Origin of the sequence: Kitasatospora sp. NPDC018619 (assembly GCF_044391605.1) — a bacterium.
Lineage (GTDB): Bacteria > Actinomycetota > Actinomycetes > Streptomycetales > Streptomycetaceae > Kitasatospora.
The window spans coordinates 280,105-335,925 of sequence record NZ_JBISAI010000007.1; the positions used below are offsets into that span (position 1 = coordinate 280,105).

A 55,821-nucleotide genomic window follows, 5' to 3' on the forward strand; every position below is an offset into this window, starting at 1 on the left:
GCCCGGGGCGGCCCCGGCCCGCGACACCGGGGCGCGCCGGGGCCCCCCCCCCGCGGGGGCCCGGGGGGGGGCGCGGAACGCCCCCCCCCCCCCCGCCCCCCCCACGTCCTGGGGCGCCGCCCGCCCGTCCCGGGCGCCGCGGCCCCGCCACCGCCCCGCTACCGCCGCCGCCCCGCCGCCAGCAGCTCGGGAACGGTCGCCAGCTTCACCCGGGGCCGCCCCTCGGCCTCACCCCGCTCGCGCTCCGCACGGTCCACCGCCCGCAGCTCCCGCAGCCCGACCGCGTCCGGCCGCCGCTGCCGCACCAGCCGCTCGAAAGCCCTGCGCCCCGCCGCCGGGACGGGCAGCGCACGGGCGGACGCGTCGTCCAGCAGCGCGTCCACCGTCTCCCGGGCGCAGGCCCGGTTGGCGCCGATCCCGCCGGACGGCCCGCGCTTGGCCCAGCCCACCACGTACGTCCCCGGCAGCGGCCGGCCCGTCGCCGGGTCGACGACCCGCCCGCCCCGGTGCGCGACCGTCCCGGCCCGCTCGTCGAACGGCAGCCCGGGCAGCGGTACGCCCCGGTGGCCGATGGAGCGCACCACCAGCCCGGCCCGCAGCTCCTCCGTCACCCCGGTGCCCTCGATCCGGCCGTCCGCCGCCGCGGTGGTCCGCTCGACGGTCAGCGCCTCGACCCGTCCGGCCCCGGCCAGTGCGACCGGCGCCGACCGGAACCGCAGCACGATCCGCCGCCCCGGCCCGGGCGCCGCGGCCCCGTCGTGCGGCACCAGCGGCAGGTCGGCGAGCAGCCCCGCGCCGTCCCCGGCCTGCGCCGCCTCGATCTCCGCCCGCACCCCGGGCCCGTCCGCCACCACCATCTCCACCCCCGGCAGCTGCCGCAGCGCCAGGAACTCCGCCCTGGTCCAGGCCGCCTCCCCGGGGCCGCGCCGGGCGAGCAGCACGACCTCCCGCACCCGGCTGCGGCGCAGCGCGGCCAGCGCGTGGTCGGCGATGTCCGTGGCGGCGAGCCGGTCCGGGTCGGTGAGCAGGATGCGGGCGATGTCCACCGCGACGTTGCCGTTGCCGACCACCACCACCCGCTCCGCCGAGAGCTCCACCGCGTCGGCGGGCACCGTCGGGTCGGCGTTGTACCAGCCGACGAAGGCGGTCGCGGGCAGGCTGCCCGGCAGGTCCTCGCCGGGGACGCCGAGCCGGCGGTCGGCGGCCGCGCCGACGGCGTACACCACCGCGTGGTGGTGCGCGGCGAGCTCCGCGTGGGTGACGTCGGTGCCGATCTCCAGGTTGAGGTGCATCCGCAGCCGGGGGTCGTGGAAGACGCCCGCGAAGCTCTCCGCGATCCGCTTGGTGGACTGGTGGTCGGGGGCGACGCCGTGCCGCAGCAGGCCGCCGGTGACGGGCAGCCGGTCGATCATGGTGATCTCGGCGCTGGTGCCGCGCAGCAGTTCCTGCGCGGTGTACCCGGCGGACGGGCCGGTGCCGACGACGGCGATCCGCAGCGCGCCGAGACCGCCGGGCAGGCTGCGCGGGAAGCTGGGCGCGCCCCAGGCGTGGTCGGTGGGGTGGTCGCGGAACCAGTCGCGGTTGAGGTCGCCGAAGACGGTGTCCGGGCCGCGCAGCCGGTCGACCGGGAACACCGCGTCCACCGGGCAGGCGTCCGCGCAGGCGCCGCAGTCGATGCACGCCCGCGGGTCGATGTACAGCATGTCGGTGGTGCCGAACTCCGGCTCGTCCGGGGTCGGATGGATGCAGTTGACCGGGCAGACGGACACGCACGAGGCGTCGTTGCAGCAGGTCCGGGTGATCGCGTAGGCCATGGCCGGGGTGGGGTCCTCGCTGTAGGGGTGCGGTTCCGATGGGCCGTCAGAGCATGTTCACCCGGCGGTAGACGGCCGCCGAGCGGCTGGTGAGCAGCCCCGTCTCGGCCAGGAAGGCCATCAGGTGCCGGGAGCTGGTGCGCATCATCGCCTTGCGGTGCTCGTTGGCCCGCACCTCGGCAAGCGCCCGCGGCACGTCGAGCCCGGCGGCCTTGTACACGCCGGGGTGCACCATGCTGCTGACGATGACGTACGCGCCCAGGGCGATGCCGGTGGCCGAGGTGCGCCGGCGGGCCGGGCTCGCGTGGCGCATCCGCTCGCGGATCTCCTGCCGGGCGAACTTCATGTGCCGGGACTCCTCGACCACGTGGATCCGGGAGGTGCCGCGGACGATCTCCAGCACGTTCTCGCCGCGCATCCAGTCGCGCTGCATGACGTCGAGCACCTCCTCCGCCACCAGGATTCCGCCGTAGGCGAGTTCGCCCTTGGCGAGCGCCTTGAAGGCGCGCCCGGCCTGGGCGATCACCTTGTTCGGGCGGTAGGCGGGGACGCCCATCCTGCTGCAGGCGCGGGCGAACATGATCGAGTGCCGGCACTCGTCGGCGATCTCGGTGAGCGCGAACTGGAACTCGGCGTTGGCGGGGTTCTTGAGGTACTGGTCGCGCAGCACCATCTGCTGGAGGATCATCTCGAACCAGATGCCCGTGTTCATGATCGAGCAGACCTCGTGCCGGGTGAGCGTGACCCGCTGCCGCTCGGTCATCTCGTCCCACAGCCGGGTGCCGTAGAGGGTGCTCCACTCCGGGTTGAGGCCGTAGTGCTCCTCGGGGAGGGGGGCGTCCCAGTCGATCTCGGTCAGGGGGTCGTACGAGAGGGTGGCGGCCGACTCCAGCAGCCGCTTCGAGACGTCGTCGTCGGCCTCGGTGTGGCCGGGTCCCGTGTGCCGGGTGAGAGCCATGGCTGCCTCCAGTTCCTGCCCCTGCGGGTTCCCGCTCAACCCGCTTATTAGACGGACAGTACAATAAGAGTCGGTCGCCGAGAACCCCCTGCGCAGCAGCAACCCGGCGCGCGGCCATGGGCTCGCGCCCCCGCCTCCCTACGCATGCCCCCTGGCGCGACGGTGGGGCGGGACCCGTCGCCCGGGCCCGCCCCACCGTCGCGCCGTCGCGCCGTCACCGCAGCAGCACCACCACGCGCTATGCGCCGATCGCCCGCCGCACCGCCTCCGCCGCCTCGGCCGTCGCCTCCCGGAAGCGGTGGCCGATCCCGAGGTAGTTGGCGTACCCGTGGATGAGGTCCGGCTGCCGGCTCAGCCGTACCTCGACCCCGGCCTCGGCCAGTGCCCGCGTGTACGCCTCCCCCTCGTCGCGCAGCGGGTCGAAGCCCGCGGTGCCGACGTACGCGGGCGGCAGGCCGGCCAGGTCCGCGGCGAGCAGCGGCGACACCCGGGGGTCGGCCCGGTCGACGGGCGCGGGCGCGTACCGGTCGAGGAACCAGTCCATGTCCTCGCTGGTCAGGAAGAACCCGTCGGCGAACAGCCCGCGCGAGGGGCGCCGGGTCGAGGCGTCGGTCGCGGGGTACAGCAGCAGCTGGAACACCGGCGCGGGGCCGCCCCGCCGGACGGCCTGCTGGGCGGCGACGGCGGCCAGGTTGCCGCCCGCGCTGTCCCCGCCGATCGCGATCCGCTGCGGGTCCGCGCCCAGGGCGGCCGCCTCGGCGCGGGCGAAGTCGAACGCCGCCAGCGCGTCCTCGGCCGCCGCCGGGAACACGTGCTCGGGCGCCAGCCGGTACTCCACCGACAGCACCCGCACCCGCGCCCGCGCGGCGAGGAAGCGGGCGACGTGGTCGTGGCTGGCACGGCTGCCGACCACCCAGCCGCCGCCGTGCAGGTAGACCAGCAGCCCCGAGCCAGCCGCCAGCCCGTCCGGGGTGTACAGCGTCGCGGCCAGTCCGCCGTGCTCCCGCGGGATGCCGACCTCGCGTGCGGACACCGCGCGGTTCTCCGGCCCGCCCACCAGGTGCCGCGCGTGCTCCATCGCGGCCCGCGACGGCCCGGCCCCGCCCGGCATCACCAGGGCCGCCTTGGACAGCCGCTGGAGCCGGAGTATCAACTGCGCGTCCAGCGCCAGCGTCTGCCCGTCGCGGACCACCGGCTTGCCCGCGATCGCCCGCCGCAGCCCCTCCGGCAGGGCGTACGCGGCGCGGACGACGGCGGCCTGGATCCGGACGGGCGGTGGGATCGTCATCTCTTCTGCCTCCTGACGGCGGCCCGGGCACGGTGTCGGAGGGAGCTTCTGCCGGGACCGGGAGCCCATGATGGGCCCCTCCCCCCGGAGCCGGAAGCCCCCTGGACCCCACCTGCACCCACCCTCGACCCGGCCGGTCCCGGCCGTCGAAGACGACCGGCGCGCCGGCTCCGAGCCGCTCAGCCGCACCAGCTTCGGACAGGCCCAGCGAAGGGCCCCGGCCCAAGAGCCCGCCGCCCCCGGCCGCGACCCCTCAGCCGCGCCGGTCCCGGCCGTCGAAGACGGCCAGCGCGCGGGCCCCCGGCCCGAGGGCCCGCCGCAGGGCGGCCCGCACGGCGGGCTCCAACCCGCCCACGGCCTCGGCCAGTTCCTCCGCCACGTCCGCCGCGATCTCCGCCGCCACCGCCTCCTCGGCCGTGCGCGGGCCGAGCTTGCTGACGGCGGCCGCGGCGCGGGCGGGGGTGAGCAGGGCGGAGGCCTGGACGAGGAGCCAGGCGGGGACGCCGGCCGCACCCTCGGGCGGGGGGAGGTACGGACGGGCGCCGTCGTAGCGGTCGTCCTCGGCGAAGGCCCGCTGCTTGACCTTGACGAGCGGACGGGCCGCGCCGGACTCGTGCCACTCCCCGGCCGGTTTGAGGACGTACCCCTCGGCGAGGTTGTCCGGCAGTTCGGGCAGGCCGAACAGGGCGGGCACCCGCGTGGGGTAGCGCACCGGCAGGTCGTGCAGGGTGTTCAGGGGCCCGTGGCCGAGCAGCGGCACGCAGGTGAGCCCGGCGGCCCCGGCCGCGGCGCGCAGTTCGCGGTCGGCGATCCACCACCGGCCCTCGGGCGTCTCGACGGTGGCGTCGAACGGCAGCCAGCGCAGCCCGGGCGCGTACCAGACGCCGGTCTGGACCGGGTCGACGCCCGGGACGGCCGGCACCTCGGGGTGCGGATAGCGGCCGCCGGCCAGTTCGCCGTAGACCGTCACCACCGCGGCGGGGCCCCACACTTCGCGCACCGCGGCGGCGAACCGGGCGGCGGCGACGGACAGTTCGGGCCAGATCCGGCTCACCCCGAAGAAGCCGTCCAGCCCCTCGTCGTCCAGCAGCTCACGCCGCTTCGCGGCCCGGATCGTGCCGCCCTCGCAGACCACGGCGAAGTGCGCGCCGTGCACCTTCTCCGCGGCCGTCCACTCCCGGCTGCCGGGCCCGCCGGAGCGGCCGCGCGCGGGGATCTTGGGGTAGGGCCGCAGCTCGGGCCGCTCGGACCGCTCGGCCCCCTCCCCGGACACCGTCTCGAACACCGTCTCGGACACGAACGGCATCCTCGCCGCCCGGCCCGCCGCCTGGCAACCGGGATTCCGGACGGCCCCGCCCCGAAAGCCCCGTCCGGTCCGGGCCCCCCTCAGACCCCCCACCCCGCCCGCAGCCCCGCGAAGGCCTCGTGGAACCCCGGGAACGTCTTCCGGACGCACCCCGGGTCGTCGAAGGTGATCCCGGGCGTGCGCAGCGAGGCGACGGCGAAGGACATCACGATCCGGTGGTCGGCGTGCGTGGCGATCTCGACCGGGCGCGGCGTGCCGGGCCGGATCTCGATCCAGTCCTCGCCGGTCGCCACGGTGACGCCCATCGCGCGCAGGTTGTCGGCGCAGGCCTCCAGCCGGTCGCACTCCTTGACCCGGGTGTTGTGGACGTCCTCGATCCGCACCGGCCCGGTGGCGAACGGGGCGATGGCCGCGAGCGTCGGCATGGTGTCCGAGATGTCCCGCATGTTGACGGTGATCCCGCCGAGCGGGCCCTCCCCGGCGACCGTGGTGCGGTCGGCGCCGACGTCCACCCGGGCGCCCATCCGCCGCAGCACCCCGACGAAGCCCAGGTCGCCCTGGAGCGCGTCCCGGCCGAGGCCGGGGACGGTGACCTCCCGGCCGGCCAGGGCGGCGGCCGCGAAGAAGTAGCTCGCGGTGGAGGCGTCCGGCTCGATCGGGTAGTCGGCGGCCCGGTAGCCGCCGGCGGGCACCGCGAACACCTCCCCGGCGGGGGTCCGCTCCCGCTCCACCTCGACCCCGAAGGCCCGCATCATCGCCAGGGTGATGCCGACGTACGGGGCGGAGACCAGCCGGGTGACGGTGATCCGCAGGCCCTCCCGGGTGAGCGGGCCGAGCAGCAGCAGCGCGGTCAGGTACTGCGAGGACTGCCCGGCGTCCAGGGTGAGTTCGCCGCCGCGGACGCCGTCGGCGGCGACGGTCAGCGGGTGGTGGCCCTCCGCCTCCTCGTGCCGCAGGTCGACGCCCAGCTCGCGCAGGGCCCGGGTGAGCGGGGCGACGGGCCGGCGGCGCATCTGGGCGGAGGCGTCGAAGCGGTAGGTGCCGTGTCCGGCGGCGGCGAGCGCGGGCAGGAAGCGCGCGGTGGTGGCGCCGTCCCGGCAGTACACCTCGGCCTCGGCCACGGCGGGCCCGGTCGGGCTGCCCTCGATGCGCCACGCGTCGGCGGCCCGCTCGATCCGGTAGCCGAGGGTCTCCAGGCCCTGGACGAAGCCCTCGGTGTCGTCCGAGGACAGCGGCCGGCGCAGGGTGGTCACGCCCTCGGCGGCGGCGGCCAGGAACAGCGCCCGGGCGGTGATGGACTTGGACCCCGGGATCTCCACGGCAGTCACGGCAGGCTCTCCCCCACACGAGTGTCCGACAGGTGTCGTTCGGCGATGTCGGACCCGATCCTGCCCCACCCGGCCGCCGGCGTCCCCGGCCTTCCACGGACTGGACGGTGACGGCAGCCCCGAGCCCGCAGCCCCCGCGCCCCCGGCACCCCACGCCCCCACACCCCCCGGCTCCCCAGCCGCTACGCCCCCGGCAGCCCCGGCACCACCAGCCCGCTCTCGTACGCGATCACCACCGCGTGCGTCCGGTTCTGCGCGCCGAGCTTGCCCAGCACGTTCCCGACGTGCGTCTTGACGGTCTCCTGGCTGACCGCGAGGGCCTGCGCGATCTCCGGGTTGGACAGCCCCGTCGCCATCAGCCGCAGCACCCCCTCCTCCCGCCCGGTGAGCGCGGCCCGGGGCAGCGCCTCGGCGGACTCCAGCGGCCGGGCCGCCACCATCCGGCGCAGCGCGGCGGGGAAGAGCACCGCCTCCCCCGCCGCCGCCACCCGCACCGCCTCGGCGATCTGCGGGACGGGTCGGCGCTTCAGCACGAAGCCGCTGGCGCCGGCGCTCAGCGCGGCGGTGACGTAGGCGTCGTTCTCGAAGGTGGTGATCACCACGACCTTGGGGGGATCGGCATCCTCCCGCAGCAGTTCGCGGGTCGCCTCGATGCCGTTGCGGCGCGGCATCCGCACGTCCATCAGCACCACGTCCGGCCGCAGCAGCCGCGCCTGCTCGACCGCCTCGATCCCGTCGGCGGCCTTCCCGACCACCCTGATGCCCGGCTGGGCGCCGAGCAGGGTGCCCAGGCCGCTGCGGGTGAGGGGGTCGTCGTCGGCGATCAGGACGCCCACCTCGACGGCCCCGACCGCCGCAGGACCGCCGCCCGCCCCGCTCACGCCGACCACCGCACCGGCAGCCGCACCGCCAGCCGCCACCGCCCCTCGCCGTCCGGCCCCGCCTCGAACTCCCCGTGCAGCAGCCGCACCCGCTCCGCGAGGCCGGGCAGCCCGTGCCCGGAGGTCGGGAAGCCGCTCGCCCCGGGCGCGACCGCGTTGACGACGGTCAGCTCCAACTCCTCCGCCCCGGCCGCCACCCGCAGCTCGATCGGCCCGCCCGCGCCGTGCCGCAGCGCGTTGGTCAGCCCCTCCTGGACGATCCGGTACGCGGCCCGGGAGAGCGTGCCCTGCACCAGCGACAGCTCCCCGGCCGTCCGCGGCACCACCACCGCGCCCGCGTGCCGCAGCCGCTCGACCAGCTCGGGCAGGTCCGCGAGGGTGCGGGCCGGCGCGGTGCCCGCCTGCTCCTCGCGCAGCGCGCCGAGCACGTAGTCGAGGTCCTCCAGGGCGGCCCGGGTGGACTCCTCGATGCTGCGCATGGCGGCCCGCGCCGCCGCCGGGTCGTCCGCCAGCACCTCGCCCGCGACGGCCGCCTGGATGGTGGCGGCGGTCAGGGTGTGGCCGATCGAGTCGTGCAACTCGTGGGCCAGCCGGTTGCGTTCGGCCAGCAGCCGCTCCCGCTCGGCGGCCATCGCGAGCCGCTCGGCGGGCGAGGGGCCGAGCAGCCTCGGCGCCAGCCACCGCAGCGCGCCCGACACCGCCGCCAGCAGGACCGCCGCGAGCAGCAGGCTGAGCGCCGCCACGATCCAGGCCCAGACACCGGTCAGCTCGGTGCCCCAGCCGAAGAGGCTGACCCGCGCCCGGCCGTCCGCCCAACTCCCCGGTAGCGCGAGGCCCATCACCAGCAGCGTGCTGCCGCCGATCAGCACCGTCCAGCCGAGCGCCACGTGCGCCACCACGAACACCGGCGTCCGCCACCGCTCCGTGGCAGCCCCCTTCACCGGGTCGGGCACCGCGACGCCGAGCAGCCGCCGCGCCCCGGCCGCCAGCACCCGGCGCACCACCCGGGGCAGCCCGGCCAGCGCGAGCAGCACCGCCCACACCGGCAGCCCCACCCACGCCGCCTCCGGCCGCCCGTCCAGCCCCAGCGTCAGCCCGAGCGCCACCACCGCCACCGGCAGCCCGGCCGCCGCCCCGAGCACCGCGAACAGCACCCCCGTATACGTTGACCTGCGCAGCAGCAACCGCATTCCCTTGATCATGCTCGCCAGTATCGCCGTCCGCGCACCCCCCGCCCTCCCCCGATCGAGGGAGGACTACCGACGCCCCCGCTCCTCGCCGCCCGCCCCGAACCCGGCCGGAACGCGACCACTCGTTCGCGTGAATACGGGTCGAAATCACCGCCAGGTCACCGGAATTCCCGACGATCGCATGGATGACGATCAATCAAAAGCTCTTCCGACAAGGATGGTTGGCGACCACCTCCACCCTCGCGGCACTCGCGGCGGCGACCGCGCAGGCCACCGCGACGACCGAGCAGGCCGCTCCCGCCCCCCGGGATGACGGCCCCCACCGCTACCGGGTCTCCGTCCGGGCCACCGGTGCCCGGGCGCTCCCCTCCGGCCTGGCCTCCTTCACCGTGCACGTCCGGCGCACCGGGGGGCAGCAGGGCGCTCGTCCCGGTGAATCGGCGGCACCGGAAGCGCCGCCGCCCGTCCGCCCGGCGATACGACAGCCGGGGGGCCCGTGACGGGCGGGGTTCCGGCATGGGCAGGAGGCCACGCAGGACTTCAAGACGACCGCCGGTTCGATCGATCCCGGCCTGGCGGAGCGCGGCCTGCGACCACAGCGCCGTCGACCTCGCCGAGTACGTCTCCCGGATCCGCAGGGCCGTCCCCTGACGGCCCCGCCCCCGGCCCCCGGCGGCCGGTCGACCACCGGGCCGGCCGGCCGTTCCCCGTTGGCGGTCACCGCCTGCTCCGCCCGAACGACCTTGCGACAGATCCCCCGGTCGACCGTTTCCGCAGGTCAGGACGGTGTGTCCGGCCTCCGGCGGGGCCTGTTCGGACGGCCCCGCCGCTTGCGGGGAGTGACGCCCCGTGGCTGGCTGGTTCCGGCGGGCCGATCGGCGCCGCCGCCTCTGAACCCCGAACTCCACGGAGAGAACCATCATGCGTGCTGTCAAGCGTGTCCTGGCCGTCGCCGCCCTCACCACCCCGCTCGTGATCGGCTGCGCCGGCCTGGCCTCGGCCTCGGAGGGCCTCGACGCGAACTACGGCAAGGGCGCCTTCGTCGTCAACGAGAACCTCGCCGCCGCCGGCGCCCTCGAATCCTCCGTCAGCTCCGACGGCGTCTCGCACGCCGAGTTCTGGGTCCTGTCCGACGACACCGGCACCTACGGCTCGTTCGTCGGCTCGGGTGCCACCTGGCAGAACGGCTGACGGACCCGCCCCGCCGCGGGGGCCTGCGCCTCCCGCGGCCGCGGAACCGCCGAACGGTCGGCCGACCACCAGGTCGGTCGGCCGTTCCCCGTTGGCGGTCACGGCCTGCTCCGCCCGAACGACCTTGCGGCAGATCCCCCGATCGACCGTTTCCGCAGGTCAGGACGGTGTGTCCGGCCTCCGGCGGGGCCTGTTCGGACGGCCCCGCCGCTTGCGGGCAGTGACGCCCCGTGGCTGGCTGGTTCCGGCGGGCCGATCGGCGCCGCCGCCTCTGAACCCCGAACTCCACGGAGAGAACCATCATGCGTGCTGTCAAGCGTGTCCTGGCCGTCGCCGCCCTCACCACCCCGCTCGTGATCGGCTGCGCCGGCCTGGCCTCGGCGACGGAGGGCCTCGACGCGAACTACGGCCAGGGCGTCTTCATCGCCAACCAGAACGGCGCCGGTGTCGCGGACGTCAACTCCGTCGTCAACTCCGACGGCATCCAGCACACCGACTTCTGGATCTGGTCCGACGACACCGGCGCCAGCGGCGCGTTCACCGGCTCGGGTGCCACCTGGCAGAACGGCTGACGGACCCGCCCTGCCGCGGGGGCCTGCGCCTCCCGCGGCCGCGGAACCGCCGAACGGCCGGCCGACCACCAGGTCGGCCGGCCGTTCCCCGTGCAGGCACCCGCGCGGCAGGGAGCCGGGAGGGAAAGGACAGCACGCGGCGCGGCAGCACCGGGCCCCGGAGGTGGCGCGGCAGGCGTGGGCGACGAACCGCCCGCCGGCCGGCACCGCCGCCCTGATGGCCGTCATGCCGGCCGTCGCGCTGGTCGGTCCGGCCACCGGCCTCCGGTCGATCACCGGGCAGCCCTCCCGGGCGAAGCCCGCCCGCTTCGCGCTCTCGATCAGCGTCTGCACCCTCACCCTGCTGTGGCTGCTCACCTTCGTCCGCGGCCACAGCCGCCTCCTCCGGGCCGTCTCCCGGGTGGCGGCGGTGTCGCTGACGGTCGAGACGGGCCTGATCGCCGCGGCGGCGGCCGCCGGGACGGCCAGCCACTTCGACTTCGCCACGGCGGCGGCGACGGCGGTGTGGATGACCACGGCCGTCTTCATCGTCGCCGCCCGGGCGATGGCCGTGGCGACGGTCCTCCTGCTGCTGCGCCAACGGGTGCGGCCACCGGTGTTCGCGTGGGGCTGCGCCTGGGCATGGCGGTGTCCGCGCTGGGCACGGCCGTCGCCTTCCTGATGACGATGCCCACCTCCCGCCGGCGCGCGGCGGCCGCGCAGGGGCGCGGTCCGCCCGTCATCGGCGCACACACCCTCGGGCTCGCCGACGGCGGCCCGGGGCTGCCCGTCACCGACTGGAGCACCCTGGAGGGTGACCTGCGGCCCGCACTTCGCGGGCCTGCACGCGCTCCAGGTGCTGCCGCTGATCGGCTTCCTCCTCGCCGCCGGGCCGCGCGGGCTGTCCGAACGCGACCGCGTGGCACTGATGTGGACCGCCGCGCTCGCCTACCCGGGCCTGGTGCTGCTCCTGCTGTGGCAGGCGCTGCGCTCCCAGCCGGTCACCGCCCCGGACGCGGTGACGGTGGCCGCCCTGCTCGCGGCCGCCGCCGGCGCGGCCGTCCTGGTGGTCCTCCGCCGGGCCCGCCGCGCCCGCCGCTTGCAGGGCGGCTGAGCTGCGGGGCGGCTGAGCCTCAGTCCTCCCCCGCCGGCCGTGCGGACTGCACGGGGTACGGGAAGCTGGTGGCGGCCCGGCCCGGCGCGACGGCGACGCGCAGGCCGCCGTACGCGGGCAACTCGTAGAAGCACCACGTCACGCGGCTGTGGTTGACGGCGCTCTCGACGGGCGGTTCGATCAGCGGCCGCGGCTGCCTGATGTGTTCCAGCAGGCCCCGGAAGTCCGCCTCGGGGTAGCCGCAGACCGTCTGGCCCCGGGGGCGGCCGAGCTGCCGGGGGACGGACGGCACGCCCGTCGCGGCGGGGACCACGGCGGCACCCGCGAGCGCCGCGGCGGTCAGGGGGACGGCGGCCCGCCCCGGCACGCACCACACCACGGCGGCCCCCTTCGGCACCCTCGACGGGCGGCGGCCCCGCCGCCCGGAAGGGGGATCCCACCCGGGAGGGGCGGGGTAAACAGCCGCCGGGAAAGTCGTAAGGACACACACGGGGCAGTCGGCGCCGGGGAGGGCCGGGAAAGGGCGGGAAAGACAAAGCGGCCGGTCGATCCGAGGATCGACCGGCCGTTCGCTGTGCGCGAGGGGGGAGTTGAACCCCCACGCCCTTTCGGGCACTGGAACCTGAATCCAGCGCGTCTGCCTATTCCGCCACCCGCGCATCTGGGTGATGAGGAAAACTATAGACCATCCGGAGGGGTGTCTCCGACCACCCCCGGGCGAACGAGGTGGTCAGGGGCAGCGGGCGGGCAGGGGCCGGGGATCTCGGCTGTCCCTCCCGGCTATCCAGGAAACGCACCGGGACGGGGCCGATTCCGGACAGCCCCGCGGGGCCCCGGCGGGCCACCCTGGAGGCACACGCGGTGCCGCCGGGTCGTGCGGCACCCGCCAACGGGAGGGAACCACCATGCGCAAGCTCCTCACGGGCCTGGCCGTCACCGGCCTGCTCCTCGCCGGCTCCGTCGCCACCGCCGGGACAGCGGACGCCGCCCAGCCCGGGAAGATCTGTTCCGAGTACTCCACCTCCGAGCCGCTGCTGCGGGCGGGCAGCACCGGCGACGCGGTGAAGGCCCTCCAGTGCGAGCTGAACATGTCGATCAACACCAACCTGGGCTACCGGCTGGAGCGGGACGGCGTCTTCGGCCAGGCCACCCTGGCCGCCGTCTACAAGTTCCAGAGCTGCGTCGGCCTCTCGGTGGACGGCGAGGTCGGTCCGCTGACCTGGGCGAAGCTCGACTACTGGAGCAACTCGGCCGACTGGGCCTGCTGAGCGGGCTCCCCGGCTCCTCGGCTCCCGGGTGGAGAGAAAGGCGTTGCCGGGGGACGGGCCCTGATGGAACGATCGGTTCGTGAGCGATGAACCGACCCCGCACGCCCCCACCGTGCGCCCCATCACGGACGCCGACGTCCCCATCGCGGTCGACACCCTCGGCCGCGCCTTCGCCGACTACCCCTTCACCCGGCACGTGATCGCCGCCGATCGTCACGAGGAGCGGATCAGGCGTTTCCAGGAGATCTGCCTGACCCGCATCGGCATGGTGTACGGCCGGGCGTGGGTGGCCGAGGGCGGCCGGGCGGTGGCCGTCTGGTCCGTTCCGGAGCGGGACGCGTCGCCGGCCTTCGCCGAGATCGGCGCGTTGCTCGGCGAGCTGACCGGGGACCGGCAGGCCGCCTTCGAGGCCGCCGAGCGGGAGCTGGCACCGCACCGGCCGCAGGAGCCGGTCTGGTTCCTCAACACGGTGGGGGTCGCGCCCGAGCTCCAGGGGCGCGGCCTCGGCCGTGCCGTTCTGCTGCCGGGGATCGAGGAGGCCGAACGCGCGGGGTACCCGGCGTTCCTGGAGACCTCCAGCGAGGCCAACGTGCGGTTCTACGAGCGGCTCGGCTTCCGGGTCACGGCCGACGTCCCGTCGGGCGACGGGGGCCCGCCCCCGGGGTGCCGCCGCGGGGCGCCGCGCGGAGTCCACCGGGGGGGGGGGGGGGCGGGTCGCCCCCCCGCCCCACAGGCGTTGATCAGCCTTCGATCGGCAACTCACCGAGCTGGACGGCCTGGACGAAGGCGCTCCAGGCAGCGACGGGGAAGGCGAGCACCGGGCCGTCCGGGTCCTTGGAGTCGCGGACGGGGACGAGGCAGGGGGAGTCGAGGGCGACCTCGACGCAGTTGCCGCCGTCGTCCCCGCTGTAGCTGCTCTTCTGCCAGTTCGGCGCGGCGACCTCGACGCAGTCGCCGCCGTTGTCACCGCTGTAGCTGCTCTTCCGCCAGATCAACACAGCCTGCTCCTTGTGGAGTTCTACGCCGGGAAGTCGCCCTCACGGACACCCGCCACGAAGGCTTCCCAGGCGGCAGCCGGGAAAACGAGGGCCGGCCCCTGCGGGTCCTTCGAGTCACGCACCGGAACGAGGCCGGGGAATCCGGGGGCTACCTCGATGCAGTCCCCGCCGTCGTTGCCGCTGTAGCTGCTCTTCCGCCAGGCGGCCACGGCGAGCTCGTTGCTCATCATTTCTGAAACCCTCCAGCGCGTCAGCGATCAGCCGAAGCGTGTCACGCTCTGACAGGCACTCGGCACGGAGCTGATCATAGTGGCGCTGGTACTTAATCACCGTGGCGGGAGCATCGCTCAGATGCCCTCGTTCAAGGCTTTCCGAGTAGACCCAACGCTGTCCGTCTGGCAGCTCCAACAACACCATAGCCGTCTTGATGAGCATCCGCCGACTCGCGAAGGGCGCCACGTGAAGGATGACGTTCGGAAGCTGTGCCACCCGCAGGAGATGCTCCATCTGACATCTCATCACACTCGGGCTGCCCACTACCGTACGAATGGCGCTTTCATCGAGGATGACGAGCAAGAGTGGGCCGCCTGACTCAAGGAAGCGGCTCTGTCGGCTGAGTCGGGCCCTGGTCAACTCATCGATCTTCTGCGGATTGCCTGCGGCATCGCCAGTGCTGAGCACAGCACGCGCGTATTGCGCACACTGCAACAAGCCGTGCATCACGCTCGCCTGGTACACCCGCAAGGCGACCGAGACGGCCTCCAGCTCCGCCCGCTCCTGAAACCAATCCGGGTGCTCGATCGACGCGTTCCAGTCCACCCGCTTGTACAGCCGCATGAGCAAGTCACGCGCGTTCAGCAGCTCTCCGAGCTCTTCGACCTCCTCGGCCGGGGGCCTCCGCCGCCCGCTCTCGGTCCGCGAGATCACCGTCCGGTCGCAGTGGAGCAGCTTGCCCAGCTCCTCCTGCGTGAGACCCGCCGACTCCCGCGCGAAACGGATCTCCTCCCCGAACAGAATCGCGGAGCTCGCCGTCGGTCCGCGCTTGATCTTCCTTTGTGCCACCGCTGCTCCCACCTGTGCGTCACGTGCTCAACACGTGGATCTGGGCGCAACCGTACCCCCGCAGGCCGATCATTGATACCGGAACGCAGTCATCTACCTGCACAGCGTGATTACGCGCTCCCCTCGTACGCCCCCTCCGCCCCATGAGGTGCTCCCCCATGCTCACGTCCCAGCGGCCCCGCACGTTCGTCGCCCGTCTCGACTCCCGCGCCGAATCCACCCCCCTCGCCCGCTACCTGCTCCGCGCCTACCTCTCCGGCCTCCCCTCCGGCGACCGCTACCGCGACACCGCCGAACTCCTCCTCGGCGAACTCTTCGCCAACGCCGTCCAGCACTCCCACGCCCCCGCCGACCGCCACATCGAGATCCGCTTCGCCCTCACCGGCTCCCGCCTGCGCCTCGAAGTCCACGACGCCGGCACCACCCACCCCGCCCTCAACTCCCCCACCCCCGACGACGAACACGGACGCGGACTCCTCCTCGTCAACGAACTCGCCGAACGCTGGGGCCACGCCAACCGCCCCTGCGGCATCGGCAAGTACGTCTGGGCCCACATCACCCCCGCCACCACCGCCTGAAAGCCCGAACCCCCGTGCACCTCGCCACCCTCGCCCGCCACGCCCTCACCCGCGGCCACACCCCCGCCGCCACCTACGCCCTCCTCACCCGCCGCACCCACCAACCCCTCCCCGCCGCCCGCGCCGTCTGCCTCGCCCTCGACATCCCCCACACCGAAACCACCCGCCGCTTGGCCGACTGCTACGACGCCCTCCTCGCCGACCACCACCCCGGCGACGAGACCGACACCGGCGAACTCCTCGAAGCCCTCGGCGTCTTCGACATCCCGAAGTCGCTCACCGACACCGAACTCGCCGTCGTCGACCACTTCCTCACCGCCATCGACGCCCACGGCGGCATCCGCCCCGGCCACCACCACGGCCTCCAGCGCTGGTTCACCACCGGCAACCTCACCACCGCCTACCTCTCCCTCACCACCACCCACCCCCTCCCCCGCACCGGCAACCCCACCACCTACTGGACCACCCTCCTCCAAGCCGGCGAACTCCTCCTCACCACCCCCCACCCCGACACCCGCATCAAGTACGCCCTCACCCACTGCCGCACCCAGGTCGCCAAACAACGGAAGCCGCCCCCGTCCCGCGCCGCCGGGCAACCGACCTGACTTCTCGTCGGGGCCGGGCTCGTCCGGTCGCCCCCGGGGGACCTCGACGGCCGCCCTTCCGCATCGTGAGGCGCGCGACGAGCCCGGGGGCGCGCAGGAAGCAGGCCAGCTCCGCGGCAGCGAGGAAGGGGAAGCCGCCCACACCCTCCTCCTCATCGGCCTGCCCCACCGCACCACCCGGTAGCACCCCACCGCGCACCAGAAGTCGGCCCAGCCGACTTCTGGTGCACCAACCGCCAGCCCTGGAGCTGTCCGGCCGATGACCGTTCGGCCACCTGCGCGCCCGGACCCGTCCGCTCACCCCTCTGGCCAGCCCAGATATGGGTAACGCATGACGCAGCAGTTCACCGACCGCCAGGGCCGCGTGGGCCACGTGGGCCACGTGGGCCACGTCATGTGGGCGTACGACAAGGACGGCACCCACTGGATCGGCGGCATAGTGGTGAGCGCGGCCGAACAGGGCAACGGTGTGGGCCGCGCCACCCTGGGTGCCGTGATCGAGCGCCTGTCGAGGACGAGCAGATCGTGGTGGCGCTTCCAGCCGACTGGGACTTGTCCGGTCGGTCACGCCCGAGCGGTCGCCACCAGGTACGACAAACACGGCTACGTCGACCTCGCCACCGTCACCGCAGCCGCCCTCGTCATCTGGCTCCGCACGCTCCGGGATCGCGTGCGGGATGCCGCGCCCGCGCAGGTAGGCGCGGCACGGGCCGTTGCTGGAGGCCTTGTCGGCGGCCACGCTGTCGGGCGTCTTGCGTGGCCTGCCCCGGCCGGTCCGCGGGACGCGGATCTTCTCCGGCACGGGCTCGAACTGCGCGCAGTCCGCCCGCCGGTCCGCCCGCTGCCCCGGCGTGACGAGCAGGGACAGCGGGCGGCAGCGGCCGTCCGCGCTCAGGTGGCCCTTGGTGGTGAACCCGCCGCGCGAGCGGCCCAGGCCCTCGCCTCCAGCACCACCTCCACCAGGCGGGCGACGAGGCTCTGCCACGGCGTCTCGCCCTGGTGTTCCCCTGGCCCAGCCCCCTTTGCGGCCAGAGCCGGCGGCGGACCGGTGCGGGCATCCCGATCGATGTCATCGGCCGCGTCCGCTTCGCGCCACTGCACCCCGGTCCGCATCCGGTGCAGAATCCCGTCGATCACCTGCCGGTGATCACGCCACCGGCCACAACCCCTGTTGCTGTCCGACAGGAACGGCCTCAACCGCTCCCACCCCGCCCCATGCCCAGACCAATGAGCAAAGCAGGCGATAGTCACATGATCGGGCGGACAAGTCCGCGGCGGCCAGAGCCCGATGCACCAGAAGTCGACCCAGCCGACTTCCCACCCGGCGGGCCGCCCCCACAACCACCCCGACCACCCACCACGCACCAGAAGTCGACCCCGCCGACTTCCCACGCGCCCGCACCACGAAGGCAACCGCGCCACGCAGAAAGTCGGCCCAGCCGACTTCCCACCTGGCGGGCCGCCCCCACAACCACCCCAACCACCCACCACCCACCAGAAGTCGACCCCGCCGACTTCCCACGCACCAACGGCCAGCCCTCACCAACCAGCGACCGATGCACCAGAAGTCGACCCCACCGACTTCTCACGCGCCCGCACCGCGCACCGCGCCGCTGGGCGGGTAGTTCCGAAGTCGGTCAGTGGCCGTAGGCGATGAGCGAGCGGGTGACGGGTCTGCCGGTGGCCCGGTTGTGCCGGATCGCGCAAGTCATCGCCAGCAGCCGCCGGCCGAGCCGGGCACCAGCACCCTCGATGGCGAAGCGGATCCAGCACGCTTCGGAGTGGTAGCCGAGCAGCGCCTGGGCCACGGCCAGGCAGACCGGTTCGGAGTCCGTCAGCCGCGGCGGACGACCCGTGAGGAGGGTGTCCAGCTCTTCGGTCGGCACAACCCGATGCTGGACACCCTGTGCAGTACCACTGACGTGGCGGCCTTCCACGGCCCTCCCGTCGAAGCATCGACGCAGGCCGGCGACTCGCGGTCGCTGGTGAGTCCGGGGCGTTGCGTCTGGGTGACCACCGCCCCCTCGGGGGCTACCAGTAGCCCTCGCAGGAGTAGGAGTTCGAGTAGAGCAGGTCACCGACGCACACTCGGGCCTGGTAGGTGCCGCCGTCGTAGTACCAGTACGTGGTGTCGCTGGCGGTGTGGATGTCGGAGATCCGCTGCCAGGGTGCGCTGGAGTCGGTCCGCCGCTCCAGCCAGCCCTTGCAGACGGTGCCCCTGGTACTGGTACCGAGCTTGAACGCGCCGCGCACATGGGGTTCGTCGGTGCCGACCTCGTACCCGGAGTCGAGCCAGCCCTCGCAGCCGACGAAGCTCTGGTAGGTCCGCCACCGGTCGAAGACGATGACGCCCTGGGCGGAGGCGGGGGTCGTTCCGGCGGCGACGGCGCCGGCCATCACCGCTGTTGCCGCGAGCAGCTTGAGACTGGTGCGCTTCTTCATCCCTGTCCTCTTGTCCACGAGACGGTCCTGGTGCCGGTGCGTTGGCGCCACCGGTTCCTCCGGGTGCACAGCCATTCTTTCCGCAGGCCGCCGCGGCCGTCATTGCCGTCCGGCGCACGAAGTGTTGTCGCTCGGCGCAGCGGAGGCGGATCGCCGGTACTCCCCCGGGGTCGTGCCGTAGGCGGCACGGAAGGCCCGGTTGAAGCCGGCGGGGTTGCCCATCCCCCACCGCATCGCGATCTCGCGGACGGTGACGTGCCACAGGGACGGGTCGGCCAGGTCCGCGCGGCAGCGTTCGAGCCGGCCGCGGCGGATCGAGGCGGACACCGTCTCACCCCGCTCGCGGAAGAGCTGGTGCAACAGCCTGACCGAGATGTGGTGGTGTGCGGCGACGGCTGCCGGGCCCAGGCCGGGACAGGCCAGGTTGTCCCGGAGGAAGACGTCGATCCGGGAGAGCAGCAGTTGATGGCGCGTCTCGGCAGGCAACCGGGCCGCCGCATCGGCCCGTTCGGCGAGGAAGCCGGCCGCGAGGTCCAGGCTGACCACGCCGAGCCGGGCACAGTCCTGTTCGGTCAGGAGGTGCGCCTCACCGGCCACCGAGGCCAGGTGCTGCGCCAATATCCGGCCCATGCCGGCCGCCGCGGGCAGCGTACGGGCGAGGAGGGCGCCGACCTTCGCCTCGGGCACCGGGACCAGTGCCCGAGGCAGGTGCAGCACGATCGCACGTGAGGGGCCCTCGTCCGGGCCGCCCACGCTTCCTGCCGCATCACCGCGGTATGGGTGCGAAGAGGACCAGAGCGCGAAGTCGCCGGCGACCAGACGGGCCTCGCTGCGCCCCTGCGACACCGTCATGGACCCACCGAGTACCAGGGCCAGTTCGTACGTCTCCGGGTCCCCTTGCCGCACCAGCGCCGCCGTCCGGTCGGACCGCAACTGCGAGAAGCGCATCGTCGTCAGATGTGCCCGCCCCAGCGGCAGTGACCCGACGCTCCCCTCGAATCCGACCGCCTCGGTGGTGATCTCCACGGGCGCCACTCCGTGGCCGACTGCCTCGCGCCACCACTCGAACCGCTGACAGGACGGCAATCCCGCCGTATCGAACTGCGTGTACACCTGGCCTTCCCCTCCCCGGTGGGAACTTTCGTGTACGCCCAGTGTGTTGGCGGACGTCGGTACCAGGCACCGCGCGCCCGGGAACTTGGCCGGGACACCGCCCGAAGTGGCCGTGGGCCGCTCGGAGGACGGCCGGCCCAGGGCCGGACCACTCCGCTCGGCTGGTCGAGGGGCTGCCCGAAGTCCGTCCGGCAGCTGATCGAGTCGGTCAACGGCACCCTCAAGGGTCAGCTCGCCTCGAACAGCACGGAGGCCGCACCGTCGTGCCGCTTGCCACCTTCTCCGGCTCGCCGACGGCCTCGCCACCCGGTCCCCGGCCCCTGGCCGGCCCGCCTCCGCCACCGCGGCGGTCTCAGGGCGCCACCGCGTACTCGGTGAACCGGCCGCAGGGCCGGAAGCCCAGGCGCCGGTAGACGGGCTCCCCGTCCGCCGACGCCTGGAGCACCGCGGTGCGGTAGCCCGCCTCGCGGGCCACCCGCAGGGCGGCCAGGGTGATCGCCCCGCCGTAACCCCGGCGGCGGTCGGCGGCGAGGGTCGCGATGTTGTAGAGCCCGGCGACGCCCCCGAAGAGGAAGACCTCCGCCGAGCAGACCGGCCGCCCGTCCACGTACCCGACCAGGTAGCGCGCGGGGCAGTCCGGCGCCAGCGCCCCCCGCGCCGCGTCGGCGAAGAAGCGCCGCACCGTGGCGGCCGGCGGGTCCCAGTTCGCGGCCAGGACCGTCGCGTAGTCGGCGAGCTGGTCGGGGGACGTCACGGGACGGATCTCCAGGCCCTCGATGGACGGCTCCGCCGGCGCGGTGCCCAGCTCCGCCCACATGCCGGTCTCGCTCTCCGACGCCTCCAGGCCGGCGGCGGCCAGGTGCCCGGCGAGGTCCGGGGGCGTGTCGGCGGGACCGACCCACCACGAGAACGGCCGGCCCGTCGCCACCAGCGCCCGCACCGTCTCCGCCACCCGCCCGGGAGCCGTGTCCCCGGTGAACCGCGCCGCCGCCACCAGGTTGAAGGTGTCGTCGTCGAGCCCGCTGTCGGCGATCACCAGGTCGGCCGTCTCGGTGACGGTCGCGTACGCCAGGTGCCGGTGCAGGTGGCAGGCGCGCTCGGCCAGGTTCCGCTCCATCCTGTCCAGCAGTTCGGCCGCGTCCGGCACGGTCCGTCGCATCTCGTCCATGCCCGCCACGATCTCATCGGACGGCCTTCGGCCGGGCGCCCCGGGCCGCCGGCTCGTCCGGGCGTCGGCGCTCGGGCCCCCGCCGGGCGCCGGGCCGGACCTCCCGGCGAGGGCCGGGCGCAGCGCGGTCCCGTCCGGCAGGCCCGGGCACCGCGCCGGGCGGCGTGAACGGGCCGGCGCCACCGGCTCCAGCGCGGGCCGCGCGTGCGGACAGCCCGCCACCGTCAGCACGGTGATCCGCAGGCGCCCGGCTCTCCCGTCCGTCGTCCGACTCCGCCGCTCCCCCGACGCGAGCCTCCCGACGCCGGTCCTTCCCGGGCGCAGGACGTCGGATCCGCCGACTTCCTGCGCACAGCGGCCGGGCACGGCCGGCGGGGGCGGAGGCCTCACCTGCCCGGTGGTGCGCGACCCTGCCGGCGAAGGAAGCCCCCGCGCCGCACGACGTACTCCCGGGGGATGACGCCGGTACCTCGTGGAGGCTACGAACCGCACCGCGACCTTTACATCCGCGAGCCGATTCGGCACGGAGCCGCGGGAACCTAGCGTCGACCCCATGAAACGCAATCGCCGTACCAGCGCTGTCGCTGCGCTGACGCTCGCCGCCCTCCTCGCCGGAACCGGCGTCGGGTTCGCCGCCACGGGCACGCCGCCGGCCGCACCGGGGGCCGCGCCGTCGGCCACCCGCGCCTTCGGCACCGCACCGGCCACAGCCACGGCCACGGCGCCCACGCGGACCTTCCAGGGCGAGCTCCCCGCGCCGACCGGCCCCTACGCCGCCGGCGAGGAGGTCGTCCACCTCACCGACACGAGCCGTCCCGACCCGTGGGTGCCGTCATCCGGCCCCCGCCAGCTGGCCGTCACGATGGTCTACCCGGCCGTCCCCGGGACCGGGACCCCGGCCCCGTACATGACCCTCGCGGAGGCAGCCGGAATCACCCAGCGCCGGCACCTTCCGCCGAGCTCCGGCGTCACCCCGCAGACGCTTTCCGGCGTCACCACCCACGCCTTCGACGGCGCGCGGCCGCGGAACGGCAAGTACCCGCTGGTGGTCCTCTCCCCCGGGTACGAGGACCCGCGCATGGTGCTCACCGCGCTCGCGACCGAGCTGGCCAGTCACGGCTACGTCGTCGCGCTCCTCGGCCACACCTACGAGGACAGCGGCGAGACGCTGGCGGACGGCCAGACGCCGCCGTGCGCGATCTGCGACGCCCCGCCGTGGCTCGACTTCCGCGCCGTCGCCACCAGCCGCGCGCAGGACGCGTCCTTCGTGATCGACCAGTTGACGCACGGCAACAGCGCGTGGCGCCTGGCACACCTCGTCGACAAGCACCAGATCGGCATGGCCGGGCACTCCCTCGGCGGAGCGGCGGCCGCCGCCACGATGGTCGCCGACCCGCGCGTACGGGCCGGGGTGAACATGGACGGCAGCTTCCAGGTGGTCCCGCTGCCCGGCCAGATCAACCGGCCGTTCCTCATGCTGGGTACGGCCGACAACCACCCGGGCGGTGGCCACGACACCTCGTGGGACCAGGCATGGGCCGCCCTCGGCGGCTACCGGAAGTGGCTGACCGTCGCCCGCGCCGACCACACCAGCTTCACCGACCTGGACCTGCTCCAGGAGGAGGCCGGGTTCCCGACCTCGTCCCTCTCCCCGGAACGCGGGGTAGTGATCACCCGCGAGTACGTGACGGGGTTCTTCGACCAGGCGCTGAAGGGGGTCCACCGTCCGCTGCTGGACGGCCCCTCGCCGGACGATCCGGAAGTGCTCTTCCAGCACCAGGACGGCGCCGCGTCGACTCCGCCGGAGGGCCACGCGGCTTCGAGCGGCCTGCCGTCGTAGGTCCGCAGGCCGCGCGTCAGCCCCGGGCCGCCGCCCACTCCCGGGCGAGCACGGCGTAGACGTACTCGCTCCCCCAGCGCTCCTCGTCGAGGTCGTTCTCGACGAGGTGCGCCTCCCGGCGCATGCCGAGGCGCTCGCAGACCCGTATCGACCCGGTGTTGAGCACGTCGAGGCGGGCGAAGATCCGGTGGGCACCCAGGTCGGCGAAGGCCAGCTCGGCGACGGCCCGCGCCGCCTCGGTCGCGTAACCCCGGCCCTGGTACGCCGGGTTGAGGGACCAGCCGATCTCGGCCTGCCTCGACCGCGCGCTCGCGAGCTTCAGGACGACCTCGCCCGCCACCCGCTCCTCCCCGACCGGGCAGACGGCGAGCGCCAGGACGTCGCCGTCCTCGGCCCACGCGGTGCCGGCCGCGCGCCGCGCCAGGCTCTGCACGCACTGCTCGCGGGTGAGCGGCGGCCGGTAGAGGTAGCGGGCGACTTCGGGGAGGCCCTGGTACGCGGCCAGGTCGTCGAGGTCGTCGGGCGTGAACAGGCGCAGCCGCAGGCGATCGGTGCTGACGGGCAGTGAGAACGCGGTCATCGGTGTGGGCTTCCCTCCCCTGGATCGCCCGTCACCCTAACCGAGGGGCCCGGGCGGCTCCTCACAATTACGGCCCGCCCCCGCGCGGGCCCTACCCGCGCCCGGAGAGCAGCCACGCGAGCAGGCCGGTCACGGTGGCACCGCCCGCCGCCGTCGCCATGCCGCGCACGAAGTGCAGGGCCACCGTCCGCCGGACGACCCGCCACCGCCGCCGCCGTGCCGCCCCGCCGCCCCGACCCCGCCCACTGCGCCGGACCACCATCACGCCTCTCCTCTCCCCGGGGAACCGGCCGCACCTCACGGCCCGGACTCCACCGTGGCGGCGCCGGCGGCTGCGACGCGCCCGGCCGATGGGACCGTACGGAACCGGAGGCCCGACACCGGTATCCGGCGTTCGACTGACAGGACCGCCGGGCTGCTCCATCATGAACGGACAGCAGCGGATGAAATCTGACAGTCCATCGAGGGGCAGCCCGTGGCGGGGATCGTCATGCCGACCGGCGAGAAGCTACCGCCCGGCCCCCGGAGGGACCTGGTCGAAGCCCTGCACGGGCTGTACCGGGGCGCGGGCAAGCCCAGCCTCCGAGAGATGTCCCTCGGCATCAGGCAGCGCGACGACCTGCGGACCACGATGAGCCACGACACCGCGAGCCAGCTGCTCCACGGCCAGACCGTCCCCTCCTGGGCGAAGGTCGAGTCCCTGGTGCGGTACCTGGCCCACACCGCCGTCGGGCGGCAGAAACCCGACCCGGAGGAGGAGGTCGAGCGCTTCCACCGCCTCTGGCTGGCCGCCGAGGACGCCGCCACCGGCAACGCCGCCGACGCCGGGGCGGAGCAGGACACCCCGGCGCCGCCGTCCCTGCGGGAGCGCCTGCGCTCCCCCGACCCGGAACGCCGCATCGCCGCCCTCCACCGCCTGGAACGCCTCGCCTGGCGCACCCCTCCAGCGGGCCAGGAGGCCTCCGACCTGCTGTGGCCGTCGATGCTGTGCGAGTACCTCCGGGCAGCCCGCCCACTCGCGGTGCCCGCCGGCCCGGAGCCCGCCCGGCACGAAGACCTCCAGCTGGCGGTCCTGGTCCTGAGTCGGCTCCCCGAACGCTGCTTCCTCGACGGGATCGACCTCTCGGCGCTGGATCTCCGGAGCCTGGTCTGGGACGGCGCGCGGCTCTGGCGCGCCGACCTGAGGGGGAGCCTGCTGTCGCGCACGTCCCTGTACGGCGCGCAGCTGGCGAGCGCCCGCCTCGCGCAGGCGACCCTCACCAACGCCGACCTGGACTCCGCGGATCTCCTCGAAGCCGACCTCACCGAGTGCGAGCTCTCCGGTGCGAGCATGATCGACACCCGCTTCCCGTCCGCGAACCTGTACGGGGCCGTCCTCTCGGGAGCGAACCTGGAGGGCGCCTCGGCCCCCCGTTCCGTGCTGGTCGACTGCACGGCCGAGCACGCGGACTTCCGCGAGGCCGACCTGCGCGAGGCCCTCTTCGAGCGGGCCGTCCTGACGGGCTGCCGGTTCGACCGCGCCAATCTCGCCGGGGCGGTCTTCACGGGTGCGGAGCTGGCGGGCAGCTCCTTCGCCCACGCCGACCTCGCCGGGGCGCGGTTCACCAGGAGCGGCCTGGCGCAGGCGCACCTGTCGCCCGGGCAGCTGGCCTCCGTCGAGGTCGTCCCCGACCCCGGGTGAGCGACGCCGGCAGCAGCCGTACCACGCCCACCCGGACGGACCCCTCGCTCCGGTACGCGGCCCGCACCCTCCACCGCCCCGCCGGCACGGGGACCGGCGCCTGCTCCGGCTGCCCTTCTCCGTCCGGGGACGGCACCCCCAGCGCGGCCCGGCCTCGGCCGCCGCCAGGAGCACCGCCGCGCCGTCGGTCTCCCACACGCCGCGGTCCTCCCAGGGCGTGGCGGGGTCGGCCAAGGCCTCCTCGGCGGCTTCGACCAGCTGCGCCGCGGAGTCCGCGGCGTGCCAGCGCACGAACGCCCTGTGCTCCGGCAGGTAGCAGCTGCCGGCGGGCTCGTCGGCCCAGCACCAGTGCGGACACGGCGCCGGCGGCCCCCAGCGGGACAGCCCCGGCGTAGCCCTCGACCGCGCACGCGCGGTCGCAGTCGTCCGGCTCGCCGACGCCCCCGAGGGCGGCCGCCTCCCCGGTGCAGCCGCCCCACCGGTCCAGCGCGGACACCGGGACCACCACGAGCGGGCCCCCGGAGGACTCCACCCACGCGTGGTCGGGCCCGCGCACGGGCTCCCCGGCATCGCTCATGCGCGAAGTGTGGCACCCGGCCCGGACACCGCCGCGCGCAGGAAGTCGGCCCCGCCGACTTCCTGCGCAGCGAGGCCCCGCGACGCCCGCCGCTACAGCGCCGTCCGGTACGCCTCCAGCCGCTCGGCCAGCTCCGCCGGGTGCCCGAGCATCGGGAGGTGGTCGCCCGGCATCTCGTCCGGCCGGAAGCCGAGCCGCTCCTCGACGTGCCGCCGCAGGAACGCGGGCGGCAGGAACCGGTCGCCGGTGGCCAGCAGGTACCTGGTCGGCACCTGCGGCCAGGCCGCCAGCGGCCAGGGCGCCCCGAAGGGGGCCGCCGACTGCCGCCGCTGGTGCTCCGCGAGGAGTTCCTCGGCCAGCTCGGCCGGGGTGTCGTGGAGGAACACGGCGCGCTCGTCCTCCTCCGCGCCCTCCGCCACGCCCCTGCTGCGGTCGGATTCGCGGCGGGCCTGCGCGTAGCCGGTGTTCTCCCACCACGCGGCCGGCGTCTCCCCGGGCACCGGCACCTGGGCCTGGAGCATCACCAGCAGGTCCACCGGCACCCGGGCGCACACCAGCGGGCCGGTGAAGCCGCCGAAGGAGTGCGCGACGACCACCAGCCCTCCCGCCCGGCCGCCGCCCGTTGCCTCCGTCCGCGCCCCCGCCCCCGCCTCCGTCCGCGCATCCGCACCCGCATCCGTCTCCACCTGCGCGTCCGCCCCCGCCAGCGCCGCCACCACCGCGTCCGCGTACTCGGCGAGCCCGGCCCCGTCGTCCTCGCACGGCAGGTCCGGCGCGACCACCCGGTGGCCCCGCCCCCGCAGCTCGGCCGCCAGCGGCCCCCAGTACCACGCGTCGGCAGCCGCGCCGTGGATCAGTGCGTACGTCGCCACCAGAACCGTCCCTCCGCCGGACCGGCACACCCGGGTGCACTCCCCGTACCGCCCCGACCCTACCGACCGTTCCGCCCCGAACCGCCCACCGGCACCCGCATACTCATCCCAACGACCGGCCGCCGAGCACCCGTTGGAGGACGTCCTTGTTCCGCGACACCCACCCCCGCGGCATCCGCATACCCACCCACCGCGAGACCGCCGAGGAGTGGGGCGAGCAGATCGCCGTACTCCGCGACGCCCCGCCCGGGTGGCGCTTCCTGCTGGGGCGGTTGGCCTCCGACGGCTACCTCTGCCACCTCGACCTCAACTACCACCTGAACGGCGAGCTCGTCGCCGTCGTCCAGACCTCGCGCCCCGTGCCCGCCGGCCACCGGGTGGGCTCCCTCACCACCCCGCGGTCCCAACTCTCCACCTTCCTGGCCAACTCGGACCGCCTCGACCTGCGCACCGCCCTCGCCCCGCTGGACGGGCCGCCCACGCCCGGCGAGGTGCTGCTCCACGGCGTGCCGGTGCCCGTCGAGGTCCACCGCAGCCACGGCTGCCGCAGCGCCCTGATCCCCCGGCTCCCCTCCCAGCCGGGCTACGCCATCGTCACCGCCACCGCCACCCACTGGGCCGCCGCCACCGACCTCGCCCTGCGCCCCCCCGGCGGCGTTCTGAGCGCCCCTGCGCCCGGTTCACCCGGACGGGGAGGCGCCCGCGGCATCCGTACCTGATATGCCGTCACGAATGCGCCGGTAGCGGTCCCTTCACGCCATTCACCGGCAGAACCTCCCCCGCACGGCGGCCCGGCTGGGGTTAGCCTGTGCCCATGGTTGCAAACTACAAGGAAGAAGTAGCCATGCCCGACGCGGAGTTCGTCAGCGGCCCCGCGCTGATCCTCCAGTCCCTCGCCGCCGACCCCGGCCGGCGGGCCATCGTCACCGCCGACGGAGCCGAGGTCACCGCCGGCGGCTTCGCCGACGCCACCTACCGCCTCGCCCACGAGCTGATCGCCCGGGGCGCCGCCCGCGGCACCACCGTGACCCTGCTGACCGGCAACACCCCCGAGGCCCTGAGCGCCCGGTACGCGGCGGGCCTCGCGGGGGCCCGGGTGGTGAACCTGTACGACGGCATGAGCGCCCCGGTCCTGGCCGAGATCACGGCGAGCGTCGACACCACGGTGCTGCTCGTGGACGCCGAACGGTACGACGCGGCCGCCGAGTTGCTCCCGCTGATCGACGTCCCCGCCGTCCTCACCCTCGGCCCCGGCCCTGCCCCGGCGGGCGGTGGCAGCGCCGTCGGCGAGGATGTCCTCGCCGCCTCCGCCCACCGCCCCGCCGAGCCGCCCGACGTCCGCATCCGCCCGGAGGACGACCTGTCCATCCGCCACACCGGCGGCACCACCGGCGTCCCCAAGGGCATCCTCAGCCGCCACGGGACGTACCGCCTCGTGTTCGACTCCGCCGTCGGCAGCCGGGAAGCCCCCGTCCTGCTCGCCGCCACCCCGCTCGCCCACCTCGCCGGGATCCTCTCGGACCTGGCCCTCCACCGCGGCGGCACCGTGGTCCTCCAGCGCTCCTTCGAGCCCGGCGCCGTGCTCGCCGCGATCGAGCGCGAGCACGTCACCGACTTCTGGGTGCTGCCGCCGCTGCTCCACCAGCTCCTCGACCACCCGGCGATCAGCCGCACCGACCTGTCCAGCCTGCGCCACATCCTGTACGGCGGCAGCGCCTCCTCGCCGACCCGGATCCGCGAGGCGCTCAAGGTCTTCGGGCCGGTCCTGGTGGGCGTCTACGGGATGTCGGAGGCCCAGCTGATCTCCATGCTCCCGCCGGAGGAGCACGACCGGATCGGCCGCGGCGGCCAGGTCTCGGTCGGCCGCCCCAGCCCGGGCGTCGAGGTCGCGATCCGCTCGGCCGACGGCACCGACCTGCCGGTCGGCGAGCAGGGCGAGGTGCACCTGCGCTCCGCCACCGTGATGGCGGGGTACTGGAAGCGCCCCGACCTCACCGCCGCGGTGCTGCACGACGGTTGGCTGAACACCGGCGACGTCGGCTACTTCGACGAGGACGGCTACCTCTACCTCGCCGACCGGGTCAAGGACCTGATCATCGTGGTCGGCGGCCACGTCTACCCGTCCGAGGTGGAGGACCTCCTCGTCACCCACCCGTCGGTCGCCCGCTGCGCGGTCTTCGGCGTCCGCGACGACCAGGAGGCCGAACACGTCCACGTCGCCGTCGTCCCCACCCCGGGCCACCGCCCCGACCTGGCCACCCTCCGCACGTTCGTCACCGAACGCAAGGGCCGCATCTTCGCCCCCGAGGCGCTGCACCTGGTGGACGAGATCCCGCTGACACCCGTCGGCAAGCCGGACAAGCGCCGCCTGCGCACGATCGCCGAAGCCTGACGACTTCACCCCAAGGTGGGGTTTGACTCAACGGACCCCACCCCCCGTGCCGAGAAGCCAACGGGGGTGGCGGCGCTGAGGGCCGCCACCCCACCTCCACCCCACTGCGGAACAGCCTCCCCACCCCACCGCTTCGCCGCCGCCCCGGCAGTTTCCGATACTCACCGACCCGCCAGCAGGGTCTGTACATATCATCTGAGTATCTGTACGGATGCGGAGTGCCCCGCTCCTGCCCGGCGTTCTGCGTGCGAGCAGCGCCCCCGCGTCCGTCTTCGGGGAGGGGAACCCGCATGGGAGACAAGGACACGCCTGGCAGGATCGTGGTCCAACCGACCGACCTGCGCGCATCCGCAGGTATCGCCAAGGCTCTCAGTGACGAACTGGACAAACCCGTCCAGTCCGCTCTGACCACCAGCACCACGGTCTCGACCCGGCTCACCGGCTGGTCGATATCCGCCGGGCTCGGCCAGTTGGGAACGGGCTGGGCCAAGCCGCTCGGCGACCTGCGGCAGCGCCTCGTGGACACCGCGTCGAACCTCAACGCCAATGCCGCCGCCCACGAACACCGCGAACAGGCCATCGCCGGCAGCTGGGCCGACGCACCGCAGCAGGGGCCCAAGTGACCAACGTCTACGACCTCTTACTGAAGTTCGACCCGAACGGCCTGCGCGATGCCGCCAAGGCCTGGAAGGCCCTCGGCCACGCCATGGACAGCACCGGCCAGCGCCACCGCAACCAGGTCAACGGACCGCTGATGGCCGCCGGCACACAGGGGCCCGGTTGGGAGGGAGCGGACGCCAGGGCCGCGCAGTCGTTCATGGTGCGGACGGAAGTCCAGATGGAGATCATCCGAATGGAGTCGGAGGCTGCGGCGCTGGTGCTGAACACCGTCGCCGAGCGGATGTACCAGGCGCAGACCAACCTCACCAACGCGGTGCACCGAGCCGACGCCGCCGGTCTGACCGTATCCGCCGAAGGCGTCCTCAGCCTGCCGCCGCAGGGCAAGGGGGAGGCCAACGACCCGGACGGCCGGAAGGCCCGCGAGCAGCTCGGCTCGGAGATGAAGGGCTTCCAGGACCGTATCGACGCCGCGCTGAAGGCCGCGCAGGAGGCCAGCGACCAAGGCCACAGCGCCCTCGTCCGGCTCAGTGCCAACACCCTGGACCCGTCCCGCGCGAACGGCTCGCTCCTGACCGCCAAGTACGCGGTCGACGGCATCATGCGGGACCTCCACCTGGTCGACCCGTACATACCGGACGGCAAGGACCCGGTGAAGAACGCCGCCTGGTGGAACGGCCTCACCCCCGACCAGCAGGAGACCTACCTCACCCTGAACGCGGCCCAGGTGGGAGACCTCGACGGCATCCCCGCCGCGGCACGCGACAAGGCCAACCGGCTCGTCCTCGACCAGAAGATCGACGCACTGGAAGCCGGGTCGGCCTCCGTCTTCGGCATGGACCAGAAGGACTACGAGAAGCGCAGGAACGCGCTGGTGGAAATCAGGAAAAAGCTGGAGGAGAGCGCCAACGAGAAGGACGAGGCGAAGCAGATGTTCCTCCTGGCCATCAACCCCGAGGCGTACGGCGGCGACGGACGTGCCGTCGTCGCCACCGGGAACCCCGACAAGGCCGCTCACACCGCCGTGTTCGTCCCGGGGACGGGCACCGAACTCCCCGGTGTCCCGAACCAGATCGACCGCATCCGCCAGTTCCAGCAGGTCGCCACGCGTCAAGCCGGCGTCGGCGAGAACGTCTCGGTGATCTCCTACCTGGGTTACGACACCCCGGAGAGTCTCCCGGCGGTGGCGAACCCCATGCGCGGCATCGACGGAGCCGAGGACATGCGGAGGTTCTCGAACGGACTCCGCGTGGCGCACGGCGAACCGAAGACCCACCTGACATGGATGGCGCACAGCTACGGGACCTTCGCCGTGGGCGAAGCCGCCCAGCAGGCGGGCGGCCTGCACGCCGACGACATCGTCGCCCTCGGCAGCCCGGGCATGGGCGTCGCCAGCGCCTCCCAGCTGAACATCGACCCCGACCATGTGTGGATCGGTGAGGCGACCGACGATCTCACCCGCATCGTCGGCAACACGGCGCTGGGCGCCTCACCGCACGTCGCCGGCTTCGGGGGGAACAACATCAAGGTCGACACCTCGGGCCACGACGGGTACTGGACCGACAGCTCCGAAAGCCTCAAGAACATCGCGAAGATCATCGCCGGTGTTCCGCCCACCACCGGGCCCAAGGAGGACCCGGTCTGGGGCTCGATCCCCCACTGACGAACCCCGGAGTGGAACCGATGACCACGTCTTCCCCACGCAGGCCCGCGGCCGGCACCCCGCTGGTCCGCCTCGCCGCCATCCCCTTGTTGATCGCCACCCTTGGAGCGTGCATGGCCAGTCCTGGCAGCGGAAAGTACGACGGGAAGGACGACCCGCTCCCCGTCAGGTCCAAGCAGGAGTCGCTGGACTGGGCACGCCAGTTCATCGCGCACATGGCCCAGTCGACCGGCGCCGGCGTCAACGACGAACCCGAGAACTTCCTGTTCACCCCGTGTATCGGCAGGAACGGCGAGAAGGCGCCCGACGATCGCTACACACTCGACTACGGGGTGCACGCCGACGTCCCCGACGACCGGCAGAACGACGTCCTCCGGAAGACGCGGGAGCTGCTCACCGCCCAAGGCCTCACGGTCACCGAGTACCGGGAGAACCCCTCCGGGAGGCCGCTTCCCGAGCCCGTGGTCGCCTTCTCCGCCCGGCACCCGGAGAGCCGGTACGTCGTCGACGTCGACAGCACGGCCGGCCACGACCGCATGTCCCTCGCCGTCCGGACGCCCTGCCTGGTTCCGCCGGCCGACCCGCAGGCGCCGTCACCCGCCCCGACCGCCACCGGCTGACCCGGGTACCGAACCCCGGCCCGGGTGCCGACCACCGGGAGACCTGCCTGTCGCATCGCCCGGACGCCCGCCCGAGGGCGTGTCTGACAATTCGCGTCGGACCAGGGCGCACCCGGCGGGAATTGTCAGACGCGCCCTAGCCCTCCTCCCGGCCGCGGAAGGCCCGGCGGTACTCGCGCGGGGCGACGCCGACGCGGTCGACGAAGACCGGCCGCAGGGAGACGGCGGAGGCGAAGCCGCAGCGGGTGGCGACGGTGTCGACGGGCAGGTCGGTCTCCTCCAGGAGGCGCTGGGCGGCCAGGACGCGCTGGTCGAGGAGCCAGCGCATCGGGGTGGTGCCGGTGGTGGCCGTGAAGCGGCGGGCGAAGGTCCGTTCGGACAGCAGGGCCGCCGCGGCCATCCGGCGCACCGTCCACGGGCTGTCCAGCGAGGCCAGCACCTCGGCGCGCAGCCGTCCCAGCGGGTCGTCGTCGGCGGCGGCGTCGGGCACCGGGGACGGGATGAACTGGTTCTGGCCGCCCGCCCGGAACGGGGCGGTGACCATGGCGCGGGCGATGGCGGCGGCGGCCTGCTGGCCGTGGGCGGTGCGGACGAGGTGGAGGCAGAGGTCGATGCCCGCCGCGACGCCGGCCGAGGTCCACAGGCCGTCGCCGCCGGTGAAGAGCACCTCCGGCCGGACCGTCACCGCCGGGTAGCGGCGGGCGAGTTCGGGGGCGAGCGCCCAATGGGTGGTGGCCTCGCGGCCGTCCAGCAGGCCGGCCTCGGCGAGCACGAAGGCGCCCGCGCAGAGCGAGGCGATCGGCACCCCGGCCGCGGCGGCGGCCCGCAGCGCGGCCAGCACCTCGGGGGCGTGCCCGGCCTCCGGGTCCTCCACGCCCGGCACCACCACCAGGTCGCACTCGGCCAGCGCCGCCGTCCCGGCGTCGGGGACCCGCTCCAGCCCGCCGCCCAGCCTCACCCGGGTGCCCTGCGGCCCGCAGACCCGCAGGTCGAAGGCGGGCAGGCCGAACCGGGCGGACCGGTCCGTCCACACCTCGCCGATCACCGCGTAGTCGAAGGCCCGGACACCGTCGAAGATCAGGCAACCCACCGTGCGCATGGCAGGAATCTATCGATCGTCGGCATCGCCGCCCATCACGCCGCTCCGGCGCCGCCCACCACGATGGACGGCATGACGAACCTCGACGCCTTCGACGCCCCCCTCGCCCTCGACGCCGACGCCGTCCTGCTGCTCATCGACGTCCAGAAGGGCTTCGAGGCCCCCGCCTTCGGCCCCCGCGACAACCCGCAGGCCGAGCAGCGGATCGCCGAGCTGATCGCCGCCTGGCAGGAGACCGGCCGCCCGATCGTCACCGTCCAGCACGACGGCCCCGGCACCCCGCTCGAAAAGGGCACCCCGGGGCACGAGTTGAAGGACTTCGTGGCCGGGCTCACCCCCGCGCTGCACGTCACCAAGTCCGTCAACAGCGCGTTCTATGGCACCCCCGACCTGCACGCCTGGCTGCAGGAGCGCGGCTCCCGGCAGGTGGTGGTCACCGGGATCATCACCAACGTGTGCTGCGAGACCACCGCCCGGATGGCCGGCAACCTCGGCTACGACGCGGTCTTCCCGACCGACGCCATGCACGCCTTCGACCTGGCCGGCCCGGACGGCACCACCGTCCCCGCCGCCGACCTCGCCCGCGCCACCGCCGCCACCCTGCACGCGATGCGCTTCGCCAAGGTGGTGACCACCAAGGACGTCACCGCGGCCGCCCGGGCGTGAGCAGCGGCCCGTACGCGGCGCCCTCCTCCGCGTCGAGCAGCACGTACGAGGTGCCGGGCCCAGCACGGGCTGCCGCGGCCGGACCAGCTCCGGCAGCCCGACGGCCGACAGGGCCGCGCCGCCCTCGGAGTCGGCGTACGGCACGGGCCGCTCCTCGCCGCCCTCGCCGCACAGGAAGAAGGTGCCGCCCGCGCCGCCCGCGGCGACCGGCTTCAGGGCCGCGCCCGGGGCGAGCACGGCCTCCTCGCCGTGCTCGTGGGCGTCGGGCGAGAAGTCGGCCGGCCAGGCCGGGAAGTCGGCGGCGGCGGGTTCGGCGCGGACGGCGGCGAGGAGGAAGACGGCGGTCACCCTACGGGCCGCCGGGGACGACCGCCCGCCCTCAGCGGCCGGTCGCGCCGTCCAGCTGCTCCCGGATGATGTCCGCGTGCCCGGCGTGCCGCCCGGTCTCCTCGATCATGTGGACCAGCACCCAGCGCAGCGACGGCCCCTCGGCGGCGTCCGGCCGCAGCGAGCGCACGCCCGGCCGGTCCAGGTCCGGGGCGGCCGCGGCCACCGCGTTGGACCGCTCCACCGCCGCCCGGTAGGCGGCCAGCTCCTCGGCCACCGTCGCGCCGTCCAGCGGCTCCTCGTCCGAGTCCCGCGGCTGCTCGCCCACGCCCTGGTAGGCCCAGGTGAACCAGTTGTCCTCGACCACGGCGAGGTGCCGGACCAGCCACAGCAGGCTCGTCCCGGAGGCCACGCCGGGGCGCCGGGCGTCCTCGTCGCTGACCCCGTCGAGCTTGGCGGCCACCGCCGCGCGCAGGTAGTCGAGGAAGGCCAGCAGGGTGGTCGGCTCGTCCGCGTTCAGGCTCGGCGGACGCATGTCGGTGAGCACGGTCGGCTCGGTGTTCTTCTCGGTCACCGCGCCACCCTAACCACGCCGTGACCGGGCGTCACCACCCCTGGGCGGCCACCCAGTCGGCGAGCTTGCGGGCGCAGCCGTCCACCGACTCCTTCCAGGTGTGCCCGGCGCCGTCCCCGGCCTCGTCGCTGACGTGCTTGACGAGCCGCACCGGCAGCCCGGCCCGGTGCGCGACGGTGGCGACGGCGTAGCCCTCCATGTCCACCAGGTCGGCGTGCTCGGCGAGCCGGTCGCGCGCGGCGGCGTCGGAGACGAAGAGGTCGCCGGTGGCCAGCACCGGCCCGTCGCCCTTGCCGATCACCAGCGGGGCGCCGTACTCGCGCCCGGTGAGCGCGTGCAGGGTGGCGGTGTCGAGGTCGTGCTGGATCACCTGGACGACGTGGTGGGTGCCCTCCCAGCCGGGGCGCAGCGCGCCGGCCGTGCCGAGGTTGATCACCTCGGAGGGCTTCTCGCCCTGCGCGAGGACGGTGGCCAGCGCGACGGCGGCGTTGACCTTCCCGATCCCGGTGAGCAGCACGGGCAGGCGGTCGTCCAGGTGGGCCGCCTCCTCCCGCACGGCGACGACGAGCAGCGGGCGGTCGGGCGAGATCGTTCCAAGCAGGCGCATGCCTCCATCGTACGGAGCGAGCGGGTGCCGCACCCGGGATTGCCCGCCCGCGGACGGTGCCCCGCGCCCCGCCCGGTTCGGGGGCCGGCCGGGGGAACCGGCGGCCGGGCGGACGGGGCATCGACGGCGGCCGGACGGGAGCCACACGGAACCAGCCGCAAGCCGCGCGGAACCGCACGGGGCCCGGTCCGCGTCGGACGGTTCACCGGCCCTCACGGCACGGCGGAGGAGCGGCCCGGACCGCCCCGAAGGACGTGCACGACATGCTCAGGATCAGCGCAACTCAGGTGTGGTCGGGGGGAGTCACGGCCATACTGCTGCCATCGGTCGGGCCCCGGGGGCGGGCCGGGCCCCAGGGGAGGATGAGGCGGGTGGCAACACCAGCAGGCAGTGGCGCGTCCGGCGCCGCGTTCCCGGCACCGCCGGGCCGGCCGCCGGGCAGTGCGGTGGCGACGGCGGCACCGGCCGTCCCCAGAGCAGCGCTGCCCTCGCCCGGAGCCAACAGGGCGCCCGGAGCCAACGGAGCACCCGGCCCCAACGGAGCGCCCGGCCCCGGCGGCGCACCCGCCCCCGGCGGCACACCCGCGAAGCGCCCCCCGGCAGCCCTCGCCACCGGCGTGCGCGCCCGGCTCGCCCAGGCCACTCGCACGCCCCCCGGCCGGCTGCGGCTGGCCGGCGTGGTGCTCGCGGTGCTCACCGCGGCCTTCGGCGGGCTCACCGCCTGGCAGCTGGAGAACCGGGCGCAGGCCGCCGACCGGGTGGTCTCCTACAGCCAGCCGCTCAGCCGCGACGCCGCCGAGATCCACCGGAGCCTGGCCGACGCCGCCACCACCGCGGCCAGCGGCTTCCTGCTGGCCGGTGCCGAGCCCGAGGAGGTCCGCGGCCGCTACGAGCAGGACCTCGCCACCGCCGCCAGGCTGGTCGCCGAGGCCGCCGCCCGGACCACCGCGACCTCCCCCGCCCAGGGCTCGCTCGCCCGGCTGAACCAGCAACTCCCGGCGTTCTCCGGCCTGGTGGAGACGGCGCGGGCCGACAACCGGCAGGGCATCCCGCTCGGCGGCGCCTACCTGCGGTACGCCTCGGAGCAGATGCAGACCGTCCTGCTGCCGGCCGCCGCCGAGCTGGCCGCCGCCGAGAACCAGGAGCTGGCCCGCGACTACGCCGCGGCCAAGGCGGTGCCGTGGGGGGCGTACGGCCTGGCGCTGGTCACCCTGGCCGCGCTGGCCTGGGTGCAGCTCACGCTGTTCCGCCGCACCAACCGGGTGTTCAACGTCGGGCTGCTGGGCGCCACCGCCGCCGTCCTGGCCGGCGCCCTGTGGCTGACCGTCACCGGGCTGGCCACCAGCGCCGCGCTCCAGCGGAGCGACCGCGAGGGCGCCACCCCGCTGCGGGCGCTCAACTCCGCCCGGGTGGACGTGCTGACCGCCCGGCTCGCCGAGAACCTGCACTTCGTCGCCCGCGGCTCGACCACCAGGTACGCCGACCAGTGGGCGAAGGCCACCGAGCACCTGGCCGGGGCCCCGGGCCTCCCGCCGGAGCGGTCCGGCGGCTCGCTGCCGCAGGCCGTCCGGCTGGCGCCGCAGGCCGCGCAGGACGCCGTCCGGGAGGCCGCGGCCGGCTTCGAGGAGTGGAGCCGGCGGCACGACGAGGCCCGGAAGCTGGAGGTCGACGGCGCCGACTACCAGGGCGCGCTGGAGAAGACCGTGACGGCCAAGGCCGACGCGGCCACCGCCGACGCCGCCTTCGACAGCACCGACCGGGCGCTCGCCCGGGCCGCCGGCATCGAGCAGGACCGCTTCGGCCGGGCCGCCGAGGGCACCGGCGGGGACCTGCGCACCGCCGCCGTGGCCGCCGCGCTGCTCGGCCTGGTGGCCGCGGCCGCGGCGCTGCGGGGCCTGGGCCGACGACTGGCCGAGTACCGGTAACGGGCGAGGGGGAGACCGACCGATGCGCACCAGGGGAACCAGGAGAACGACCAGGCCCGCCGCCGTGCTGGCCCTGCTGGCGGCCGGCGCCGCCGTGCTCGCCGGGGGCGGCCCGGTCGGCGCCGCCCCGACGGCCGCCGAACGAGCCGGCCAGGCCGGGCAGGTCCGGCAGGCCGGGCAGGAGCGGCAGGAACAGGCCGACGGCTGCGACGTCTACCGGAGCGTGCCGCCCAGCGGCGACGACGGCCAGGCCGTGAAGGCCATCAAGGCCAGGCGCAGCCTGGTGATCGGCGTGGACCAGAACAGCTACCGCTGGGGCGCCCGGAACCCGAACACCGGCCGGATCGAGGGCTTCGACATCGACCTCGCCCGGGCGATCGGCGCGGCCGTCATGGGGGACCCGGACAAGGTGGTGCTCAAGCCGGTGGCCACGGCCGACCGGATCGACGCCATCAGGAAGGGCCGGGTCGACCTGATCGTCCGCACCATGACGATCAACTGCCAGCGGATGGAGGAGGTCGCCTTCTCCAAGCCGTACTTCAACATCAGCCAGCGCGTCCTGGTGCCCAAGGCCTCACCGGCGAAGGACATCGACGACGCGATCAGGGACAGGGCGGTCTGCGCCGCCGACGGCTCCACGGCGCTGAACATCGTCAAGGAGAAGAAGACCGCCCGGCAGGTCGTCACGGTGGAGAACCAGCTGGACTGCCTGGTCCTGATGCAGCTCGGCAAGGTCGACGCCACCATGACCGACAACGGCCTGGCGGCCGGTCAGGCCGCCCAGGACCAGACCGTGCGGATCGTGGACGGCGAGGCCCAGCCGGAGGTGATCGGCGTCGCCATGCTGAAGGACAGCACCGACCTGACCGCCCGCGTCAACCAGGTCCTGGCCGACTACTACGCGCGCGGCGACTGGGCCCGTTCGTACGAGCGCTGGCTCAAGCCGTACATGGTCAACGAGGCCGAGCACTACTGGCCGGGCACGCACTGAGACGGCCCGGGCCGGCCCGGCGGCGCCGGCGGCAGGGGTGCCGCGCACGACGCGGAGGACGGCGCGGGGGAGGTAGCGCGCGGCCCGTCAGCGGGGCGTTGACGGTGCTCGGACGCCCCGCGCCCGCTCCGCCGCAACGGCCACCGGTTAGGGTTCGGGACGATCACCACGGGGAGACCGGTGGTGGACACGGGGATTGTCGTGGGACCGCACGTCCGGCACGTCCGGCACGTCGGGATCGCACGCGAGGAAGGAAGGACACCGCGGTGGCGGCATCGGCTGGCCCGGTACTGAGCCGGGAGGAGGTCGACCGCGCGCTCGCCCGCCTCGGCGCGGAGCGGGACGCGGTCGAGTCGGCGCTGCTCGCCCTCCAGGACCACCCGGGCCTGCGGCTGCTGGACGGCGCCGAGCTGTCCGGGCGCACCCTGGAGCGGTGGTCCGTCGCGGGCCGGGGGCTGCCGCTGCTCTGGGCGCTGTTCGACCGCTACGCGGAGGCGCTGGCCTCGGCGCGGGCCGTCCGGGCCCGCAAGGCCAAGCCGGGGGCGCCCGAACTGGCCGAGCTGAGCGAGCTGCTGACCGGCGAGGCGGTGACCGTCCCCGGCGGGGTGGTGCCGGACGGCCCGCAGGTGCTCGGGGCGCCGGCCAAGCTGGTCGAGCGGATCAGCCTGGACGCGCTGGTGGCCCGGATGAACTCCTGGTACGCCACCGTGCTGGAGGTGGTCAGCGCCGCCGACGCGGTCTGGTCGGCGCTGCCCGCCCGGATCGACCTGCTGCTGGCCGAGCTCCAGCGGGTGCGCACCCTCGCCGCCTCGCTCGGCGTGCGCACCGGGAGCCACCCGCTGGGCGACGACCTGGCCGGGATCGAGCGGGACCTCACCGCCCTGCGCGCCGAGGTGCGCGGGGACCCGCTGGCGCTGTGGCGCCCGGCCCGGGTGCCCGCCCAGCGCGGCACCGTCCCGGCGGGCTCGGCCTTCGCCGGGCCGGCCGGGGTGGTGGACACCGAGCGGTTCGACCGGGCCGGGCGGGCGCTGGACGGCGTCCGGCTGGAGCTGGAGGACCTGCTGCGGCTGCGCGACGAGGCCGAGGACCGCCTCCAGGGCGTCGGCGACCTCCTCCAGCGGGCCGACGCCACCCTGGCCGAGGCCCGCCGGGCGCGCGGCGAGGTGCTGGCGAAGATAGCGTCCAGCGACGTCCCGGCGGTGCCCGGCCCGGCCTCGGCGCTGCGCGAGCGGATCGTCGCGGCGCTGGACCTGCGCCAGGCCGGGCAGTGGGGCCGGCTCGCGCCGCTGCTGGACGCGCTGGAGGACGCCGCCGCCAAGGAGCTGGGCCGGGCCCGGCAGTCGCTCACCGAGGTGACCCAGCCGCTGGCCGTCCGGGCCGAGCTGCGCGGCCGGCTGGACGCCTACAAGGCGATGGCGGCCCGGCTGCGGGTCTCCGAGGACCCGGAAGTGGTCGAGCGGTACGAGAAGGCGCGCTGGCTGCTGTGGAGCGCGCCCTGCGACCTGCGGGCGGCGGCCGCCGCGGTGGCCCGGTTCCAGCAGTCGCTGCGGCCGGCCCACACCGAGGCCGGGGCCGGGCAGGGTCAGGAGGCGGCCGGCCGGGGGCCGGTCGACGGAGAGGGCCAGGGGGGCTGAGCTTCATGGGCGGGACGTGCGAACGGCCGGAGTGCACCGGCAGCGGCAGGATCGACGCCGACGGCTACTGCGACGAGTGCGGGCTGGCCCCGGCGGGGCGGGCCACGGCGGCGCACGGGGCGCCCGGCCCCGGCACGCCCCCGCCCGGCCCCGGCGCGCCCTGTCCGCGCGACTGCTCCGGCACCATCGACCCGGACGGCTACTGCGACGAGTGCGGCCTGACCCCGCCCGCCGCGGGCACCTCCGGCACCGCCCACTCCGCCGACAGCGGCGCCACCCGCCCGTACGTCCCCTCCGCCCGCGTGCCCGCCGACTCCGGCCGCACCGGCTCCGCCCGCTCGATGTCCGGCCGCTCCCGCTCGCACCGCTCGACCCGTACCGGCAGCGGCGGCCGCTCGCTCTCCGTCCGCTCCACCCGGGGCGGCAGCACCGCGGGCGCCCGCCACCGCCTGGGCGCCGGGCTGGTGACCGTACCGACGGTCGAGGCGGCCGACCCGTCCCGGGCGGTGCTGGCCGAGGCCGAGGTGCCCGAGCGCAAGCGGTTCTGCTCCCGGTGCGAGGCCCCGGTGGGCCGGGAGAAGAACGGCCGCCCCGGCCGCCCGGACGGCTTCTGCACCAAGTGCGGCACGCCGTACTCGTTCACGCCCAAGCTGCGCCGCGGCGACCTGGTCGGCGGACAGTACGAGGTGGTCGGCTGCCTGGCGCACGGCGGGCTCGGCTGGATCTACCTGGCGGTGGACCGCCGGGTGAACGACAAGTGGGTGGTGCTCAAGGGCCTGCTGGACACCGGGGACGAGGACGCGCTCGCGGTGGCCGTCGCCGAGCGCCGCTTCCTGGCCGAGGTGGACCACCCGAACATCGTCCGGATCATCAACTTCGCCGAGCACCCCGACCTGCGCACGGGCTCCACCGACGGCTACATCGTGATGGAGTACGTCGGCGGCAAGTCGCTCAAGGACATCGCCAACGAGCGCCGCACCGCGGACGGGCGGCGCGAGCCGCTGCCCGTCGAGCAGGCGATCGCGTACGCGCTGGAGGCGCTGCCGGCCCTGGGCTACCTGCACGGCCGGGGCCTGGTGTACTGCGACTTCAAGATCGACAACGTGATCCAGAGTGGCGACGCGCTCAAGATCATAGACATGGGCGCGGTCCGCCGGCTCGACGACGACGGCCCGGTCTACGGCACCGTGGGCTACCAGGCGCCGGAGATCGCCGTCGACGGGCCCTCCGTCGCCTCCGACCTGTACACGGTGGCCCGCACCCTCGCGGTGCTCACCTTCGACTTCCAGGGCTACAGCACCACCTACCGCGACTCGCTGCCCGGCCCCGAGCAGGTCGAGGTCTTCGCCCGGTACGAGTCGTACTACCGCCTCCTGGTCCGCGCCACCGACCCGGACCCGGCCCGCCGCTTCGCCTCCGCCGAGGAGATGGCCGACCAGCTCACCGGCGTGCTGCGGGAGGTGCTGGCCCTCGGGGACGGCCGGCCCCGGCCCGCGGCCTCCACCCTGTTCGGCCCCGAACTGCGGGTCGTCGACACCGAGTTGGTGCTGCCCAGCGAGCAGGCCGGCCGGCTCCGGGTGGCCCGCCTGGACCCGGCCGCCGCCGCCCTGGCCCTGCCCGTCCCGCGGGTCGACCCGGGCGACCCCAACGCCGGCTTCCTGGCCGTCCTGGTCACCCCCGACCCCGAGGAGACCCTCACCGCACTGGCCGCCGCGCCCGCCGCCTCGGTCGAGAGCCGGCTGCGCGAGCTGCGCGCCCTGCTGGAACTCGGCCGCCACGCGGAGGCCGCGCAGCGCCTCGCCGAGCTGGAGCAGGACCAGCCGGACGACTGGCGGGTGGTCTGGTACCGCGGCCTGACCGCCCTGGTCGGCGCCGGGGCAGGTCCCGGGCCGGGAGGCGCCGCGGAGGCCTCCGGGGCCGGGCCCCGGCTGCGCGCCGCCGCGGAGGCCTTCGACGCGGTCTATGACGCCTTCCCCGGCGAGGCCGCCCCCAAGCTGGCCCTCGCCGTCTGCGCCGAACTGCTCGGCGACGGCGGCGACGCGGCCGAGTTCCACCGGCTGGTGTGGGCCACCGACCACGCCTACCTGAGCGCCGCCTTCGGGCTGGCGAGGGTCCGGCTGGCCGAGGAGGACCGGGCGGGCGCCGTGCGCGTCCTGGAGAGCGTCCCGGCCACCTCCAGCCAGTACACCGCCGCCCGGATCGCCGCCGTCCGGGCCCGGCTGCGCGGGCGCCGGGCCACCGACGACCTGGCCGCCGACCTCGGCGCGAGCTCCGCGCAGCTGACCGCGCTGCGGCTGGACGCCCGCCGCCGCGAGGAGCTCGCCGTCGAGGTGCTCGACGCCGCGCTCGGCTGGGTCGGCGCCGCGACGGCGGCCGGCCGGCCGACCACCGACCTGGTGGTACTGGGACGTCCCGCACAGGAGCGGGAACTGCGCTTCGCCCTGGAGCAGTCCTACCGGGTACTCGCCCGGTTGGCCGACCGGGCGGAGACGAGGATCGAGATGGTGGAACGGGCCAACCGCGCCCGTCCCAGGACGTGGGTGTAGCAGATGCCGCAGCAGACCGAGTGCCCGAGCTGTTCGGAGCCGATGGACCCGGAGGACGCCTACTGCGGCTCCTGCGGGACCGGCCGGGACGGTCGGGCGGCCCCCGGCTCGATGCCGGCGAGCTGGGCCGCCGCACGCGGCGAGGCCGTACCGTCGCCGCGCGGGCAGGTCTGCGCGCACTGCGGGCAGCCGCAGGTCGCCCCGGACGGCTACTGCGAGGGCTGCGGCAGCGCCCAGCCGCGCCCGCGCGACCACATGGAGAAGGCCCTCGGCGGCGTCGCCGGGGTCAGCGACCGCGGCGTGCGCCACCACCGCAACGAGGACTCCTTCACCGTCGCCGCGACCTCGCTGCCCGGCGGCGAGCCGGTCGTGGTCGCCGTGGTGTGCGACGGCGTCTCCTCCTCGGACCGCCCGGACGAGGCCTCGGAGACCGCCGTGGACGCCGCCTCCGAGTCGCTGCTGACCGCCCTGGAGGCCGGCCACGACCCGAACCAGGCGATGCGCCGGGCCATCGCCGACGCCGCGCAGGCCGTCGCCGACCTCGCCACCGACGGCACCGGCCCCACCCGGCCCGACCTCAACGCCCCCGCCTGCACCTACGTCAGCGCGATAGCCGCGGGCGGCCGGGTGACCATCGGGTGGGTCGGCGACACCCGCGCGTACTGGATCCCCGACGACCGCGCCGCCGCCGAGCCGTTCCGGCTCACCCAGGACGACTCCTGGGCGGCCCGGATGGTCGAGGCCGGGCTGATGAACGAGGCCGAGGCCTACGCCGACCCGCGCGCCCACGCCATCACCGGCTGGCTCGGCGCCGACGCCGAGGAGGTCGTGCCGCACACCCTCGACTTCACCCCGCACGTCCCCGGGGTGGTGCTGATCTGCACGGACGGGCTGTGGAACTACGCCGAGGCGGCCACCGACCTGGCGTACTACGTGCGCCCGGACGCCCGCACCGAGCCGCTCGCCACCGCGCAGACGCTGGTGAAGTTCGCCGTCGCGGCCGGGGGCCACGACAACATCACCGTCGCCGTGCTGCCGATCGACCCGCCGCCCGCGGAGGAGGCCGAGCCGAGCCCCACCGCGCTGGACCTGCCGGTGATCGCTCCCCGGGCCGGCGGACGGCCGGCCGCCGAGGAGGACGACGAGGACCACGAGCCGACCCTGCCGGACCTCCCGGTGATCGGCTCCCCCGCCGCCCCGCTGCCGCCCGTCCCGCCCGCACCCCCCGTCCCCCCGGCGCCCGCCGCCCCGCCGGCCGCCCCCGCACCTCCCGCCCCGCCGGCCGCCCCCGCACCTCCCGCCCCGACCGCCGCCCCGACCGTCCCGCCGCAGCCGCCGCACCCGCCGACGGCCTGACCCGACCGCCCGCCGGACGCCCGGCGCTCACGGCCCGCCGGCCCGCCCGGCGGGCCGCCCCACCGCCCTGAGCACGTCCACCCCTCATCCGACGGGAGCCGACCGCCCCATGGCCACACTGGCGAAGCCGAACCTGCCCAGGTTCCACGTGGAGGTCTTCCAGAACGAGTACCTGGCCGACGGCGCCGGCGAGGTCAACGCCATCGTCACCGTCACCGCGACCGGCGGCGGCACCTCGGGCGGCCGGCCCCTCGGCTTCGCCGACAGCGCTGCGGCGGGCTCCGCCGGCACGGCGGCCGTGGTCGTCCTGGTGGACTGCTCGGGCTCGATGGACTACCCCCGAGCCAAGATCCACGGCGCCCGGGAGGCCACCGCGGCCGCCATCGACGCGCTGCGCGACGGCACCGCCTTCGCCGTCGTCGCCGGCACCCACGAGGCCCGCGACGTCTACCCGGGCGACGGCACCCTGGCCACCGCCGACGCCGCGACCCGCGCCCGGGCCAAGGAGTCGCTGCGCCGGCTCACCGCGGCCGGCGGCACCGCGATGGGCACCTGGCTCGCCAAGGCCGACCAGCTCTTCCGCACCCGCCCCGACATCGCCATCCGGCACGCCCTGCTGCTGACCGACGGCAACAACGAGCACGAGTCCGCCGAGGACCTGGCCCGCGCCGTCGAACGGGTGACCGGCCGCTTCACCGCCGACTGCCGCGGGGTGGGCACCGACTGGCGGATCGACGAGCTGCGCCGGATCTCCTCGGCGCTGCTCGGCACCACCGACATCGTCGCCGAGCCCTCCGGCCTGGCCGAGGACTTCCGCGCGATGATGGCCGGCGCGATGGGCAAGCAGGTCGCCGACGTCGCCCTGCGGATCTGGACCCCGGCCAACGCCACCGTCCGGTTCGTCAAGCAGGTCGCCCCCGCGGTCGAGGACCTGACCTCCCGCCGCACCGCGGCCGGCCCCCGGGCCGGCGACTACCCCACCGGCTCCTGGGGCGACGAGAGCCGCGACTACCACGTGTGCGTGGAGGTGCCGGCCGCCTCGGTCGGCAACGAGATGCTGGCCGCCCGGGTCAGCCTGGTGCTGCCCGAGCAGGTCGCCGGCGGCACCCCCGAGGTGCTCACCCAGGGCCTGGTCAAGGCCGTCTGGACCGACGACCTGGCCTCCTCCACCCGGATCAGCCCGCAGGTCGCCCACTACACCGGGCAGGCCGAGCTCGCCTCCTCCATCCAGGAGGGCCTGGAGGCCCACCGGGCCGGGGACGTCGACCGGGCGACCGCCAAGCTGGGCGCCGCCGTCCGGATCGCCCACGCGACCGGGAACGAGGGCACCTACCGGCTGCTCCAGAAGGTGGTGGACGTGGTGGACCCGAAGGAGGGTACGGTTCGGTTCCGTAAGAACGTGAGCGAGGCCGACTCGATGACCCTTGAGACCCGGTCGACCAAGACGGTACGTGTGAAGAAGTGACCGCTGAAGACGTGACCGGGCCGGCACCCCGGCGCGACGCCGCACGGAGCCGGCCCGAAACGAGGGGGACCTGATGCCGATCTGCCCGAGGGGCCACGAGTCGCAGGCCGAGGACTGGTGCGACTTCTGCGGCTTCCCGATGACTCCACCGGCCCCCGCACCCGGGGCGCACGGAGGCTACCCGGGCGCGCCCGGAGCCGACCCCGCGCCCGGCGCGCACGCCGCGCACCAGGGGTACGGCGGCGCCTCCTTCGGCGGGCCTCCGCCTCCGCCGCCGATGCCGCCGGGGTCCGTCCCGCCGCCCGGGGCGCCCCTGCCGCCGCCGGGCATGACGCCCCCGGCCCCGCAGCACGGCGCAGTGCCCCCGCACGGGCCCGTCCCGCCGCAGGCCGGCCCCCAGCAGCCCGGGCCGCAGGGCCTCACCGCGGGCCTGGCCGTCTGCCCGATCTGCCGCAGCCCGCAGACCGGACGGTTCTGCGAGGAGTGCGGCTACGACTACGAGCTGTCCACGCCCTCCCGCCGCCAGGTGCCCGGCGCCGGCCACACCCCGCCCGGCCACGCCCCGGACGGCCGGCCGCCGCTGCCGCCGAACATGCCGGCCTCCTACGGCGGCCCCCAGCAGCCGGCCCAGCACGGCCACGCCCCGGACGGCCACCAGCCGCACGGGCAGCCCCCGCACAGCCAGCCGCCGCACGGCCGGCCGCCGGAGGGCCGGCAGGCCGTCGCCCCGCCCGTCCCGCAGCAGCCGCAGGCCCCGGCGCAGCCGCACACCTACGGCTACCCTCCGCCGGAGGGCGCGTTCCCCGACACCCCGGTGCGCGAGGACTCCGGCCCGGTGTACGCCCAGCCGGCCGGCCCCGGCCCGAACAGCCGCGGCGGCGACTTCGGCACCTCCTTCCACCTGGCCCCGCCGCAGCAGCCCCAGCAGCCCCAGGAGCCCGCCGCGGCCGAGCCCGCCCGGACCACCTGGATCGCCGTGGTCTCGGCCGACCGCGACTACTTCACCGACATGATGGCCCGCAGCGGCCCCGAGGCGGCCGGCCTGTTCTTCCCGCCGTACTGCCCCGAGCGCCGGATCCCGCTGACCGGCCGCGGCCAGCTGCGGATCGGTCGGCGCAGCCAGCACCGGGGCACCGTGCCGGAGATCGACCTGTCCGTCCCGCCGGAGGACCCGGGCGCCTCGCACCAGCACGCGCTGCTCGCCGAACAGGCCGACGGCAGCTGGGTCCTGGTGGACCAGGACTCGACCAACGGCACCACCGTCAACGGCGGCGCGGAGCCGATCGCCCCGCACACCGCGGTGCCGCTGAACGACGGCGACCGGATCCACATCGGCGCCTGGACCACCATCACCGTGCACCGCGGCTGAAAGGGCGTCAAATCGTTATCTGACCACCCGAAGGCGACAACTCCGGCCGGGCCGGGCGGAATTCGACATTCCCCCGGCCCGGCTCCGTCCGAGCCCCCGGAAACACCCCCGGAATTCGCCTGTCGCGGCGTGCACGGCGGCCTTCCCAGCCCCTAGGCTCATGGCACATGACTGCTGCTATATCCGCTGACGGCATCCGCCAGCGGTACGGGGATGTGCAGGCCGTCGACGGGGTGTCCCTCACCGTCGAGGCCGGCGAGTTCTACGGGATCCTGGGCCCCAACGGCGCCGGGAAGACCACCACGATGGAGATCCTGGAAGGCGTCCGGAAACCGGACGAGGGCCGGATCGAGCTGCTGGGCATGGCGCCCTGGCCGCGCAATCCGAAACTGCTGCCGAGAATCGGCGTGCAGTTCCAGGCCTCCGCCTTCTTCCGGAAACTGACCGCCCGGGAGACCATCCGCACCTTCGCGTCGTTCTACGGGGTCGGCCCGAAGCGGGCCGACGCGATGCTGGAGCGGGTCGGCCTCTCGGACAAGGCGGGGACGCTCACCGACCAGATGTCCGGCGGCCAGGCCCAGCGCCTGTCGATCGCCTGCGCACTGGCCCACGACCCGGAGCTCGTCTTCCTGGACGAGCCCACCACCGGCCTGGACCCGCAGTCCCGGCGCAACCTCTGGGACCTCCTGCGCGACATCAACGCCGAGGGCCGCACCGTCGTGCTGACCACCCACTACCTGGACGAGGCCGAGGTGCTCTGCGACCGGGTCTCGATCATGGACCACGGGAGGATCCTGCACACCGGCGCCCCCGCGGCGCTGATCCGCGAGATCGACGACACCGTCCGGATCAGCGTGGCCTCCGGCCAGCTGCCGCTCGACCGGGCCCGGGAACTGCTCACCGCGGCCGGTGCGGACATCGCCACCCTGGAGGACGACACCGTCTCGCTCTCCGTCTCCACCCGCGTCCCGGCCCCGGTGCTCGGCGTCCTCGCCGAGCACAACGCGCTGCGCGGCCTGGAAGTGCGCGGCGCCACCCTGGAGGACGTCTTCCTCCAGCTGACCGGACGGGAGTTCCGCGCATGACCTCGACCAACCCCACCGGACCGCAGGCCACCGCCCGGCGCGGCGACCCGGCCGCCGGCGAGCGGGAGCGGGTCAGCGCGTTCTGGAGCCTGTCCCGCGCCATGCTGCTCGGGATGAAGCGCGACCGCACCGCGACCTTCTTCATCCTGCTCTTCCCGCTGGTGTTCCTGGTGTTCTTCGGCAGCGTGACCAAGGGCTCCGGGAGCCCGCACGCCAAGGTCGCCCAGGTCGGCGCGGTGAAGCTGTTCGACTCGATCCAGGGCGACGGTCGGGCCGGGCTCGACAAGGTCCTCAGCATCACCCGGACCGAGGACGAGGCCGCCACGCTGGAGAAGGTCCGCAAGGGCGAGTACGACGCGATGATCAAGCAGGGCCCGGACGGCACGGTCGAGCTGCGCTACACCGCCGCCGACCAGGTCCGCGCCGGGGCGCTCCAGGGCATCCTCGACTCGGTGGTGCAGAGCGCCAACCAGGCGGCCACCGGGCAGAAGCCGGCCTTCGTGCTGGACTCCCAGCAGGTCGAGGACAAGTCGCTCAAGCCGATCCAGTTCCTCACCCCCGGCCTGCTCGGCTGGGCCGTCGCCACCGGCGCCGTGTTCGGCGCCGCGCTGACGCTGGTCAACTGGCGCAAGTCCAAGGTGCTGCGCCGGCTGCGGCTGGCCCCGATCAACGCCGGTACCGTGGTCAGCTCCCGGATCCTGGTCTCGCTGCTGACGGCGTTCCTGCAGACCGCCGTCTTCCTGGTGGTCGCGACGGGCTTCTTCGGGCTCAGGCTCACCGGCGACTGGTGGCTGGTGATCCCGCTGGTGGCGTGCGCGACGCTCGCCTTCATGTCGATCGGCCTGCTGGCCGGCTCGGTCGCGAGGACGGAGGAGGCGGCCAACGGCATCTCGCAGATCATCGTGCTGCCGATGTCCTTCCTGTCCGGCTCGTTCTTCCCGCTGGACGGCGCCCCCGGCTGGCTGAAGGGCATCTCCCAGGTCATGCCGCTGCACTACCTGGTCGAGTCGGCCCAGTCGGTGCTCACCCGCGGCGGCGGCGTCATGGACGCCCTGCCCACCATGGGCGGACTGCTGCTCTTCGCGGCCGTGCTGACGGGGATCTCCTGGAAGCTGTTCCGCTGGGAGGACTGACCGCCCCGGGGCCGGGTCCGGGGCCTGCCCCGGGGCCGTCCCCGGCCGGCCTGCGCCGAGCCCCGCCGGTCCCGACGGGGTCGTACGCCTTTGGTCCCGGTGTACGACCCCGTCGGCGTCTGCGACCATGGTCGGGTGAGAGAGATCCGGCGAGGCACGTTGAGCGAGGAGACCTTCTACGACCAGGTCGGCGGTGAGCCGACCTTCCGGCGGCTGGCCCGCCGGTTCTACGAAGGCATCGCCGAGGACGAGCTGCTGCGGCCGATGTACCCCGAGGAGGACCTCGGGCCGGCCGAGGAGCGGATGGCCCTCTTTCTGATGCAGTACTGGGGCGGCCCGCGCACCTACAGCGACCGGCGCGGCCACCCGCGGCTGCGGATGCGGCACGCGCCGTTCAAGGTCGACAAGGCCGCGCACGACGCCTGGCTGACCCACATGCGGGCGGCCGTGGCGAGCCTGGAGCTGCCGGCCGAGCACGAGCGGCAGCTGCTGGAGTACCTGGCCTACGCCGCCGCCTCGATGATCAACACCCCGGGCTGAGCCCCGCCTCCGGGCACCGGCCGCCGCCGCGGCGAGGTACGTGCCCCGACGCCGCGCACCCGGCGAGAACTGTCAGACACGCCCTAGCGAACGGGGCTGAGCCCCAGCCCCGCCCCCGGCGCGGCCGCGGTGCGCACCGCCACCGAGCCCGCCGGGGCGCTCAGCCGCAGCCAGCCGCCCGCCCGGTGCACGGTCAGCGGGGCGCCCGGCTTCAGGAAGCCGATCACGTACGCGGCGTGCGGCGCGCGCAGCGGCAGCTCGGGCAGCACCGCGACGGGGCGGGACCAGATCTCGTCGGCCAGCGCGTCCAGCACCGCGCGGCTGCGGTGGTGCTCCGGGACGGCCTCGCTGCGCTCGCGGAACTCCCGCACCCCGGCCATGAGTTCGGGGTACACCTCGGCCACGGGCGGCGCGCCGACCGGCCGCCAGCCGGTGCGCGGCGGCAGCAGCCCGGCCCAGGCCGGGCCGGTCACCGGCGCGGGCAGCGCGACGGTCCCGGCCTCGGCGTCCACGCCGTCCAGCAGTTGGCCCGCCGAGACGGTCAGGTCCACCGGCTCGACCGGCCCGCCCAGCCGCACGGTGCGGACCGCCAGCGCACCCGAACCGCCCAGCGGCAGCCGTCCGAAGACCGCCAGCACGCCGTCCCCGTCGCCCCGGCCCACCGCCTGGAGCCGGACGGCCGCCGCCCGGTCGAAGCGCAGCAGGCGCAGCAGGAAGGCGGAGAGGTCGGCGGCCTCCCCGGTGTCGGTCAGGGCGAGACGGGCGGTGGTGGTCACAGCGGCTCAGCTCGAATCGTCAGGTGGGGTGGGACGTCAGACGGCGGCGACGGCCGGCTCTTCGTCCATGAAGCGGCCGAGGAACTCCCGCTCCACCGGCGAGATCCGGCGCGGCCGGCCCTCGGCCAGGTCGTAGGGGACGACCACGGTGGACGCCCGGACGTACACGACGTCACTGCCGTCCTCGGCGACGTCCTTGATCTCGTACGAGACGGTCAGCGAGGCACCGCCGATCCTCGTCACCCAGGTCTCGATGGTGACCGGCTCGGGCCGGTGCACCAACGGGCGCTTGTAGTCGATCTCGTGGCGCGCCACCACCGAACCACCCGCGAACTCCCCGGCGCCGGCCGCGGCGGCCTGGGTGAACATGAAGTCGATCCGGGCCTCCTCCAGGTAGCGCAGGAAGACCACGTTGTTGACGTGCCCGAAGGCGTCCATGTCGGACCAGCGCAGCGGGCAGGCGTAGATGTGGCGAGCCACGGTAGTTCTCCTCGGTGTCCGGTCGCCCGCCGCCGTCCGCCGCCGGCGGCACGGGAGGTGCCGCGGCGGGCGGGCGGTGGCGACGGGCCGCGGCCCGGCAGGCCGCCTCTGCGGGGCAGTCTGCCGGGCCGCCGTGACGGCTGGGTGTCAGCCTCGGGTCAGCTTCTTGTACGTGGCCCGGTGCGGACGGGCGGCGTCGGCGCCGAGCCGCTCGATCTTGTTCTTCTCGTACGACTCGAAGTTGCCCTCGAACCAGAACCACTTGCTGTCGCCCTCGTAGGCGAGGATGTGGGTGGCCACCCGGTCCAGGAACCAGCGGTCGTGGGAGATGACCACGGCGCAGCCGGGGAACTCCAGCAGGGCGTTCTCCAGCGAGGAGAGCGTCTCGACGTCCAGGTCGTTGGTGGGCTCGTCGAGGAGCAGCAGGTTGCCGCCCTGCTTGAGGGTGAGCGCCAGGTTCAGGCGGTTGCGCTCACCGCCGGAGAGCACGCCGGCCGGCTTCTGCTGGTCCGGGCCCTTGAAGCCGAAGGCCGACACGTAGGCGCGGGACGGCATCTCGACCTGGCCGACGTTGATCCAGTCCAGACCGTCGGAGACGACCTCCCAGAGGGTCTTCTTCGGGTCGATGTTGGAGCGGGTCTGGTCGACGTAGCTGATCTTGACGGTCTCGCCGACCTTGACCGTGCCGCTGTCCGGGGTCTCCAGGTCCTGGAGCATCTTGAACAGGGTGGTCTTGCCGGCGCCGTTCGGGCCGATGATGCCGACGATGCCGTTGCGCGGCAGGGTGAAGCTCAGGTCGTCGATCAGGACCTTCTCACCGAAGGCCTTGTTGAGGTTCTCGACCTCGATGACGACGTTGCCCAGGCGCGGGCCCGGCGGGATCTGGATCTCCTCGAAGTCCAGCTTCCGCATCTTGTCCGCCTCGGCCGCCATCTCCTCGTAGCGGGCCAGACGGGCCTTGGACTTCGCCTGGCGGCCCTTGGCGTTGGAGCGGACCCACTCCAGCTCCTCCTTGAGGCGCTTGGCCCGCTTCGCGTCCTTCTGGCCCTCGACCTTCAGGCGCGACTGCTTGGTCTCCAGGTAGGTGGAGTAGTTGCCCTCGTACGGGTAGGCGCGGCCGCGGTCGAGCTCAAGGATCCACTCGGCGACGTTGTCCAGGAAGTACCGGTCGTGGGTGACGGCCACGACGGTGCCCTTGTACTTCTCCAGGTGCTGCTCCAGCCAGTTCACCGACTCGGCGTCCAGGTGGTTGGTGGGCTCGTCGAGCAGCAGCAGGTCGGGGGCCTCCAGCAGCAGCTTGCAGAGCGCGACGCGGCGCTTCTCGCCACCGGAGAGCTTGGTGACCGGCCAGTCGCCGGGCGGGCAGCCCAGGGCGTCCATGGCCTGCTCCAGCTGGGCGTCCAGGTCCCAGGCCTCGGCGTGGTCCAGCTCCTCCTGGAGCTTGCCCATCTCGTCCAGCAGGGCGTCCGAGTAGTCGGTCGCCATCAGCTCGGCGATCTCGTTGAAGCGGTCGAGCTTCCCCTTGATCTCCTTGACGCCGTCCTGGACGTTCTCCAGGACCGTCTTGGACTCGTCCAGCGGCGGCTCCTGGAGCAGCATGCCGACGGTGAAGCCGGGCGACAGGAAGGCGTCGCCGTTGGACGGCTGTTCCAGGCCGGCCATCATCTTCAGCACGGTGGACTTACCGGCACCGTTGGGGCCCACGACGCCGATCTTCGCTCCGGGGAGGAAGCTGAGCGTCACGTCGTCAAGGATGACCTTGTCTCCGTGAGCCTTGCGCACCTTGCGCATCGTGTAGATGTATTCCGCCACGTGAGATCGCTCCGGCGTCGTCGGGAGTAATTCGGCTTGCAGCCTTCCATTGTGCCGCACCGGGCCCTGAGCCCCGAATCGCCCGGGTGACCCCCGGGGGTATCCGCGAGCACCCGGGGCCCGCCCCGAACGCGCCGCCGGCCCCGACCGCTCCGGCGGCCCCGGCGCCCCGTGCCCGCCCACGCCCCGGAGCACCACGGCCCGGCCCCCGCTCGCCCTTGGCCGCGACCAGCGCCCCTCCCCCGAAACGCAGCGGCCCGGCCCCTCGCAACAACTGCGGGGAACCGGGCCGGTGGCCGCCCGAGGGGCCCGGGGCGTGGTGCCTCCGAACCCCTCGGGCGGTTCGAGCGGTCAGTCGATCAAGCGGTAACTCGTCACGACCAGCGCCCCTCCCCCGAAACGCAGCGGCCCGGCCCCTCGCCACAACTGCGGGGAACCGGGCCGGTGGCCGCCCGAGGGGCCCGGAGCGTGGTGCCTCCGAACCCCTCAGGCGGTTCGAGCGGTCAGTCGATCAAACGGTGAAGCGGTCCGAGCGGTTCAAGCGGCTCAGGCGGTGGTGCGCCCGTGGCGGCCGCGGCGGCGCAGGACGAAGACGGCGGCGCCACCGGCCACGACCAGGCCACCGGCGACGGCGGCGAGGATCGGGGTCGAGTCGTTGGCACCGGTCTGGGCCAGGCCGCCACCGGTGCCGGGGGCGGCGCTGGTGGTCGTCGCCGGAGCCGGCTGGCCGGCGCCGGTGCTCGGGGTGCCGGACGGGCTCGCGGCCGGGCCGGCCGTACCGGTGGCGGCCGGGGTGGTCGGGGCCGGGGTCGAGGGCACGCCGACCTTGCAGTCCAGGACGCCGGTGAACTGCTTGGAGTAGCCGTTCGGGCCGGTCACGGTGAAGTCGTACTTGGCCTTCTCCTCGACCTTGACCAGGACGGTCTCGGTCTTGCCCGGCTGGACGGCGACCTGCTGCTTGCCGACCGTGACGGTGGCGGCCTCGTCACCGGTGTTGGTGACGGACACCCGCACGCCGCCGCTGGCGCACTCCTCCTTGGCGGTGCTGTCGACCAGCGCGCCCTTGCCCTGCTGCCAGGTGGCCTTGGCGCCGCCCGCGACGTTCACCTTGGTGGAGCCGGCCAGGATCATGGTCTGGCTGTGGCGGCCGCGGGAGTCCACGCCGCTCATGAAGACCCGGCCGCTGAGCACGGTGGCCTCGGCGGTGGCGTTGATCGCGGCCTTGCCGTCCGGGGTGCCGGCCGGCACGTCCAGGTACAGCGGGGTGTCCTTGCCGATCGGGCCGGTCAGGCTGCCGTTGACCTGCTTGTTGTCCTTGTCCAGCAGCTTGACCTTGTCGGCGGCGTCGCCGGTGACGGTCAGCTTGACCTCGTTGGCGCTGGTGTTCAGCAGGAACGGGCCGAGCTTGCCGCCCGACTTGCCGGAGACCGAGTCCGGGGTGAGCGTCAGCGAGGGCTTGGGCTCCGCCGCGACGCCCTTGTTGGAGTCGCCGACCAGGTAGTCGCGGAGCTTCTTGGCCTTCTCGTTGCGCGGGACGGCGTTCTTGTTGTCCGAGAACTTCCAGATCGCGGCCTGGGTGCCGGCGGCGGCGTCGGCCTCGCTCAGGCTGTCGACGTGGATGGCCGTGGCCAGGGACGCCAGACCGGCCTGCGGGTACGAATTGTCCAGGATCCAGCGGATCTTGGGGGCGTTCGCGTTGCTGTTGAGCGAGCTCGACGCCCAGTCCGCCTCGTGGTACTTGGCGCCGCTGTCCAGGTAGACGGGGTTGTCGAAGTCGATGCAGTACGTGCGGAGCTTCTCTCCCGCGGCCGTCTTGAGGGTGAACAGACCGCCGTCGACGGTCCGGCCGTCGACGTCGATCTTCTCGCCGAGCATCTCGTTCTGGACTTCCGCCGTCACGCCCGAGGCCGGGGCACCGGCCGCGACCGCCGCACCGGCCGCGAACAGGCCTCCGCCCAGCGCCAAGCTAGTCGTGAGCATGACAGTGGTTATCCGGGACAGACTCAGCCCCTGCCTCTGGAACATGTGGGATCCCTCCGGGCCGGGCCGCACCGAGTGGGCAGCCGGCGACTTGCGGTTCCGCGCGTGCCCCCTGTGGCACTGCTGCGGGTATGAACCAGACGAATCCTATTGAGCCCCGGAGGCCCCGAAACCCCCATGCGAAATCAGGACGATTCCGTATCTGGATCGTTATCAATCCCCTCAGGTCCCACACAAGCTGACGCCCCGCCAGAAACCCGCCATGCCGTTATCCGTTATCCGGTCGGATAGTGCGTGCGGGCACAACAGCCTTCTCGATCAACATATTTGTCGACAGGGAAGGGTCACCGACCGATCAGCTCGGCACGCCCGTTCCGCCACCTCCCCGCTCGCTCCCGGCCGCCTCGCCCGGCTCCCCCGCGCCCGGCCCGCCGCCCGGCGGCAGCGCCCGCACCACCGACGCCGCGACGGCCACCGGGGCCGGCGCGCAGGCCGCGCCCGAACCCCTGCGCTCCTCCACCGCGCTGACGATCCACTCGGGCACCGCCTCGCCCCCGGGCTCCGCCCTGGCCGGCCCGGTGCCGCCCGGTGACTGCCCGCGCACCCCGGCCGCCCACCGGAACGCCGTGGTACCACGGGTGAGGTCGTGCCCGACCGATCGGGCGTCGATCTCCGCACGGCTGCGCCTCACCTCGCCGTCCGCCCACTCGCGCACCCGCAGCCGACCGCTCACCAGCACCGGATCGCCCTTGGCCAGCGAGCCGATCAGGTTGACCGCCAGCGCCCGCCAGGCCGTCACCGTCACCCACTGCGTCTCGCCGTCCACCCAGCACTCGCGCTGCCGGTCGTACCGCCGCTCGGTGCAGCCGAGCCGGAAGTTGGCCATCGGCACCCCGCCGCTCGTTTCGCCGTAGCTGACCTCCGTCGCCACATTGCCGATCACCGTCACGTGCGTCTCGTTCACGGCACACCCTCCGTTCTCGCCGATGCACCGTACGGAATCGACCGGTGCGCCTTGAGCGTGCACTTCGGAGGAAATCCGGGCCACCCGGTTCCGAAATCCTGTGGATAACTCCGGGCTGTGGAAGTGTTGTCACTCGCAGGGGTGAATTTCAGCCTTCCGCCGCCGCTTCGCCGCCGCTTCTTCGCGGCCATGACAACAAACCCGCTGCTCGCCGCCCGGCCGGCGCGCCCCGGAACCCGCGCCGGAACCCTCCCCGGAACGCGCCCGGAAGCCGCCCGGGGGCCGTCCGCCCACGTCATACGACCGGCGCAACCGCGATTAAGGCCCCCACCCGCGCCGTCGGCGCCACATTCTCCGTGCCGAATCCATAACGGGTGAGGAGGCAGCCCCGTAACGACTGCACAACGTCCGGCGCGGAACACTCCCAGACCGCTGCACTCACGGCCTTCACCTGCGATTATCGGACCGCTCCACCGAACCGACACACCAACGGCGGTGTCGTCACACCCGGCCTGGGAACCGGTCACCCTTATCCTGTCCCCGACAGGGCGAGGGCCCGCCACCCCACCCCCACCCTCAGGTACGGGGCCGGACAGCGTGCGCCCCGGCGCCCCGCCAGCCCGATCCCGGCCACGGTCGCGCCCGCCAGGGCACCGTCCGTCCCGCCCCCATAGCTCAGCGGATAGAGCACCCGCCTTCTAAGCGGTAGGTCGCAGGTTCGAATCCTGCTGGGGGCACCACCCTGCCATTGCGCGGGCCGCGCGCCGACGGCCACTTTCCGTGGCCGCGCCGGA

53 protein-coding genes, 2 tRNA genes and 3 pseudogenes are annotated in these 55,821 nt (G+C 74.4%); 28 read left to right on the top strand and 30 right to left on the bottom strand.

Annotated elements, in window-relative coordinates:
• Positions 1-158: 158 nt before the first annotated feature.
• The 7 genes from ACH5AR_RS13860 to ACH5AR_RS13890 all read right to left on the bottom strand — a co-directional run bounded on the left by ACH5AR_RS13860 (position 159) and on the right by ACH5AR_RS13890 (position 8,777).
• Positions 159-1,814 carry a 4Fe-4S binding protein gene (locus ACH5AR_RS13860; protein ID WP_396301589.1) on the bottom strand — a complete coding sequence of 552 codons (1,656 nt, stop codon included), beginning with the start codon at positions 1,812-1,814 and terminating at the stop codon, positions 159-161.
• A 46-nt stretch (positions 1,815-1,860) separates the two neighbouring features.
• Positions 1,861-2,772, bottom strand: coding sequence for a diiron oxygenase (locus tag ACH5AR_RS13865; protein WP_396301590.1), 912 nt, complete (start codon positions 2,770-2,772; stop codon positions 1,861-1,863).
• 238 nt (positions 2,773-3,010) lie between these two features.
• Positions 3,011-4,060, bottom strand: a complete 1,050-nt coding sequence (locus ACH5AR_RS13870; RefSeq protein WP_396301591.1) for an alpha/beta hydrolase — start codon at positions 4,058-4,060, stop codon at positions 3,011-3,013.
• A gap of 253 nt (positions 4,061-4,313) precedes the next feature.
• Positions 4,314-5,357 carry an RNA ligase family protein gene (locus ACH5AR_RS13875; RefSeq protein ID WP_396301592.1) on the bottom strand — a complete coding sequence of 348 codons (1,044 nt, stop codon included), beginning with the start codon at positions 5,355-5,357 and terminating at the stop codon, positions 4,314-4,316.
• Positions 5,358-5,446: 89 nt separating this feature from the next.
• Positions 5,447-6,694: a 3-phosphoshikimate 1-carboxyvinyltransferase gene (gene aroA / locus ACH5AR_RS13880; protein WP_396301593.1), complete on the bottom strand. Its 1,248-nt coding sequence runs from the start codon at positions 6,692-6,694 to the stop codon at positions 5,447-5,449.
• A gap of 182 nt (positions 6,695-6,876) precedes the next feature.
• Entirely contained in the window at positions 6,877-7,584 is a 708-nt protein-coding gene (locus tag ACH5AR_RS13885) for a response regulator (RefSeq protein WP_396301594.1), read from the bottom strand.
• Positions 7,572-8,777, bottom strand: coding sequence for a sensor histidine kinase (locus tag ACH5AR_RS13890; RefSeq protein ID WP_396301595.1), 1,206 nt, complete (start codon positions 8,775-8,777; stop codon positions 7,572-7,574). Before ACH5AR_RS13890 ends, ACH5AR_RS13885 begins: the two co-directional genes overlap by 13 nt.
• 173 nt (positions 8,778-8,950) lie before the next feature.
• On the opposite strand from ACH5AR_RS13890, the gene ACH5AR_RS13895 reads away from it, so the two are divergent.
• The 5 genes from ACH5AR_RS13895 (at position 8,951) to ACH5AR_RS13915 (ending at position 11,621) form a co-directional block, all read left to right on the top strand.
• A complete protein-coding gene (locus tag ACH5AR_RS13895; RefSeq protein WP_396301596.1) occupies positions 8,951-9,265 on the top strand; it encodes a hypothetical protein in 315 nt (104 codons plus the stop codon).
• 421 nt (positions 9,266-9,686) lie between these two features.
• Entirely contained in the window at positions 9,687-9,956 is a 270-nt protein-coding gene (locus ACH5AR_RS13900) for a hypothetical protein (RefSeq protein ID WP_396301597.1), read from the top strand.
• Positions 9,957-10,258: 302 nt separating this feature from the next.
• Positions 10,259-10,528: a hypothetical protein gene (locus tag ACH5AR_RS13905; RefSeq protein WP_396301598.1), complete on the top strand. Its 270-nt coding sequence runs from the start codon at positions 10,259-10,261 to the stop codon at positions 10,526-10,528.
• Between the two features lie 217 nt (positions 10,529-10,745).
• Entirely contained in the window at positions 10,746-11,189 is a 444-nt protein-coding gene (locus ACH5AR_RS13910) for a hypothetical protein (RefSeq protein WP_396301599.1), read from the top strand.
• Between the two features lie 132 nt (positions 11,190-11,321).
• A complete protein-coding gene (locus tag ACH5AR_RS13915) occupies positions 11,322-11,621 on the top strand; it encodes a hypothetical protein (protein ID WP_396301600.1) in 300 nt (99 codons plus the stop codon).
• Positions 11,622-11,640: 19 nt separating this feature from the next.
• On the opposite strand, the gene ACH5AR_RS13920 is transcribed toward ACH5AR_RS13915, so the two are convergent.
• A complete protein-coding gene (locus ACH5AR_RS13920) occupies positions 11,641-12,000 on the bottom strand; it encodes a hypothetical protein (RefSeq protein WP_396301601.1) in 360 nt (119 codons plus the stop codon).
• A gap of 196 nt (positions 12,001-12,196) precedes the next feature.
• Positions 12,197-12,280: transfer RNA gene (locus ACH5AR_RS13925), tRNA-Leu, on the bottom strand.
• Positions 12,281-12,526: 246 nt separating this feature from the next.
• On the opposite strand from ACH5AR_RS13925, the gene ACH5AR_RS13930 reads away from it, so the two are divergent.
• Entirely contained in the window at positions 12,527-12,889 is a 363-nt protein-coding gene (locus ACH5AR_RS13930; RefSeq protein WP_396301602.1) for a peptidoglycan-binding protein, read from the top strand.
• Between the two features lie 213 nt (positions 12,890-13,102).
• Here the strand turns inward: ACH5AR_RS13930 and ACH5AR_RS13935 are convergent, their stop codons facing one another.
• Positions 13,103-13,354: a hypothetical protein gene (locus tag ACH5AR_RS13935; protein WP_396301603.1), complete on the bottom strand. Its 252-nt coding sequence runs from the start codon at positions 13,352-13,354 to the stop codon at positions 13,103-13,105.
• Between the two features lie 4 nt (positions 13,355-13,358).
• Here ACH5AR_RS13935 and ACH5AR_RS13940 point away from each other — a divergent pair.
• Positions 13,359-13,511, top strand: a pseudogene (locus tag ACH5AR_RS13940) (GNAT family N-acetyltransferase); the annotation flags it as partial.
• Positions 13,512-13,629: 118 nt separating this feature from the next.
• Here the strand turns inward: ACH5AR_RS13940 and ACH5AR_RS13945 are convergent.
• From ACH5AR_RS13945 to ACH5AR_RS13955, 3 genes are read right to left on the bottom strand one after another with little or no spacing between them, the layout of a single operon-like run.
• Positions 13,630-13,887, bottom strand: coding sequence for a DUF397 domain-containing protein (locus ACH5AR_RS13945; RefSeq protein ID WP_396301604.1), 258 nt, complete (start codon positions 13,885-13,887; stop codon positions 13,630-13,632).
• A 20-nt stretch (positions 13,888-13,907) separates the two neighbouring features.
• Positions 13,908-14,045: a DUF397 domain-containing protein gene (locus ACH5AR_RS13950; RefSeq protein WP_396301675.1), complete on the bottom strand. Its 138-nt coding sequence runs from the start codon at positions 14,043-14,045 to the stop codon at positions 13,908-13,910.
• On the bottom strand, positions 14,002-14,949 hold the full coding sequence (locus ACH5AR_RS13955; RefSeq protein ID WP_396301605.1) for a Scr1 family TA system antitoxin-like transcriptional regulator: 948 nt from the start codon (positions 14,947-14,949) through the stop codon (positions 14,002-14,004). The genes ACH5AR_RS13950 and ACH5AR_RS13955 overlap by 44 nt, the downstream gene beginning before the upstream one ends.
• A gap of 158 nt (positions 14,950-15,107) precedes the next feature.
• On the opposite strand from ACH5AR_RS13955, the gene ACH5AR_RS13960 reads away from it, so the two are divergent.
• Both ACH5AR_RS13960 and ACH5AR_RS13965 read left to right on the top strand, forming a co-directional pair.
• Positions 15,108-15,527, top strand: coding sequence for an ATP-binding protein (locus ACH5AR_RS13960; RefSeq protein WP_396301606.1), 420 nt, complete (start codon positions 15,108-15,110; stop codon positions 15,525-15,527).
• 14 nt (positions 15,528-15,541) lie between these two features.
• A complete protein-coding gene (locus tag ACH5AR_RS13965; protein WP_396301607.1) occupies positions 15,542-16,132 on the top strand; it encodes a hypothetical protein in 591 nt (196 codons plus the stop codon).
• 891 nt (positions 16,133-17,023) lie between these two features.
• Here the strand turns inward: ACH5AR_RS13965 and ACH5AR_RS13970 are convergent.
• The 5 genes from ACH5AR_RS13970 to ACH5AR_RS13990 form a co-directional block, all read right to left on the bottom strand.
• Positions 17,024-17,623 (bottom strand): transposase, encoded by a 600-nt coding sequence (locus ACH5AR_RS13970; RefSeq protein ID WP_396301676.1) that lies wholly within the window; start codon positions 17,621-17,623, stop codon positions 17,024-17,026.
• A gap of 146 nt (positions 17,624-17,769) precedes the next feature.
• Entirely contained in the window at positions 17,770-18,018 is a 249-nt protein-coding gene (locus ACH5AR_RS13975; RefSeq protein WP_396301608.1) for a hypothetical protein, read from the bottom strand.
• 145 nt (positions 18,019-18,163) lie between these two features.
• Positions 18,164-18,592: a hypothetical protein gene (locus ACH5AR_RS13980; RefSeq protein ID WP_396301609.1), complete on the bottom strand. Its 429-nt coding sequence runs from the start codon at positions 18,590-18,592 to the stop codon at positions 18,164-18,166.
• An 81-nt stretch (positions 18,593-18,673) separates the two neighbouring features.
• The gene (locus ACH5AR_RS13985) at positions 18,674-19,687 is read right to left on the bottom strand and encodes a helix-turn-helix domain-containing protein (RefSeq protein ID WP_396301610.1); all 1,014 of its coding nucleotides are present in this window, start codon (positions 19,685-19,687) and stop codon (positions 18,674-18,676) included.
• A gap of 352 nt (positions 19,688-20,039) precedes the next feature.
• Positions 20,040-20,804 (bottom strand): GNAT family N-acetyltransferase, encoded by a 765-nt coding sequence (locus tag ACH5AR_RS13990; RefSeq protein ID WP_396301677.1) that lies wholly within the window; start codon positions 20,802-20,804, stop codon positions 20,040-20,042.
• A 604-nt stretch (positions 20,805-21,408) separates the two neighbouring features.
• On the opposite strand from ACH5AR_RS13990, the gene ACH5AR_RS13995 reads away from it, so the two are divergent.
• The gene (locus ACH5AR_RS13995) at positions 21,409-22,695 is read left to right on the top strand and encodes an alpha/beta hydrolase family protein (RefSeq protein WP_396301611.1); all 1,287 of its coding nucleotides are present in this window, start codon (positions 21,409-21,411) and stop codon (positions 22,693-22,695) included.
• 16 nt (positions 22,696-22,711) lie between these two features.
• On the opposite strand, the gene ACH5AR_RS14000 is transcribed toward ACH5AR_RS13995, so the two are convergent.
• The gene (locus ACH5AR_RS14000; protein ID WP_396301612.1) at positions 22,712-23,275 is read right to left on the bottom strand and encodes a GNAT family N-acetyltransferase; all 564 of its coding nucleotides are present in this window, start codon (positions 23,273-23,275) and stop codon (positions 22,712-22,714) included.
• A 475-nt stretch (positions 23,276-23,750) separates the two neighbouring features.
• Between ACH5AR_RS14000 and ACH5AR_RS14005 the strand changes: the two genes are divergently transcribed.
• Positions 23,751-24,956 (top strand): pentapeptide repeat-containing protein, encoded by a 1,206-nt coding sequence (locus ACH5AR_RS14005; RefSeq protein WP_396301613.1) that lies wholly within the window; start codon positions 23,751-23,753, stop codon positions 24,954-24,956.
• Between the two features lie 201 nt (positions 24,957-25,157).
• On the opposite strand, the pseudogene ACH5AR_RS14010 reads toward ACH5AR_RS14005, so the two are convergent.
• The 3 genes and pseudogenes from ACH5AR_RS14010 to ACH5AR_RS14020 form a co-directional block, all read right to left on the bottom strand.
• Positions 25,158-25,247, bottom strand: a pseudogene (locus ACH5AR_RS14010) (hypothetical protein); the annotation flags it as partial.
• Positions 25,248-25,299: 52 nt separating this feature from the next.
• A pseudogene (locus ACH5AR_RS14015) lies at positions 25,300-25,533 on the bottom strand (Imm21 family immunity protein); the annotation flags it as partial.
• Between the two features lie 92 nt (positions 25,534-25,625).
• Positions 25,626-26,405, bottom strand: coding sequence for an alpha/beta fold hydrolase (locus ACH5AR_RS14020; RefSeq protein WP_396301614.1), 780 nt, complete (start codon positions 26,403-26,405; stop codon positions 25,626-25,628).
• Between the two features lie 146 nt (positions 26,406-26,551).
• Between ACH5AR_RS14020 and ACH5AR_RS14025 the strand changes: the two genes are divergently transcribed.
• From ACH5AR_RS14025 to ACH5AR_RS14045, 5 genes are all read left to right on the top strand, one after another.
• Positions 26,552-27,124, top strand: a complete 573-nt coding sequence (locus ACH5AR_RS14025) for a hypothetical protein (protein ID WP_396301615.1) — start codon at positions 26,552-26,554, stop codon at positions 27,122-27,124.
• A 125-nt stretch (positions 27,125-27,249) separates the two neighbouring features.
• Entirely contained in the window at positions 27,250-28,797 is a 1,548-nt protein-coding gene (locus ACH5AR_RS14030) for an AMP-binding protein (protein ID WP_396301616.1), read from the top strand.
• A gap of 290 nt (positions 28,798-29,087) precedes the next feature.
• Positions 29,088-29,420 carry a hypothetical protein gene (locus tag ACH5AR_RS14035; RefSeq protein WP_396301617.1) on the top strand — a complete coding sequence of 111 codons (333 nt, stop codon included), beginning with the start codon at positions 29,088-29,090 and terminating at the stop codon, positions 29,418-29,420.
• A complete protein-coding gene (locus ACH5AR_RS14040) occupies positions 29,417-31,078 on the top strand; it encodes an alpha/beta hydrolase (RefSeq protein WP_396301618.1) in 1,662 nt (553 codons plus the stop codon). The genes ACH5AR_RS14035 and ACH5AR_RS14040 overlap by 4 nt, the downstream gene beginning before the upstream one ends.
• Before the next feature lie 113 nt (positions 31,079-31,191).
• Positions 31,192-31,698: a hypothetical protein gene (locus tag ACH5AR_RS14045; protein ID WP_396301619.1), complete on the top strand. Its 507-nt coding sequence runs from the start codon at positions 31,192-31,194 to the stop codon at positions 31,696-31,698.
• Between the two features lie 136 nt (positions 31,699-31,834).
• Here ACH5AR_RS14045 and ACH5AR_RS14050 read toward each other — a convergent pair whose 3' ends face one another.
• Positions 31,835-32,797 carry a GlxA family transcriptional regulator gene (locus tag ACH5AR_RS14050; protein WP_396301620.1) on the bottom strand — a complete coding sequence of 321 codons (963 nt, stop codon included), beginning with the start codon at positions 32,795-32,797 and terminating at the stop codon, positions 31,835-31,837.
• A 72-nt stretch (positions 32,798-32,869) separates the two neighbouring features.
• Between ACH5AR_RS14050 and ACH5AR_RS14055 the strand changes: the two genes are divergently transcribed.
• Positions 32,870-33,463, top strand: a complete 594-nt coding sequence (locus tag ACH5AR_RS14055) for a cysteine hydrolase family protein (RefSeq protein ID WP_396301621.1) — start codon at positions 32,870-32,872, stop codon at positions 33,461-33,463.
• A 379-nt stretch (positions 33,464-33,842) separates the two neighbouring features.
• Here the strand turns inward: ACH5AR_RS14055 and ACH5AR_RS14060 are convergent, their stop codons facing one another.
• Together ACH5AR_RS14060 and ACH5AR_RS14065 are read right to left on the bottom strand one after the other, a co-directional pair.
• Complete coding sequence (locus tag ACH5AR_RS14060; RefSeq protein WP_396301622.1) at positions 33,843-34,364, bottom strand: DinB family protein; 522 nt, start codon at positions 34,362-34,364, stop codon at positions 33,843-33,845.
• A gap of 31 nt (positions 34,365-34,395) precedes the next feature.
• Entirely contained in the window at positions 34,396-34,971 is a 576-nt protein-coding gene (locus tag ACH5AR_RS14065; RefSeq protein ID WP_396301623.1) for a nucleosidase, read from the bottom strand.
• Between the two features lie 617 nt (positions 34,972-35,588).
• On the opposite strand from ACH5AR_RS14065, the gene ACH5AR_RS14070 reads away from it, so the two are divergent.
• From ACH5AR_RS14070 to ACH5AR_RS14115, 10 genes are all read left to right on the top strand, one after another.
• The gene (locus ACH5AR_RS14070; RefSeq protein WP_396301624.1) at positions 35,589-36,896 is read left to right on the top strand and encodes a hypothetical protein; all 1,308 of its coding nucleotides are present in this window, start codon (positions 35,589-35,591) and stop codon (positions 36,894-36,896) included.
• 22 nt (positions 36,897-36,918) lie between these two features.
• Complete coding sequence (locus tag ACH5AR_RS14075; protein WP_396301625.1) at positions 36,919-37,887, top strand: glutamate ABC transporter substrate-binding protein; 969 nt, start codon at positions 36,919-36,921, stop codon at positions 37,885-37,887.
• 266 nt (positions 37,888-38,153) lie between these two features.
• Positions 38,154-39,521, top strand: a complete 1,368-nt coding sequence (locus ACH5AR_RS14080; RefSeq protein ID WP_396301626.1) for a hypothetical protein — start codon at positions 38,154-38,156, stop codon at positions 39,519-39,521.
• Positions 39,522-39,526: 5 nt separating this feature from the next.
• Positions 39,527-42,067 (top strand): tetratricopeptide repeat protein, encoded by a 2,541-nt coding sequence (locus tag ACH5AR_RS14085; RefSeq protein WP_396301627.1) that lies wholly within the window; start codon positions 39,527-39,529, stop codon positions 42,065-42,067.
• Positions 42,068-42,070: 3 nt separating this feature from the next.
• Positions 42,071-43,423, top strand: a complete 1,353-nt coding sequence (locus tag ACH5AR_RS14090) for a protein phosphatase 2C domain-containing protein (RefSeq protein ID WP_396301628.1) — start codon at positions 42,071-42,073, stop codon at positions 43,421-43,423.
• A gap of 109 nt (positions 43,424-43,532) precedes the next feature.
• Positions 43,533-44,888, top strand: a complete 1,356-nt coding sequence (locus ACH5AR_RS14095; RefSeq protein WP_396301629.1) for a VWA domain-containing protein — start codon at positions 43,533-43,535, stop codon at positions 44,886-44,888.
• Between the two features lie 73 nt (positions 44,889-44,961).
• Positions 44,962-46,257, top strand: coding sequence for an FHA domain-containing protein (locus tag ACH5AR_RS14100; RefSeq protein ID WP_396301630.1), 1,296 nt, complete (start codon positions 44,962-44,964; stop codon positions 46,255-46,257).
• Between the two features lie 167 nt (positions 46,258-46,424).
• Complete coding sequence (locus tag ACH5AR_RS14105; RefSeq protein ID WP_396301631.1) at positions 46,425-47,342, top strand: ABC transporter ATP-binding protein; 918 nt, start codon at positions 46,425-46,427, stop codon at positions 47,340-47,342.
• Positions 47,339-48,475, top strand: coding sequence for an ABC transporter permease (locus ACH5AR_RS14110; RefSeq protein ID WP_396301632.1), 1,137 nt, complete (start codon positions 47,339-47,341; stop codon positions 48,473-48,475). The genes ACH5AR_RS14105 and ACH5AR_RS14110 overlap by 4 nt, the downstream gene beginning before the upstream one ends.
• A 135-nt stretch (positions 48,476-48,610) precedes the next feature.
• Positions 48,611-49,015 carry a globin gene (locus ACH5AR_RS14115; RefSeq protein WP_396301633.1) on the top strand — a complete coding sequence of 135 codons (405 nt, stop codon included), beginning with the start codon at positions 48,611-48,613 and terminating at the stop codon, positions 49,013-49,015.
• An 83-nt stretch (positions 49,016-49,098) separates the two neighbouring features.
• On the opposite strand, the gene ACH5AR_RS14120 is transcribed toward ACH5AR_RS14115, so the two are convergent.
• From ACH5AR_RS14120 to ACH5AR_RS14140, 5 genes are all read right to left on the bottom strand, one after another.
• A complete protein-coding gene (locus ACH5AR_RS14120; protein ID WP_396301634.1) occupies positions 49,099-49,791 on the bottom strand; it encodes a hypothetical protein in 693 nt (230 codons plus the stop codon).
• A 36-nt stretch (positions 49,792-49,827) separates the two neighbouring features.
• The gene (locus tag ACH5AR_RS14125; RefSeq protein WP_396301635.1) at positions 49,828-50,271 is read right to left on the bottom strand and encodes an acyl-CoA thioesterase; all 444 of its coding nucleotides are present in this window, start codon (positions 50,269-50,271) and stop codon (positions 49,828-49,830) included.
• 147 nt (positions 50,272-50,418) lie between these two features.
• Positions 50,419-52,083 carry an energy-dependent translational throttle protein EttA gene (gene ettA, locus ACH5AR_RS14130; RefSeq protein WP_396301636.1) on the bottom strand — a complete coding sequence of 555 codons (1,665 nt, stop codon included), beginning with the start codon at positions 52,081-52,083 and terminating at the stop codon, positions 50,419-50,421.
• A gap of 546 nt (positions 52,084-52,629) precedes the next feature.
• A complete protein-coding gene (locus ACH5AR_RS14135) occupies positions 52,630-54,063 on the bottom strand; it encodes a Cys-Gln thioester bond-forming surface protein (RefSeq protein WP_396301637.1) in 1,434 nt (477 codons plus the stop codon).
• A 355-nt stretch (positions 54,064-54,418) separates the two neighbouring features.
• Positions 54,419-55,027 (bottom strand): single-stranded DNA-binding protein, encoded by a 609-nt coding sequence (locus tag ACH5AR_RS14140; RefSeq protein ID WP_396301638.1) that lies wholly within the window; start codon positions 55,025-55,027, stop codon positions 54,419-54,421.
• Between the two features lie 664 nt (positions 55,028-55,691).
• On the opposite strand from ACH5AR_RS14140, the gene ACH5AR_RS14145 reads away from it, so the two are divergent.
• A tRNA-Arg gene (locus ACH5AR_RS14145) sits at positions 55,692-55,767 on the top strand.
• Positions 55,768-55,821 lie beyond the last annotated feature (54 nt).

Coding starts and splice junctions, on each gene's coding strand:
- ACH5AR_RS14100 (WP_396301630.1), top strand. CDS start 44,962: ATGCCGATCTGCCCGAGGGGCCACGAGTCGCAGGCCGAGGACTGGTGC.
- ACH5AR_RS14110 (WP_396301632.1), top strand. CDS start 47,339: ATGACCTCGACCAACCCCACCGGACCGCAGGCCACCGCCCGGCGCGGC.
- ACH5AR_RS13895 (WP_396301596.1), top strand. CDS start 8,951: ATGACGATCAATCAAAAGCTCTTCCGACAAGGATGGTTGGCGACCACC.
- ACH5AR_RS13870 (WP_396301591.1), bottom strand. CDS start 4,060: ATGACGATCCCACCGCCCGTCCGGATCCAGGCCGCCGTCGTCCGCGCC.
- ACH5AR_RS14085 (WP_396301627.1), top strand. CDS start 39,527: ATGGGCGGGACGTGCGAACGGCCGGAGTGCACCGGCAGCGGCAGGATC.
- ACH5AR_RS13900 (WP_396301597.1), top strand. CDS start 9,687: ATGCGTGCTGTCAAGCGTGTCCTGGCCGTCGCCGCCCTCACCACCCCG.
- ACH5AR_RS13910 (WP_396301599.1), top strand. CDS start 10,746: ATGGCCGTCATGCCGGCCGTCGCGCTGGTCGGTCCGGCCACCGGCCTC.
- ACH5AR_RS14075 (WP_396301625.1), top strand. CDS start 36,919: ATGCGCACCAGGGGAACCAGGAGAACGACCAGGCCCGCCGCCGTGCTG.
- ACH5AR_RS14035 (WP_396301617.1), top strand. CDS start 29,088: ATGGGAGACAAGGACACGCCTGGCAGGATCGTGGTCCAACCGACCGAC.
- ACH5AR_RS14105 (WP_396301631.1), top strand. CDS start 46,425: ATGACTGCTGCTATATCCGCTGACGGCATCCGCCAGCGGTACGGGGAT.
- ACH5AR_RS14065 (WP_396301623.1), bottom strand. CDS start 34,971: ATGCGCCTGCTTGGAACGATCTCGCCCGACCGCCCGCTGCTCGTCGTC.
- ACH5AR_RS13960 (WP_396301606.1), top strand. CDS start 15,108: ATGCTCACGTCCCAGCGGCCCCGCACGTTCGTCGCCCGTCTCGACTCC.
- ACH5AR_RS14030 (WP_396301616.1), top strand. CDS start 27,250: ATGCCCGACGCGGAGTTCGTCAGCGGCCCCGCGCTGATCCTCCAGTCC.
- ACH5AR_RS14055 (WP_396301621.1), top strand. CDS start 32,870: ATGACGAACCTCGACGCCTTCGACGCCCCCCTCGCCCTCGACGCCGAC.
- ACH5AR_RS13860 (WP_396301589.1), bottom strand. CDS start 1,814: ATGGCCTACGCGATCACCCGGACCTGCTGCAACGACGCCTCGTGCGTG.
- ACH5AR_RS14000 (WP_396301612.1), bottom strand. CDS start 23,275: ATGACCGCGTTCTCACTGCCCGTCAGCACCGATCGCCTGCGGCTGCGC.
- ACH5AR_RS13990 (WP_396301677.1), bottom strand. CDS start 20,804: ATGGAGCGGAACCTGGCCGAGCGCGCCTGCCACCTGCACCGGCACCTG.
- ACH5AR_RS13930 (WP_396301602.1), top strand. CDS start 12,527: ATGCGCAAGCTCCTCACGGGCCTGGCCGTCACCGGCCTGCTCCTCGCC.
- ACH5AR_RS13865 (WP_396301590.1), bottom strand. CDS start 2,772: ATGGCTCTCACCCGGCACACGGGACCCGGCCACACCGAGGCCGACGAC.
- ACH5AR_RS13995 (WP_396301611.1), top strand. CDS start 21,409: ATGAAACGCAATCGCCGTACCAGCGCTGTCGCTGCGCTGACGCTCGCC.
- ACH5AR_RS14045 (WP_396301619.1), top strand. CDS start 31,192: ATGGCCAGTCCTGGCAGCGGAAAGTACGACGGGAAGGACGACCCGCTC.
- ACH5AR_RS14135 (WP_396301637.1), bottom strand. CDS start 54,063: ATGCTCACGACTAGCTTGGCGCTGGGCGGAGGCCTGTTCGCGGCCGGT.
- ACH5AR_RS13905 (WP_396301598.1), top strand. CDS start 10,259: ATGCGTGCTGTCAAGCGTGTCCTGGCCGTCGCCGCCCTCACCACCCCG.
- ACH5AR_RS14050 (WP_396301620.1), bottom strand. CDS start 32,797: ATGCGCACGGTGGGTTGCCTGATCTTCGACGGTGTCCGGGCCTTCGAC.
- ACH5AR_RS14090 (WP_396301628.1), top strand. CDS start 42,071: ATGCCGCAGCAGACCGAGTGCCCGAGCTGTTCGGAGCCGATGGACCCG.
- ACH5AR_RS13890 (WP_396301595.1), bottom strand. CDS start 8,777: ATGATCAAGGGAATGCGGTTGCTGCTGCGCAGGTCAACGTATACGGGG.
- ACH5AR_RS14095 (WP_396301629.1), top strand. CDS start 43,533: ATGGCCACACTGGCGAAGCCGAACCTGCCCAGGTTCCACGTGGAGGTC.